Genomic DNA, 57,671 nt, shown 5'->3' with positions numbered 1-57,671 from the left:
CCGGAACTGTTCCGCCGCGTCCGGCTCCGTGATCCGCTCAAGATGAAGGCGCTGCAGAAAGGGCTTCAGCAGCTCTCCGAAGAGGGCGCGACACAGGTCTTCCTGCCGCTCGACAACAACGATCTGATCGTCGGTGCGGTAGGTACGCTGCAGTTCGATGTGGTCGCGCACCGCCTCAAGGAGGAGTACAAGGTCGACTGCCTTTATGAGCCGGTCAACGTCAACACGGCCCGCTGGATCTACAGCAAGGATGCCAAGAAGCTCGACGAGTTCAAGCGGAAGGCCAGTACCAACCTGGCCCTGGATGGCGGGGATTACCTGACCTATCTGGCGCCGACCCGCGTCAACCTGCAGATGACCCAGGAGCGCTGGCCGGAAATCGAGTTCAGGGCCACCCGCGAGCACTGAGTGCCGGCATTGCCTGACAGGAGCGGCCTTATGAATCTTGCCGCTCCGTAATGCTTGCGCCATGCTGACGAAGGCCATTCGCGCATTGGGCAGGCGCCGATGGTTCGTACACGAGCACGAGCAATGGTTCGTTGTTGGGCAATCCGGTCGACCAGAAAAAGGAGAATGGCGATGGCTTCCAAATTCTTGAAAGAGTTTCGAGAGTTTGCCGTCAAGGGTAACGTCGTCGATATGGCGGTAGGCATTATCATCGGTGGCGCTTTCACGTTGATCGTGCAGAGCCTGGTGAAAAATGTCTTCAACCCGGTGCTCGGATTGCTCATCGGTGGTGTCGACTTCGCGAATTTCTTCGTCGTGCTCAAGGAAGGCGGCACCCCGGGGCCGTATGCAACATTGTCGGCCGCGCAGGAGGCTGGCGCCGTCACGCTGGATTATGGGCTGTTCCTGAATGCGGTTCTCAGTTTCGTCATCGTCGCCTTCGTCGTCTTTCTGCTGGTACGCACCATCAATCGCCTGAAGCGCGAGGAGGCTGTCGCTCCCCAGGCACGGACGGACAAGGCGTGCCCGTACTGCTTCATGACGATCCCCATCAAGGCGACCAAATGCGGTCACTGCACCGCTGAACTGCCTTTGCAGGAAGAGAACGTCGGGAGCTGATCATGCTTTTCGACTCCCATTGCCATCTGGATTTCGACCGTTTCGACACCGATCGCGAAGCCGTTTTCGAACGCGCTCACGCGGCCGGCGTCTCGCGCTTCCTGGTGCCGGGCACGACCCGTCAGCGTTGGCCTGCCGTGCTCGATCTAGGCGAGCGTGATGACGTCGTCGTTTCGCTTGGGTTGCACCCCTATTTCGTCGAGGCGCATGCGGACAGCGATCTGGAAGCGCTGGCGGAGGAAATCGGGCGTCACGAGCATCTGGTCGGTATCGGTGAATGCGGCATCGATGCCAGATTCGAGGATACGCTGGAGCAGCAGTGGTCGCTGTTCGAGGCGCAGCTTCAACTGGCCAAACGGCATCGGCTGCCCATCATCATTCACTGCGTCCATGCCGACGACCAGGTGGCCAAGCGGCTCAGGCAGCTCGATCTGCCGGCGCGGGGATTGATTCATGCTTTCGGGGGCAGCCCGCAGCAGGCCAGGAGATTTCTGGATCTCGGTTATAGTCTCGGGTTGGGAGGCGCGGTGACTTACGATCGGGCTAAACGACTGCATCGGGCGGTGCAGTCGATCCCCGACGACGGCTTCGTGCTGGAAAGCGACAGCCCGGACATGCCGCTATCCGGGCGCCAGGGGCAACGTAACGAACCTGCCCACCTGATGGAGACAGCCGAGTCGGTTGCCCGACTGCGAGGCCAGACACGGGAATCCGTGATCGCCAACGCGTGGGTCAACACGCACCGGCTGTTCGGTCTCGATGCTGACGGGTGAGCTTCGGTCCGTGTGTCAGTCGCCCACGATCCGCTCAGGGTCGAGACGCTCCAGCGGATAAGGCAGTTCACGCAGGGTCAGCTTGCGATCCCCCACGAACAGCGCCGATTCGCCATCCACACTGGTATTGATGACAGCGAGGATGTCGCAGCGTTCGGTGTCGTCACCGGCCGTGGCCTGGAAGATCTCTCCCACGCGCTTGTCTTCCGCGCTACGGATCTCGTCGCCGATGGCCGGTATCGAAGCGCCTTCCAGGGTAGCGATCTGCAAGCGCCGTTTGACCTGCCCGCGAAAATGCGCCCGCGCCACGACCTCCTGCCCGGTGTAACAGCCCTTGCGGAAACTGATTCCGCCCAACGCTTCCCAGTTGATCATCTGCGGCAGGAACGCATCGCTGTGTTCGGCGGTTAGCCAGGCGACGCCGGCACCGATGTCCGCGCGCCGCCACAGGGCCGTATCGGCGGGATCGGCATGGCGACGCAACGTATCCCAACGGGCAGCAGCCTGAGACGTGGGCAGGATCAATACGAAGCGTGATCGGCTGGCAGGGTGACGCAAGGCAAGAACGTCGTCCTGCTGTGCCATATGCCAGTCGAGGCGGGGCAGATCGGGAAGATCGGCCTCGGCCCATGACTCGGGCTCGCCGACCATGCCGATGATTGCCAGGTCCTCGCGATGGCGCAGCGTCATCTTGTAGAAAGGGGCGTATTTTCCCAGCTGCGTGGCCAGCGGTCCCGCCAGAGAGGCATCCAGCAGCAGCCAGTAGCGTTCGGCAGAGACCTTGAGTATCTCGGCATTGGCGATCATTCTGCCCTTGGGCGTGCAGAAGGCCGTCAACGGGGCAAAAGCGCCATCGGCGTGATCGGTGTTGGCACTGGTCTGACCTTGCAGAAAGCGAGCGGCATCGGGTCCTTCGCATTCCAGAATGCGGAAATGCGTCAGCGGTATCAGGCCATTGCCCTCGGCAAGCCGATGACCGCTTTCCGGGAAATGCCAGTCGTGATCGTTCAACTGGCGCCCGCCTGCGGCCGTGAGATGTGCCAGCCAATCGTCCATCCAAACTCTCCCGTAACAATGTTGGTGGCGTACCGGGATACCAGGTGCTTGGATATCGGTACAAGTCTGGCGTCAAGATGGCGTCGATTCCGCTGCATTGCAACGTCGGCCCCGAAAACGACGTGCTACGCTATGCTGCTGGCCTGAACGTTGTCTGAACCTTATCTGAATCTCGTTACCTGAATTGTAGAAAGGCCATCGTAAATAGAACGTAGTGGAGAAACCTGCATGTCCCGGATCAATCTGACCCTGAAAGGGGTGTCCACCCCCGAAGACCTCAACCGCGTTACCACGGCTCTGATGATGGTGGACGGTGTCGAGAGCGTCGATATCGGAAGAGAATGGGCGGAAGTCGAGGGACGCGTTTCCCGTGACGCGCTGATCAAGGCGGTGGCCTCGTTGAAGTCGGGCTATACGGCTCAGTGATTGAGTCGACGGCGCAGTGAGGCGTGGCTCGTGGATCGGTGAGGCTTGAATGACGATGCCCTTGAATGAAGATACTTTGGACCCTAATTAGTGACCATGAACAAACCTTTCAAGATCCAATCCAAGTATCGTCCGGCCGGGGACCAGCCGGCCGCCATCGAAGGGCTGGTTCGCGGCCTCGGCGCTGGCTTGTCGCACCAGACACTGCTCGGCGTCACCGGCTCCGGCAAGACCTTCACCATGGCCAACGTCGTCGAGACGCTGCAGCGCCCGACGATCGTGCTCGCGCCCAACAAGACGCTGGCGGCCCAGCTCTACGGCGAGTTCAAGAGCTTCTTCCCGGACAACGCGGTCGAGTATTTCGTCTCCTACTACGACTACTACCAGCCGGAAGCGTACGTGCCGTCTTCCGACACCTTCATCGAGAAGGATGCCTCGATCAACGACCACATCGAGCAGATGCGGCTGTCGGCGACCAAGGCGCTGCTGGAGCGTCGAGACGCGCTGATCGTGGTGTCGGTCTCCGCGATCTATGGTCTGGGCGATCCCGAGCAGTACATGAAGATGCGTCTGCACTTCAATCGCGGCGAGCAGATCGACCAGCGCAGCTTTCTGCGCCGGCTGGCCGAGCTGCAATACACGCGTAACGACGCCGATTTCCGGCGCGGGACGTATCGTGTGCGCGGCGATGTCATCGACGTCTTCCCGGCGGATGCCGAGGACGAGGGCGTGCGCATCGAGCTGTTCGACGACGAGATCGACTCGATCCGGCTGTTCGATCCGCTGACGGGAGAAGTGCGCGGGCAGGTGCCGCGCATGACGATCTACCCCAAGAGCCACTATGTGACGCCCCGCGACACGATTCTTGGCGCGATCGAGTCGATCAAGCAGGAGCTGGCGGACCGGCTCGAATATCTTCGAAAGCACGAACGTCTGGTCGAGGCGCAGCGTCTCGAGCAGCGTACGCTCTACGACATCGAGATGATGCTGGAGCTGGGTTACTGCAACGGCATCGAGAACTACTCGCGTTACCTATCGGGGCGAGCGCCGGGGCAGGCGCCGCCGACGTTCTTCGACTATCTGCCGGACGACGCGCTGCTGTTCATCGACGAGTCCCACGTCAGCGTGCCGCAGGTCGGCGGCATGTATCGGGGTGACCGTTCGCGCAAGGAAACCCTGGTCGAATATGGCTTCCGCCTGCCCTCGGCGCTGGACAACCGCCCCATGACCTTCGAGGAGTGGGAGGGCATCGTTCCGCAGACCGTGTTCGTCTCGGCGACGCCCGGGCCATACGAGGCGGAGCACGCCGGCCAGGTGGTCGAGCAGGTGGTACGCCCGACGGGGTTGGTCGACCCCGAAATCGAGGTGCGCCCGGCGAGCACGCAAGTCGACGATCTGCTCTCGGAGATCCGGCTGCGCGTCGATGTCGGAGAGCGCGTGCTGGTGACGACCTTGACCAAGCGCATGGCGGAAGACCTGACCGAGTATTTCGACGAGCACGACATTCGCGTCCGCTACCTCCATTCGGATATCGATACCGTCGAGCGGGTCGAGATCATCCGTGACCTTCGGCTGGGCAAGTTCGACGTGCTGGTCGGCATCAACCTGCTGCGCGAGGGGCTCGATATTCCGGAAGTCTCGTTGGTCGCGATTCTGGATGCCGACAAGGAAGGCTTCCTGCGCGCCGAACGTTCGTTGATCCAGACGATCGGCCGCGCCGCCCGTAACGCCCACGGCAAGGCGATTCTCTATGGTGATCGCATTACCGACTCGATGCGTCGAGCCATGGATGAAACCGAACGCCGCCGCAACAAGCAGATCGAGCATAACGAGCGGCATGGCATCACGCCGATGACCGTTACCAAATCCGTCGCCGATATCATGGAAGGGGCGCAGGCGCCGGGGCGCAAGGGCGGGCGCAAGCGAACCGAGCAGCTGGTGGCGGAAGCCCCGGGCGACTATACCCGCGAAGCTCTGAGCGCGATGAACGCGCCGCAGTTGACCAAGGAAATCGGCAAGCTCGAGGATCGTATGCACGAGGCTGCGCAGAACCTGGAGTTCGAGCAGGCCGCGAAGCTGCGTGATCAATTGCATACCTTGAAGGCGCGTCTGCTGGAGCTGGGATGAGTCGAAGCCCCGAACTTGAATCGATGGCGGGGCGCTTGCGTCAGACTCGGGTGACTGCGGTCGATTGCTGGGGCAAGGCGCTGCTGGTGACTTTTGCCGATGGCCACGTGCTCTATTCCCATAACCAGCTCTATGGCGTCTGGCGTCTCCATCGGAGCGACCGACCGCCCAGGACGAATCGCATCCTGCGTGCCCGCTTGTCGACCTCCCGACATACGGCGAGCCTCTACAGCGCTTCCGATATCTCGTTGTGGACCACGCAAACCCTGGAGCGGCAGCCGTTCCTGGCGCGACTAGGCCCGGATCTGCTGACGCATGACGTCTCGACAGGGGATATCGTCGCGAGACTGGGCGAGCGCCGTTTCGCGGGCCGTGGTCTGGGCAGCTTGTTGCTCGATCAAGGGTTCTACGCAGGCATCGGCAATTACCTGCGTTCGGAGATCCTGTTCTATGCCGGGCTCGGGCCCATGAAGCGACCCAGGGATCTGTCTGATACCCAGCGGGAAAAGCTCGCGAACAGCATCCTGACGACGATTCACCAAGCGTATCGCGAAGCGGGCGTGACCAATCGGTCAGGCTGGCGAAAGCGAATGCAGCGAGCCGGTAAACGTCGTGCCCAGTGGCGATTCGCCGTTTTCGATCGTGATGAAGAGCCTTGCCACGCCTGCGGTGCCACTATCCAGCGTGCGTCTGTCGCGTCTCGCCGATTCTATTATTGTCCTGTCTGCCAGCAGGGCTGAAGAAATCGCATCGGACCGTATTAGGGAATCGGAAGTGAAGGTTTATACCGTTATCTTTTATGCTAACACCTTGTAGCAAACTGCCAATTTCCCGTTACTCAGGTATAATTCGCGCGCTTGAAATCACCGACTCACGGGCGATGAACCCGTCGGGCAGTTACCGTGACCAGCCAGGAGTACCTTGATGACCACGATCCGTCAGGAGGATCTCATCCAAAGCGTGGCCGATGCGCTGCAGTACATCTCCTATTACCATCCCAAGGATTTCATCGATGCCATGCACGCGGCGTACCAGCGGGAAGAGAATCCCGCCGCGCGCGATGCCATCGCACAAATCCTGATCAACTCGAGGATGTGTGCCACCGGCCATCGTCCGATCTGCCAGGACACGGGCATCGTCACGGTATTCGTTCACGTCGGCATGAATGTTCGCTGGGAAGCGGACATGAGCCTCGACGACATGGTCAACGAAGGCGTTCGCCGCGCCTATACACTGCCGGATAACGTCCTTCGTGCATCAGTCCTGGCCGACCCCGATGGCAAGCGCCAGAACACCGGCGACAACACGCCGGCGATCATCCATCACAAGCTGGTGCCGGGCGATACGGTGGAAATTCATGTCGCTGCCAAGGGCGGCGGTAGTGAAGCGAAATCCAAGTTCGCCATGCTCAATCCGTCGGATAGCGTCGTCGACTGGGTCATGGAACAGCTGCCCAAGATGGGGGCGGGCTGGTGTCCGCCAGGCATGCTGGGTATCGGCATTGGCGGAACGGCGGAAAAGGCGATGGAGCTGGCGAAGGAAGCGCTGCTCGATCCCATCGACATTCAAGCGTTGCAGGCCCGTGGCGCCAGCAACCGGGCCGAGGAGCTGCGTCTCGAGCTGTTCGAGAAGGTCAACCAGAGCGGCATCGGTGCTCAGGGGCTGGGCGGTCTGACGACAGTCCTCGACATCAAGGTCAAGGACTATCCGACCCACGCCGCCAACAAGCCGGTCGCCATCATCCCCAACTGCGCGGCGACGCGTCACGTCCATTTCACTCTCGATGGCAGCGGTGCGGCCGAGCTGCCGGCGCCGAAGCTCGACGACTGGCCGGAAATCACCTGGGAGGTCGGCGAGGGCGTACGCCGCGTCAATCTCGACGAAGTCACCCCTGAAGCCGTGCGCGAATGGCAGCCTGGCGATACCGTACTGCTGTCGGGCAAGCTGCTGACCGGGCGCGACGCTGCCCACAAGCGGATGGTCGATATGCTGGCCAAGGGCGAGAGTCTGCCGGTCGATCTGAAGAACCGGTTCATCTATTACGTCGGGCCGGTCGACCCGGTGGGCGATGAAGTGGTTGGGCCGGCCGGGCCGACCACCGCCACCCGCATGGACAAGTTCACGCGGACGATGCTAGAAGAGACCGGCTTGCTCGGCATGGTCGGCAAGGCGGAGCGCGGACCGCTGGCGATCGAGGCCATTCGCGACAATCAGGCGGTATACCTGATGGCTGTCGGTGGCGCTGCGTATCTGGTGGCGCAGGCCATCAAGAAAGCGGAAGTCATCGCTTTCGATGACCTGGGTATGGAAGCGATCTACGAGTTCGAGGTCGAGGACATGCCGGTCACGGTAGCCGTGGATCATCTGGGTACGTCGGTTCACCAGACCGGGCCTGCCAAGTGGAAAGAGATCATCGCCGAGCGAGTTTGACGGTCAAGCACGGCATCATCCTGGTTGCGCGGAACCTGTCCGAAGCGTCTGTCGGAGAGAAAAGCGCTGAAAGAAGAGGGCCCTGTGGGGCTCTCTTCTTTTTTCGGTATGATAATGCTTGGCGATTTTGGCGAGAGCGACGACATGATGCGATGTGGTGAACGATGGCGGACATGACCTGGCTGATCGGTATGCTGCTGTTCGTTACCCATGTTGCGGGCATTGTCACGGCAATCGTGGCACTGATGTCGAGCCGTACCTCTCAAGGCGCTGTCGCCTGGATCGTCACGTTGCTCAGCTTCCCCTACATTGCCGTGCCCATTTTCTGGACTTTCGGTCGACCTCGGTTCTACGGCTATGTCTCCGCACGAGGCGAGCGCGATACCGTGCTTCGTCAGGTCCTGCAGCGCTATCGCCCGCAGACCGAGCCTTATATCTCACGCCCGGAGACCGCAAGCGGCCGCATTCGTGCGGTCGAGGGGCTGGCGCGGATGCCGATGACCCAGGGCAATCGGGCCGAGCTGCTGGTCGACGGCGACGAGACTTTCGAAAGCCTGTTCGATGGCATCGATCATGCCGAAACGTACATTCTGGTCCAGTTCTTCATCGTCCGAGCCGACGAGATCGGCATGGCCTTCAAGCGGAAGCTGATCCATCAGGCCGAGCGTGGCATCAACGTCTACTTTCTCTACGACGAGATCGGCAGCCGAGGGCTCTCCGGCGGCTATCTGCGGGATCTCGAGGAGGCGGGAGTCCGTGTCTCGGCCTTCAATTCGTCTCGCGGTTGGCGGCATCGTTTCCAGATCAATTTCCGCAATCATCGCAAGATCGTGGTGGTCGACGGGCGCGAAGGGTGGACCGGCGGACTCAACGTGGCCGACGAATATCTGGGGCGCGTCGAGCGATACGGCAAATGGCGCGACACGCACCTCAAGCTCCAGGGGCCGAGCGTGCTGGCACTTCAGGAAGCCTTCTGGGAAGACTGGTACTGGGCAACGGGCGATATTTTGGCACTGGGCTGGAAACCCCAGCCCGTATCGGGAACGTCCCAGCACGTTGCCGTCGTGCCTTCCGGGCCGGCCGATGGAAGAGAAACGGCAAGCCTGCTGGTGCAGCATGCCATTCACGGGGCCCGACACCGTCTTTGGGTGACCAGCCCCTATTTCGTTCCCGACCATGGCGTTCAGGATGCGCTGACGTTGGCCGCGCTGCGAGGAGTCGACGTGCGTGTGCTGATCCCCGAACGACCGGACCATCTGCTGGTGTTTCTCTCGGCCTTTGCCTTCCTGCCGGAAATGATTCGTAACGGTGTTAAAATATACCGTTATCAACCTGGCTTCCTACACCAAAAAGTCCTGCTCGTGGATGACCACACCTCAATGGTAGGGACGGTCAATCTCGACAATCGGTCCTTTAGGCTGAACTTCGAAATCACCGCCTATATACCCGACAAGTCCTTCGCCGCTACCGCATTCGACATGCTCGAGAAGGATTTCGCCAATAGCCGCCAAGTCAGCCAGCGTGAGCTTGCCGAGCGCCCGCTCTGGCGCAAGCTGCTCTCGCGGGCCACTTACTTACTGTCACCCGTACAATAATGACGCAGCCTTTACTGCCGGCCTGACGGCCGGTTAGCAGAATGGATGCCGGAGGCTTCATTGAATCTTGAAACCAAATGGCTCGAAGACTTCGTTGCCCTAGCCAATACGCGCAGTTTCTCGGGATCCGCACGTCAACGACATGTCACGCAACCGGCTTTCAGCCGTCGGATTCGCTCGCTGGAGCAGGCGATCGGGGCCACTCTGGTGGATCGCTCGACGACACCGGTCAGCCTGACACCGGAAGGCCAGCTCTTTCTGGTCACTGCGCGCAATATCGTCGAGCAGCTCAACGATAGCCTGGCCCATGTTCGCGGCCTGGCAATGGACAACGAGGCGCTGGATATCGTCGCCGCGCATTCGCTGGCCCTGGCATTCTATCCGCCCTGGATTTCGCGCTTGCAGAAGGGGGTCGGTGAACTGCCGACGCGCCTGGTGGCGATGAATGTGGGCGATGCCATCCACGTGCTGCGAGAGGGCAATTGCGATCTGATGCTGGCGTATCACGATCCCTATGCCACCATGCAGCTGGACGCGGAGATATTTCCCTCGTTCTCCATCGGCCAGGTCAAGATGCTTCCCGTGAGCGTGCCGGACGCCACCGGCGGGCCGAAATTCTCCTTCGATGGAGAAGGCGCGATACCGTTTCTCTCCTACACTCAGGGCGCTTTTCTTGGCCGCAGCGTACGCATGCTGCTCAAGAACGAGCCTGGGCGCATGCGATTGAAAACGGTCTATGAAACCGCGATGGCAGAAGGACTCAAGGGAATGGCGCTTCAGGGTGTCGGTCTCGCCTGGATACCCGATTTCTGCATTCGTGACGAACTGGCCAACGGCAAGCTGGTCCGTGCGGCGGGGGACAACTGGGATATCCCGCTGGAAATTCGCCTCTATCGTTGCTCGCTGGTACACAAGCCCGGCGTGGAAAAGCTGTGGCGACGCATGATGAAGCTGCCGAGCGACTTCTTGCGGGCCTGAGTCGAGCCAGGCCGAGAAAGCGACGGGCGTCGGAGCGGCATCACGGGCAGGGTAGGTCGCAATCTCGTCTAGACTATTGATATCGGCGAAACAGCCCTTTGGCAGAGATTCCCAGAGTTCGTCTGCACCTCGCGGGGTGACAGCCAACAACAAGGAACCAACGTGACAGCCCTCCATTCCAACACCATCTCCTTCTTCAAGTACTGGAGCGCAGTGGTTCGCGATTCCGTCAAGCTGTGGCTCGACCGCAACGCTTTCAGCTATGCCGGTTCGCTGGCGTTCTATACGCTCTTTTCCTTGGCACCGACGGTGATCATTGCAGTCAGTGTGGTCGGGTTGTGGTTGGGCGAAGATGCCGCCCGCGGGGAAATCGTGGCTCGGTTGCAGAATACCCTGGGGCCTTCGGCGGCCAACGCGATCGAAGATGCCGTGGCGCAATCCAGTATCGAGGCTTCGGGCATTCTGCCCACCATCATCGGTTTCGTGACGCTATTGATTGGCGCGACCACGGTTTTCGGTCAGATGCAGTTCTCGCTCAATACCATCTGGAGCGTCGCGCCCAACCCGGACCGGAACAGCGTTCTGCTGTTTGCCAAGAAGCGTCTGCTATCCATGGCAGTGGTACTGGCCATCGGCTTCGTGCTGATGGTGTCGCTGGTGCTTGGCGTGATCCTGCGAGTGACTTTCGATTACGCGGGTGACTGGGTGCCAGGCAGCGTTTTTCTGCTGGACATGGCCCAGTTTGCGCTATCCATCGTGGTCGTGACGCTGTTCTTCGCCACGATATTCAAGGTGTTGCCGGACGTCGTGCTTTCCTACCGCGACGTACTGCTGGGCGCTCTGGTGACGGCGGTGCTGTTCATCATCGGGCGCAATGCCATCGCCGCCTATCTGGCACATACCGCAACGGCATCGACCTATGGGGCGGCCGGCTCGGTCGTGCTGGTTCTTTTGTGGGTGTATTACTCGTCGCTGATTCTACTGTTTGGCGCCGCGTTTACCCGGACGCATGTCCTGGCCAAAGGCGGCCATGTCATACCTCGCAACACGGCAGTCGTGATACGCCATGAAGTGATTACCAAGGAGAATTCATCTCATGACCCATCGGACGATCAAAGCTCGGGTGAGCGGGCGAGTGCAAGGCGTTAGCTATCGTGAGCATGTACGTCGCCACGCGGAGCGCTGGGGCATCACCGGACATGCGATCAACCTCGAGGATGGCCGGGTCGAAGTGGTTGCCTGCGGTGAGGCTGTCGCCATTGCCGAGCTGATCGATCAATTGTGGGAAGGTTCACCAGCGGCCGACGTGACCGACGTCGCCGTGGAAGAAGCCACACTCGCGGCGCCGGCGAGCTTCACCACGGGCTGACGCCGAATGACAACGAACTCGCCCGACCGCTGCGAATAGCGATCGGGCGAGCGCGCCTCAGGGAGAGGGGTAGGTCGTGAGCGTTTCGACGATCCAGTCGATCACGCCCGGGCCGTTGGCGTTCAGGCAGACCTCAGCCGCCGTCCCCTGCGACCAGCGCGTATCCACGAACTCCCGCTGCTCCGGCGCCATCACCGTCTGGCCTTCGGCCAGCCCATCGGTAACCACGCTCAAATAGCCTCGCTCGACGCTGAAGAGATCGGGGCGGAGCAGCCAGACCAGCGCGCAACTGTCATGGGGGCAGCAGCCATCGATGCCCAGCGCCTGCTGGTAGAACCGACGATAGAAGGCGTAACTTTCATCCAGCACCTTCCCCAGCGCCCCTTGGGCTCCGACGATCCGCGCCATGCTCTGCGGGTCCAGCACGCAGCGATGCGTCGCGTCCAGCCCGACCAGCGTGAGCGGCCAGTCCGCCTGCAAAACCCTGGCGGCGGCGTGAGGATCATTGAAAATGTTGGCTTCCGCGACCGGCGTCACGTTGCCGCCTTCTCGAATCGAACCTCCCATCACCACCACTCGCTTGACCTTGTCGACCAGACTGGGGTCGAGCTGCAGCGCGGCGGCGAGATTCCCCAACGGCCCGACGGCTACCAGAACGACTTCGCCAGGGCGGGCATTGACCTGGTCGACGATGAACTGGGCGGCGCTCTGTTTCAGTGCCTGGGTCGTGATGTCGGGTAGCGCGATATTGCCCAGGCCATTGTCTCCATGGATGTGGCCCGGCGGCGGATTCTTGCGCTTGACCATCGGCCCCGCCGCGCCCTGGGCGACCGGGATCGATTGGCCGGCTAGCTCGGCGAGCAGCAGCGCATTGTGGGTCGCGACCTCGATCGTGACGTTGCCGAAAGTCGTCGTCAGCCCCAGCAGCTCGATCTCGGGGTGAGCCAGCGCGATGGCGATGGCTTGTGCGTCATCGACACCGGGATCGGTATCGAAAATGATGGGTATGGGCATGCTAGTTCCTGGGTTCGATCTCGTTGCAAGCCAGCCAAGGCGCTGGCCATGAAAGGTTGATGATCATCGACGACGGCCGTGGATCATCCGCTTCGTCGCTCGAGCGTGAGGGCAGGCAGCGTCGTCATGGCCTCTTCGACGGCGGCGACAACCGGAATGCTCGGCTCGGCGCCGGCCTGCTGGACGCATAGTGCCGATGCGGTCGTCGCCAGACGAAGGGCCTGCTCAATGCCGTCGCCCCGTTGTCTGGCCGCCATGAAATAGCCGATGAAGGTGTCGCCGGCAGCGGTCGTGTCGACGGCCTCCACGCGATGAGCGGTCAGCGTCACCCGCTCGTTGCGGTACTGATGGCAAACGCCCTCGCTACCCAGCGTCAGCACGATCTCGACGTCCGGCAGCCGTTTCGCCAATGCTGCCAGCAGGGTGTCGGCATCGGTGTTTTCGTCCTGCGCCACCAGCGCCGCCGCCTCGCCACGGTTGAGAAACAGGATCTGGCAGAGTTCCAGTGGCAGGTCGGTGACATCGGAGGAGAGCGGTGCGGGATTGAAGGCGATGGAAAGCCCCCGCTCCGCGGCGAGACGCAGCATCCGCTCGGCAGCGTTGCACTCGTTCTGCATCAGGATCCAGCCGCCGGATTCGGCGGCGTCGACAAGCGCGCCCAGACGACTCTCCTCGAAGCCGTGATTGGCGCCGGGGTAGAGGATGATCGCATTTTCGGCGTGGTCGTCGACCTGAATCAGCGCATGACCGCTGGCTCCGGCAACCAGTTCGACATCGCTCACCTCGACGCCTGCCTCGATGAGCGGGGCCAGCGCCCAGCGGTCGGCCTCGCCGAGGCGGCCCCAGTGGACGACGCGACCGCCGGCACGTGCCAGTGCCAACGACTGATTGGCGCCCTTGCCCCCCAGGACCTGATGCAGACTGGTGCTGGAAAGCGTCTCGCCGGGCCGAACCAGATGGGGAACCCGGTAGACGTGATCGATATTGATGGAGCCGAAGTTGTAGACCGCCGGTGTTTCGTGTGCCATTTCGTTGCTCCTCAAGCCAGCCAGTCGCGAAGATTGTCTGCCGTCAACTCGACGACGCGCTGACGCGCTTCCGGCGTGATCCAGGCATTGTGAGGGGTCACGATGAGATTGAGCGGCTCGGCGAGCGCGTCGAGCAGCGCATGCCCCTCGCGCGGCGGCTCGCTGGGCAGGCTGTCGACGGCCAGGCCGCCAAGACGTCGATCCCGCAGGGCGGCCAGGGCGGCAGCTTCATCGATGATACCGCCGCGAGCGCAGTTGATCAGCAGCGCATCGGGCTTCATGGCGGCCAGCGCGTCGCTGCCGATGAGGCCGCGCGTCTCGTCGGTCAGCGGGCAGTGCAGGCTGAGAACATCGGCGGTGTCGAGCAGCGAGGCAAGCGCCGGGCGGGAATCGTTGGCCTCGTTGCCGGGGCGGGCGCTGAACGTGACCCCCATGCCGAACGCTTCGCCCAGCCTGGCCACGGCGGTGCCGAGCACGCCGCTGCCGACGATGACGAGATGCTTGCCGGCGAGCTGCAGCGTACGCTGATCCAGCAGGCAGAAAATGTCGCTACGCTGCCAGGCGCCGGCCTTGACCTCGTTCTGATAAAGCGGGAGCCGTGCAGCCAGCGCCAGCATCAACATCAGAGTATGCTGCGCAACGCTCGCCGTGCCGTAGGCAGAGACATTGCGCACGACGATTCCCCGTCGCTCGGCGGCTGCCATGTCGATATTGTTGGTGCCGGTCGCAAGTACGCAGATCAGCTTCAGCTCCGGCAGCGCATCGATCAGTTCGGCATCGATGACGACCTTGTTGGTCAGGGCGATCGTGGCACCGGTCAGGCGCTCCCGCGTCTGCTCGGGCGAGGTGAGCTGATGAACGTCGAGATTCTCGACGAGGGCGCGAATCGGGGTGAGATCGACATCGTCACCCAGTGAGGCGGCATCCAGGAGAACGGCTTTCATGCTTCCTTTTCCTTGTCTCTTTCCTGTCTCGAATCGTATGGCATGGCCATCGCTGGCGTGCGAACGACGACATTGGCGTTATCAGCCGGTAATATTGCCCGCGACCGGCTGCTGCGCGCTATACTATGCGGCTTTCGAACGCGGCTTGGAAAGCGCGACGCCAGGTGCCGCCTCGGTCGCCTTCGAGATCGACCGAAAAACGTGCTTGAAAAGGCGGAAGCAGCCCTGATCTTCAAGAGCGATTTGAAACGCAGTGCCTCCACCGGTCGTGGTGGAGGGCAACGCGCAGAGGCCCCGGTGACGGGGCGCGTCGATAGCAGGACGGTGCCGAAGCATGAAGCGGCGCTATCCCGTATAGAGTGATGAAACCATGCCCATCTACGAATATGAGTGCAAGGCCTGCGGCCATCGCCTGGAAAAACTCCAGAAGCTCAGCGCGGCGCCGCTGACCGACTGTCCGGCCTGCGAGCGGTCGGAACTGTCCCGCCTGGTGTCGGCAGCCGGATTCCGGCTGGCTGGGGGCGGCTGGTACGAAACCGATTTCAAATCGGGCAGCAAGAAGAATCTCGTGGGCGATAGCGCCAGCCCCGCACCGGCAGGCGATAGCGGCAGCAAGTCGAGCGGCGACAGCAAAGCCTCAGCCTGAGTTACAGTCTTTACCAATCTAGGATCCAGCATGCGCAGTCATTATTGCGGCCAATTGAACGAATCATTGATCGATCACGAAGTCACGCTATGCGGGTGGGTGCATCGCCGCCGCGACCATGGCGGTGTCATTTTCCTCGATATGCGCGATCGAGACGGTGTCGCTCAGGTGGTGGTGGATCCCGATACCGCAGAAGCGTTCGCCAATGCCGACCGCGCGCGTAGCGAATACGTGCTGCGTATCGTCGGCCGTATCCGGCTGCGCCCGGAAGGCACCCAGAACCCCAACATGCCCACCGGCATGATCGAAGTGCTGGCCAAGCAGGTCGATGTCCTGAACACCGCCGCCACGCCGCCTTTCCAGCTCGACGAGCATGGCAAGGTGGGCGAGGAAGTCCGGCTCAAGTATCGCTACATCGATCTGCGCCGTCCGGAGATGATCGAGAAGCTGCGCCTGCGTTCGCGGATCACCCACAGCGTGCGGGCCTATCTCGAGGAGCAGGGCTTTCTCGATATCGAGACGCCGATCCTCACCCGCGCCACGCCGGAAGGCGCGCGCGACTACCTGGTGCCGAGCCGGACTCACAACGGTCACTTCTTCGCACTACCGCAGTCTCCGCAGCTGTTCAAGCAGCTGCTGATGGTGTCCGGTTTCGACCGCTACTATCAGATCGCCAAGTGCTTCCGCGACGAAGACCTGCGTGCGGATCGTCAGCCCGAGTTCACCCAGATCGATATCGAAGCATCGTTCATCGACGAGCAGGAGATCATGGGCACCACCGAGCAGATGGTGCGCCAGCTGTTCCAGGAAGTGCTGGACGTCGCGTTGCCGACGTTCCCGCGCATGCCCTACAGCGAAGCGATGCAGCGCTATGGCTCCGACAAGCCGGATCTGCGCATTCCGCTGGAACTGGTGGATGTCGACGACCTGATGCAGTCGGTGGACTTCAAGGTCTTCTCCGGCCCGGCGAAAGCGGAAGATGGCCGCGTGGCCGCGCTCAAGGTCAGCGGCGGCGCCAAGCTGTCGCGCAAGGAGATCGACGACTACACCAAGTTCGTCGGTATCTACGGGGCCAAGGGGCTGGCCTGGATCAAGGTCAACGAGCGCGCCAAGGGGCTCGAGGGTCTGCAGTCGCCGATCGTCAAGTTCATGGAAGGCATCGTCGAACAGCTGCTGGATCGTGTCGGGGCGGAAGATGGCGACATCATCTTCTTCGGCGCGGACAAGGCGCGCATCGTCAACGAGGCAATCGGCGCGCTGCGCGTCAAGCTGGGCGAAGATCTCGATCTCTACACCTCCAAGTGGGCGCCGCTGTGGGTCGTCGATTTTCCGATGTTCGAAGCGGACGATAACGGCCGTCTTTCGGCGCTGCATCATCCGTTCACTGCGCCATCGTGCTCGCCGGAAGAACTGCAGGCCTCGCCGGCCACGGCGCTATCGCGCGCCTACGATATGGTGCTGAACGGCACCGAGCTGGGGGGCGGGTCGATTCGTATCCACGACCAGGCCATGCAGCGTGCGGTCTTCGAAGTGCTCGGCATCGGCAAGGAAGAAGCCGAGGAGAAGTTCGGCTTCTTGCTCGACGCGCTGCAGTTTGGTGCGCCGCCTCACGGTGGCCTGGCCTTCGGTCTCGACCGTCTGGTGATGCTGATGACCGGCTCGCGCACCATCCGCGATGTCATCGCCTTCCCCAAGACGCAGAGCGCCGCCGACCTGATGACCGACGCCCCCAGTGAAGTCAGCAGCCAGCAGCTCCGCGAACTGCATATTCGCCTGCGCCAGAAGGCGAAGCCGGACAGCACCGGCGAATAACCAGTCTGGTGGATACAGATGTCGGCGCCCCCAGGGGCGCCGGCGTCGTTTCGAGGGGCATTGCCGGGTGCGCGTTCTATCCTGACATGCCCGACAATGTATTCATCAGTGCCGATCGGAGCGGTTCATCGGTAACGGCAGAAGACGTTCACCGATATCGATTGGAGAGAAGCATGGCGATGACGATTTCCGGCCGAAGGGTCGAGGAGTTCAGTACTTGATTCTGCTGGGTATCGACCCCGGTTCACGGGTAACCGGCTATGGCGTCATCAATGTTGCCGCCAGGCCACGCTATGTCGCCAGCGGCTGCATTCGCATCGAGGGCGAGGATCTCGCCCAGAAGCTGGCGCGGGTCTATGCCGGCGTCAGCGAGTTGATCGGCCTCTACCGGCCGGCGGAGTTCGCTATCGAGCGTGTGTTCATGGCCAAGAACGCGGACTCCGCACTCAAGCTGGGCCAGGCCCGCGGCAGTGCCATCGTCTGCGCCGCCAATCATGGCCTCCCGGTGCATGAATATGCCGCGCGTCAGGTCAAGCAGGCCGTCACGGGCAATGGCGGCGCCGAGAAAGCCCAGGTCCAGCATATGGTGATGGCGCTGTTGTCTCTCGACGCGCTCCCGCCGGCCGATGCAGCCGACGCGCTGGCCATCGCGTTGACCCACGGCTATGCCCGCCAGGGATTGCTGGCAGTGTCTCCCCAGCGTCGAGGAAAGACGTCGCGAGGCGGGCGGTGGCGGGACTTCAGGCCCGGTGATTAGGGGGCATGGAGGTAGCTGGAGAGTTGAATCGGGGTAGCTAGTCAGTTGAATCGGTGATGCGTATAGTGGACGCCGTCATAGTAAGGATACGGATGGCATGATTGGACGTTTGCACGGCACGCTGCTGGAGAAACATCCCCCCTGGATCGTCATCGATGTACACGGTGTCGGTTATGAGCTTGAAACCTCGATGACCACACTGGTCTCGATGCCCGGCGTGGGGGAAGAGGTGCGACTCTACACGCATCTCAGCGTGCGGGAAGACGCCCACCTGCTCTATGGTTTCGCCCGCGACGAAGAGCGACAGCTGTTCCGGGCGCTGATCAAGGTCAATGGAGTCGGTCCCAAGCTGGCACTGGCCATCCTGTCGGGGATGGATACCGACGCCTTCATCCACTGCGTGATGGAAGGCGACAGCAAGGCATTGACCAAGTTGCCCGGCGTCGGCAAGAAGACGGCTGACCGGCTGATCGTCGAAATGCGCGATCGTTTCCCGCACTGGCAGGAAGGTCAGGCGTCGCTGCTCGATGGCAGTACAGCGGCAAAGCCTTCGTCCGATCCGTTAGCGGATGCCGAAGCTGCACTGGTCACGCTGGGCTACAAACCCACGGAAGCGTCCCGCATGCTTTCCGGCCTGGACAAGACCCTCCCGACCGAAGCGCTGATCAAAACGGCGCTGTCACGCCAGCTGGCTGGATAACGCACCCATGATTGAACCCGACCGTCTGATCGCGGCACCACCGCAGCAGGGCGAGCAGCAGGTTGACCATGCGATTCGGCCGCGCCGACTCGACGACTACATCGGTCAACCGCGAGTGCGTGAGCAGCTCGATATCTTCATCTCCGCCGCGCGCCAGCGGGGCGACAGTCTCGATCACACCCTGGTTTTCGGACCGCCCGGGCTGGGCAAGACCACGCTCGCCAATATCATCGCCGCCGAAATGGATGTCGACATCAAGTCGACCTCCGGCCCGGTACTGGAGCGTGCCGGCGATCTGGCCGCCATGCTGACCAACCTGCAGCCGGGCGATGTACTTTTCATCGACGAGATCCACCGCCTCTCCGCGGCGGTGGAGGAAGTGCTCTATCCGGCGATGGAGGATTTCCAGCTCGACATCATGATCGGCGACGGCCCGGCCGCGAGATCGATCAAGCTCGATCTGCCGCGCTTCACGCTGGTCGGGGCGACAACTCGCGCCGGGCTGCTGACCTCGCCGCTGCGCGATCGATTCGGCATCGTCCAGCGGCTCGAATTCTACGCTATCGACGAGTTGACCGAGATCGTCACGCGTTCGTCACGACTGCTGGGCGTGCCAGCGGATGTCGCCGGGGCCCGGGAGATTGCACGCCGCGCGCGCGGCACGCCGCGGATCGCCAACCGTCTGCTGCGGCGGGTGCGCGATTTCGCGGAGGTCAAGGGTGACGGCAAGGTCAGTGCTTCCGTCGCAGACCAGGCGCTGAACATGCTCAACGTCGATAGTCACGGGCTCGATCACATGGATCGCCGGCTGCTGCTGGCGATGATCGAGAAATTCGATGGCGGGCCGGTCGGTGTCGACAGTCTTGCGGCGGCCATCAGTGAAGAGCGCGACACGATCGAAGACGTCATCGAACCCTATCTGATCCAGCAAGGGTTCATGATGCGTACCGCCCGCGGCAGGATCGTGACTCGTTCCGCCTATACCCACTTTGGCATCGTCCCGCACGAGCATGCGCTGGGCGAGCCGGTATCACGAGTCGGGATATCGAGCGATGAGGGCGCCGGCAATGCGTGAATTCACTCTGCCGGTGAAAGTCTACATCGAGGATACCGACGCCGGCGGTATCGTGTACTACGTCAACTACTTGAAATTCATGGAACGTGCACGTAGTGAATGGCTCAATGCGCTAGGCTTCGGTCAGCGAGGACTGATCGAGCAGGGCGTGCAACTGGTCGTCCATTCGCTGAACTGTCGCTATGCACGTCCGGCCAGACTCGACGATCGACTGGAGGTAACAGCCAGCGTCGGTCGTGTTGCGGCCTGTTCGCTGCAATTCGAACAGGCCGTTCGGTACGACGGGGATACATTATGCGAAGCGACGGTCGATATTGCCTGTGTCGACGCGCAACGCCTGAAACCGATACGTTGGCCCAGCGAACTACGCTCGGTCCTGACGTCCGACATTCCAAGCCAGTGATTCGAGGATTTTCGTGAACGACTCCATGTCCATCCCCCATCTGATCATGAATGCCAGTCTGGTGGTCCAGCTGGTCATGCTCCTGCTGTTGGCGGCTTCCATCGCTTCCTGGGTCGTGATCTTCCAGCGCAGTTTCGCGCTGCGAAGAGCCAGAAAGGCGCAGAAGGCGTTCGACGAGCGATTCTGGTCAGGTGTCGATCTCAACGAACTCTACCGTGATGTCCCGGAGAACTACGAAGCGCAGGGCTCGGAGCATGTGTTCCGTGCCGGTTTTCGCGAGTTCAATCGCCTGATGCCCAAGACGCGCAGCAGCGAAGCCGTGCTCGACGGCGTCCAGCGCTCGCAGCGTGTGGCACTGTCACGCGAGGAAGATAGCCTCAACGCCAATCTGACACTGCTGGCGACCGTGGCATCGGCCAGCCCATACATCGGTCTGTTCGGCACGGTCTGGGGCATCATGGGTTCCTTCCAAAGCCTCTCCATGGCACAGCAGGCGACGCTCTCCACCGTCGCGCCCTGGATTGCCGAAGCGCTGGTCGCGACGGCCATGGGCCTCTTTGCAGCGATTCCGGCGGTGATCTTCTATAACCGTCTGTCGTCGATCGCCAGCCGCCTGCTTGGTGAATACGAAGATTTCGCCGAGGAGTTCCATTCGATCCTGCACCGTAACCTGCAAGGTCGCGGCGGCAATCAGGCGGCCTGAGGCGGAGGTTCGACATGGGTGGACCCTATAGCCGCCATCATCGGCGCAAGCCGATGGGCGAGATCAACGTCGTCCCGTTCATCGACGTCATGCTGGTACTGCTGGTGATCTTCATGATCACCGCGCCAATGCTGACCCAGGGGGTGCAGGTCGATCTGCCCCAGGTCACGTCGGAGCCGATCGACACCGAGGAGCAGGAACCGATCATCGTCTCCGTGGATAGCCAGGGCGAGTACTACATTTCGCTGGGCGAGCAGGACAAGCCGGTCACGTTGCAGACCGTCGGCGATCAGGTGGTGGCGATTCTCGAACGCAAGCCCAATACACCGGTCATGGTCAGAGGCGACAAGAATGCCTCGTATGGCCAGGTCGTGACGCTGATGAGTACGCTGCAGATGGCAGGTGTGGCGAATGTCGGATTGATTTCCGAGCCGCCGCAAGGCGAGTCGTCTTCGACTGGCAAAGGGTAAGGAGTCAGCATGGCGAAGCGAAACCGCCGTGTCGGTTACGGCTTGCCCGTCGTCCTGGCGATCGCCGTTCACGTGGTGGCGCTACTGATGACGATGCTGCGTCTGCCGGACAGCGAACCCACGCCAAGCTCTTCGTCTGTGGTGCAGGCGACACTGGTCAGTGACGTGACGGCGACGGATCAGGCCCAGTACGCTCAGGAAGCGCGCGCGCGTACTGCACAGCGTCAGGCCGAAGAGGCCGCCCAGGCGGCGGCAGAACAGGAGGCGCAGGAAGCGGCCCGGCAGGCAGCCGAGCAGCAGGCGCAGGAAGAAGCTCAGGCCGAGGAAGCCGAACGACAGGCGGCAGCGGCACAGGCCGAAGCCGCGGCCCAGCGTCGTCAGCAGGCAGCAGAGCAGGCAGCGGCCGAACGCGCTGAGGCGGAAAAGCAGCAACAGGCGGCCGAGGCGAAACGTCAGGCGGAAGCCAAGGCGAGAGCGGAGGCGGAGAAGCAGCGCCAGGCCGAGGAAAAGGCGAAGGCTGAAGCCAAGGCAAAAGCCGAGGCAGAGAAGAAACGCCAGGCCGAGGAAAAGGCGAAGGCCGAAGCCGAGGCAAAAGCCGAGGCGGAGAAGAAACGCCAGGCCGAGGAAAAGGCGAAGGCCGAAGCCAAGGCGAAAGCCGAGGCGGAGAAGAAGCGTCAGGCCGAGGAAAAGGCGAAAGCCGACGCCAAGGCCAAAGCCGAGGCGGAGAAGAAACGCCAGGCCGAGGAAAAGGCGAAGGCCGAAGCCAAGGTAAAAGCCGAGGCGGAAAGGAAAAAGGCTGCGGAAGCCGCCGCGAAGAAGGCTGCCGCCGAAGCGCTGAACAACTCGATTGCCAACGAGCAGGAGCGAATCGCCAATGCCCAGCAAGCTGCCCAGGCTTCGAACAGCTTCATCAACCTGGTCAAGCGCGCCGTCGAGGACCGATGGCACTTGCCGGCCAATGCGGACAGTGGCTTGGTAGCTCAGGTACGCGTGAGACTGGGGCCTTCGGGTGAGTTGCTGGCAGCCAGTATCACTCGCAGCAGCGGCAATCCCAGCTTCGATCGCTCGGCGACGCAAGCCGTGGAAGCCGCGGCGCCATTCCGTGAGCTACAGCAGCTCGATGCGGGGTTGCAACGGCGGTTCCGTGACTTCAATCTCAAATTCACCCCCGGGGATATACAGTGATGAAACGATGGATGTCTCAAGGATGGAAAGCCCTGGCCAGCGGTTGGCTGCTAGCGTTGACGGCATTGATTTGTCTGACGACTACGGCCCAGGCACAGAATCTGACCATCGAAATCACTCGCGGTAGCGATCAGGCAACGCCAATCGCTGTCGTGCCGTTCGAATTCAGTGGTCAAGGCGGGCTGCCGCAGGACGTGGCGCAAATCGTCAGCGACGATCTGGAGCATAGCGGCCAATTCTCGCCGTTGAGCCGCAGTTCTCTCGTTTCACTGCCCAGTAGCAGTCAAGACGTGTTCTACGACGACTGGAAGCGTGTCGACGCTCGCTATCTCGTGGTTGGCAAGATCGAGCCGCAGGGCGATCAATATCGCATCCAGTACGAGCTCATGGACGTTCTCGGCGGCAAGCGAATGCTGGGCGAAACGCTGACCTCGTCCGGCGGCAATCTGCGTGCCAGCGCGCATTACATCAGCGATCAGATCTTCGAAGCGATTACCGGTATTCGCGGCGCCTTCTCGACCCGGATTACCTACGTTTCGGCCAGCGGTGCAGGCGAAAACGCTCGCTATGCCCTGTATGTGGCCGATGCCGATGGCTACAACGCGCAGCAGATCCTCTCTTCCGATGATCCGATACTCTCGCCGGCCTGGTCACCGGACGGCCAGAAGATCGCTTACGTCTCTTTCGAATCCGGCAACTCGGCTATCTATGTCCAGAACGCTTCCACCGGCGAGCGCGTGCGGCTGACCTCGTTCCCCGGCATCAATGGCGCGCCGGCCTGGTCGCCGGACGGTCGCAAGCTGGCGATGTCGCTCTCCAAGGACGGCCAGCCCGAGATTTACGTGATGAACCTGGCAACGCGTCAGTTGACCCGGCTGACCAACAACTCCGCCATCGAGACGGAGCCGGACTGGACGCCGGACGGCCGATCCCTGATCTTTACTTCCGATCGTAGCGGTGCACCGCAGCTATATCGCATGTCGGCCAATGGCGGACAGGCGGAGCGGGTGACGTTCACCGGCAACTACAATTCCGACGGGCGCTTTTCACCCGACGGTAAAACTCTCTTCATGGTCACTCGTGACGACAGCGGTTATCACGTGGCGAAGCAGGACATGGACACCAATCGTGTCACGGTCTTGACTGATTCACAGTGGGACGAATCGCCCAGTGTCGCACCGAATGGCACCATGATAATCTTCGCTACCCAGCAAGGGGCGCAAGGTGTGTTGGGGGCAGTTTCTTCGGATGGACGCGCGTCCTTCCGGCTGCCTTCGACGCAGGGTGACGTACGCGAACCCGCGTGGTCGCCGTTTTTGAACTAAACGACTACAGTCATTGTGTCATTCGACATCCGAGCAAGGAGATGACAATGCAAATCAAGACCTACGCCAAGACGTTGGCAGTCGCGCTTTCACTCGCCGTAGTGGCTGGCTGTTCCAGCAGTGGCGGTACCCAGGAAGGGGACATGGATGGCACCTCTGGCAGCATGTCTGGCCAGGGTATGACCACCGGCCAAGGCACCTCGGGTTCCCAGATGGGCGCCGGTGAGCAGATGCCTAGCGTCGACACCATCTATTTCGCATTCGATAGCGAAGAAATTCGCCCTGAATTCGAATCCGTACTGCGCGGTCACGCTCAGTACATGATGGCCAACCCGAACACCAACGTGACTCTGCAGGGCTATGCCGACGAGCGTGGTACTCGCGAATACAACCTGGGTCTCGGCGAGCGCCGTGCACAGGCTGTCGAGCGTTACCTGACCGTTCAGGGCGTATCTCCGTCCCAGATCCAGATCGTCAGCTACGGTGAAGAGCGTCCGGCAGTTCAGGGCCACACCGAAGAAGCTTACGCCAAGAACCGTCGCGTCGTGTTCTCGTACTAAGTACCGGCGGAGAGAAGCATGAAACACGGTCTGAAAAGACTGTGCGGCGCGGGAGCCCTGGTGCTCCCGCTGTCCGTATGGGCTCAGCAACCAGTCGTCGATGATCTTACCGGTCAATCGAATGGCTTCTACAGTCAGACGGAAGCTCGCCAGAGCAGCGGGGGGACGCTGACGATTCTCAATCAGTTGCAGGACAATCAGCAGCAGATCCAGCAGCTTCGCGGTCAGGTCGAAGAACTGCGTTATCAGTTGGAACAGCTCAAGCGCCAGACCCAGCAACAGTACCTGGACCTCGATGATCGTATTTCCGGCGGGGGAATGGGGGCAGGCGTTAACGATACCGGCAGTGGTTCGAACGGCGCCGGTCTCGACGGCGGCAACGTCGACAGCGCTAGCGCAAACGATGTCGCGGGCAGTCCGGCGTCGGCAGATGATGGCGCGGCTGGTGCCGCAGCGGAGGATCGTTCATCCAGCCAGCCGAGCGCGAGCAGCGGTGGCGGAGACGGGCGCGAAGCCTACCAGTCAGCGTTTCAGCTGGTGCAGTCACGCCAGTTCGATTCGGCCATCGAGGCGTTCCAAGGCTTCATCAGAGATTATCCGCAGTCCAGCCTGCTGCCGAATGCGCATTACTGGCTGGGTGAGCTTTATTCAGCACAATCCCAGCTCGATCAGGCCGCCGATGCGTTCGGCACCGTCATCAGCGACTATCCGCAGAGCAACAAGATGCCGGATGCGCTATACAAGTTAGGCTTGCTGAAAGCGCGGCAGGGCGACACCGATGGCAGCCGTCAACTGCTCGAGCGCGTTCGCGGTGACTATCCTGACAGCAACGCTGCACAGATGGCGGGCGATTTTCTCAACCAGATGGGCGGCTGATCGAACCAGGCCACCTCGTTTCCGGTTCCGTGACTCAGGATATCCTTATGACGTGCCATATCGATTACCAGGCGCCTGACGGACTGCTCGAGGGGAAGATCGTGCTGATCTCCGGTGCCAGTGCCGGCATCGGTCGGGCCGCGGCCATGAGCTACGCGCGTCATGGGGCTACGGTCATTCTGCTGGGCCGCAGCGTCAGTCGTCTCGAAGGAGTTTACGACGCCATCGAGGCGATGGGCGCACCACAACCGGCCATATTTCCGCTCAACCTGGAAAGTGCGACCTCGCAGGATTATCGGGCGGTCGCGGCGAAGCTGGAAAAGGAGTTCGGCCGTCTCGATGGCCTGCTCCACAATGCGAGCATTCTCGGGGAGAGGGTAGCGGTCGAGGCCTACGACCCGGAACTCTGGGCGAAGGTGATGCAGGTCAACTTCACCGCCACGCTGGGCTTGACGCAAGTTCTGCTGCCGCTGCTGGAACGCTCCGCCAGCGCGTCCGTCATTTTCACGTCTTCCAGCGTGGGGCGGCGCGGACGCGCCAACTGGGGCGCCTATTCAACCTCGAAATTCGCCACCGAAGGATTGATGCAGATCCTCGCCGACGAGCATCAGGGCTCGGCCATCCGCTTCAACTCGCTCAATCCCGGCGCGACACGCACGGTCATGCGCCAATCGGCCTATCCGGATGAGGACCCTCGGGTGCTGCGCACGCCGGAAGAGATCATGCCGACCTACCTTTGGCTGATGGGGCCGGACAGCGAGTCAGTCAACGGTCAGGCTTTCGACGCCCAACCGCCGAAGACGTGAGGCGGGCAACGGGGTTCGCCGCTTTGCCTGGCTTCGCTCAGTCTTCCGCGAGTGACGCCAGGAGAGTCTCAGCAAGCGACCCCGAGGTGTCGAACCAACGCACCGCCGGCCAGTCATCGATATCTTCGTCGTCCGGAATATAGCCATAACGGACCGCCACCGCGGTCATGCCTGCGCGGTCGGCCGCTTCCATATCGCGCCGGTGATCTCCGACATACCAGCACTTTCCGGCATCGACGCCGAGCTGCCTGGCAGCGAACAGCAGGGGTTCGGGATCGGGTTTTCTGACCGGCAGGTCGTCGGCACACACGAGCACGCCCGGCTGCAGTCCGAGTGCCTCCACCAGCGGCTCGGCGTACAGCCTGGGCTTGTTGGTCACGATGCCCCAGCCGCGCTTCCCGGCTTCCCAGCGCTCGATGGCGGCTTCCAGCCCCGGGTAGACGCGGCTATTGTCGGCAACGACTTCCGCGTAACGCTCGAGCAGATATTGGCGGGCCACGGCATGCTCCGGGTGATCACTGGCGAGTTCGAGGGCAAGTGTCACCAGCGCGCTACCGCCGTTGGAAACCTGGGCGCGAATCACCTCGTAGGGCAACCGCGCCAGGCCATGATGTTCACGGAGGCGATTGGTGGCTTCGGCCAGGTCGGGTGCCGTATCGATCAAGGTGCCGTCGAGATCGAACAGCAGGGCTTGGGGCAAGACGCTCGATCTCATTTCTCGTTGCCGGTCCGCTCTTCTCCGGTCCACTCCGGGCGCACATGCACCATGTAGTTGACCGAGACATCATTGGCGGTCAGACGGTATCGCCGTGACACGGGATTGTAGGTCAGGCCGGTCTGATTCTTGAGCCGCAAACCATGTTGACGGCACCAGCTCGACAGCTCCGATGGACGGATGAACTTGCGATATTCATGCGTGCCGCGCGGCAGCAGGCCCAGCACGTATTCGGCGCCGAGGATCGCAAAGGCGTATGCCTTCGGGTTGCGGTTGATCGTCGAGAAGAACAGATGGCCACCGGGCTTGACCAGCCTGGCGCAGGCTTCGATGACCGAGCCTGGATCGGGCACGTGTTCGAGCATCTCGAGGCAGGTCACGACATCGAATTCCCCGGCATGCTCAGCCGCCATCGCCTCCACGCTGATATGACGGTAGTCGACTTCCACGCCGCTCTCCATCTGATGCAGTTTGGCGACCGACAGCGGCGCTTCCCCCAGGTCGATCCCGGTGACCCGAGCGCCACGCATGGCCATGGCTTCGCTGAGAATGCCGCCACCGCAGCCCACGTCGAGAACACGCTTTTCGGCCAGCGAAACGTGCGATTCGATGAAGCCAAGACGCAGCGGGTTGATATCGTGCAGAGGTTTGAATTCGCCCTCACGGTCCCACCAGCGACTGGCCAGCGCATCGAACTTGGCGATCTCGGCATGGTCCACGTTGCCATGGAGTGCGACGTTGTCGTGAAGCGCGGCGTTATCAGATGATGGTGTCATGAATAGGTTTTCCTTCCCTGGGATGTCGGCGCACCGTCGGATGGGTCGATCGACTGCTTCCGCGACTCGAAGCCGGTGTAGCGGTGCTTGGCTTTGCGATATTCTACTATGGACGGTAGCTTGGCTGGATGCCAAGTTAGCAAAAACAGCTGGTAAAAAAGCGGCACGATTTTGTCACCATTCTGCGACTGTGCTTTCGGCTTCTTGCCCGCTAAGCTAGCAGAAGGATCCGATATCGGGACGCCAACAAACCGCTGCTTCATACCCAGGAAGGGAAGGACCTCAAAAATGATTCGCAAGGCCGTACTGCCCGTCGCCGGATTCGGCACACGTTGTCTGCCCGCCTCCAAGGCGATTCCCAAGGAGATGATCACGATCGTCGACAAACCGGTGATCCAGTATGTCGTCTCCGAGGCGGTAAAGGCAGGCATCAAGGAAATCGTGCTGGTGACGCACTCTTCGAAGAGTGCCATCGAAAACCATTTCGACAAGCATTTCGAGCTCGAGACACAGCTGGAAGCCAAGGGCAAGGACGAACTCCTCGAAGAACTTCGCAACATCATTCCGGACGACGTCAATATCATCAGCGTGCGCCAACCCGAGGCGCTCGGTCTGGGTCATGCCATCCTCTGTGCACGCCCGGTCATTGGCAACGACCCGTTCGCGGTGCTGTTGCCGGATGTCGTCATCGACGATGACGGCATGGACAGCAACGATCTCACCGGCATGATCAAAGCCTACGATGAGACCGGCAAGGCCCAGATCATGGTCGAGACCGTACCGAAAGAATTGACCTACAAGTACGGTATCGTGGCGCTGGAAGGCGATGAGCCGGCTGCCGGCGAGAGCGCACCGTTGACGGGCATGGTCGAGAAGCCCAAGGTTGAAGAGGCACCGTCGACGCTGGCCGTGATCGGTCGTTATCTGCTGCCGGGCGAGATCTTCCCGATTCTGGCCGAAACGCCGCCCGGTGCGGGGAATGAAATCCAGTTGACCGATGCCATCGAGACGCTGCGCAAGAACAGCGGAGCGGCCGCCTATCGCATGCAAGGTCAGACCTACGATTGCGGCAGTCAGCTCGGTTATCTCGAGGCGACACTGGCGCTGGGGCGCAAGCACCCGACGCTGGGTGAAGGCTTCCGTCAATTGATCAAACAATACGCGGCCGAGGACTGAAGCGATGCGGGTGGTCGTACATGGTAGCGAACTGGCCGCGGCAACTGCCGCAGCCGCATTATGCTCGGTCGGGCATCAGGTTACCTGGATGCCGCATGCCGATTTCCCCTGGGAAAGTCTGGCCAATGCCGACTGGGTGATCAGCGAGCCGGGACTCAAGGATCAGATTCTGGCAGGCCAGAATTCCGGTCAATTGGTGATCGTCGAAGAAGTGCCCGCCGATACCGACGCGGACGTTCACTGGCTGGCCCTGTCGCCGGATCAGCGCGAAGCCGCCGAGAGTTACGTCAGGCAGGTGCCGGGGCGTCAGAGCACGCCCTTGGTCGTCGTCAACAATTCCACCTTCCCCGTAGGGCAGACAGAGAAGCTCGAGGCATTGCTGGGGCATTCCGGTCAAGTGGCCGTCGCGCTACCGGACCGTATCGAGGAAGGGCGCGCATGGGAGACGTTCACGCGCCCGGCGCACTGGTTGCTGGGCAGCGAGGAAGAGTGGGGCACCCAGCAGATTCGCGAACTGCTGCGCGCATTCAATCGGCGTCACGAAGTGTTCCAGTTGATGCCTCGTCGTGCCGCGGAACTGACCAAGCTCGCCATCAACGGCATGCTGGCCACGCGTATCAGCTTCATGAACGAGCTGGCCGGTCTGGCCGATTCGCTCGGGGTGGATGTCGAATATGTGCGCCAGGGGATGGGGGCCGATACGCGAATCGGTTTCGAATATCTCTACCCCGGTTGCGGTTTTGGTGGACCCAACTTCTCCCGCGACCTGATGCGTCTGGCCGATGTCCAGCACTCGACGGGGCGTGAGTCTCACTTGCTCGAGCATGTCCTCGACATCAACGAAAGCAAGAAAGAGACGCTGTTCCGCAAGCTCTGGAACCATTTCAAAGGCGAACTCGAAGGTCGTACCGTCACAATCTGGGGGGCGGCGTTCAAGCCGGGGACCGCTCGGATCGATCATGCGCCCGTGCTGACGCTGCTGGAAGCGTTGTGGGCGCAAGGTGTCACGGTCAAGGTACACGACCCGGCAGCGTTGCATGCGCTGGGCCAGCTTTATCCCGATCACCCGCAGCTGACGTTGTGCGAGGGCGACTTCTACAGCGCCTGCGAAGGCGCCGATGCCCTGATGCTGGTGACCGAGTGGAAGTGTTACTGGAACCCGGACTGGCGACGCCTGCTGCAGGCGCTCAACACGCCGCTGATCCTGGATGGCCGCAATATCTACGATCCGGCCTATGTCGCCTCGCGAGGCTTCGTCTACCGCGGTATCGGACGGCGGGCCTAGGGTCTTTTGACGTTTCATGCCCGGCCCTTCGGGTTGCGCGGCATTCAAACCCGCGCTGGCCAGCCCGGCCAGCGCTCATTCGGCCACTTCGCTATTGAGCTGCGCGTATTCCCAGTTTAAATGCGGCCATAGCGCATCGAAATACTCTCCTCTCCGACCTCGGTGGTCGATTCGATAGGCGTCTTCGGCCAGCGTGATCGCCAGTAACGGGATCGTTCCGATGGGGAATCGCCCCGGCGCCGATGTCGTCAGTTGCAACAGGTTCTCAGCATCGATCACCAGCCAGGACCACCCGGCCTCGCTGGCATCGATCTGGGCTCGCCACCGATATTGCAGCGCCCCCATGCCGCCAAAGGCGGCATCGATCCGCCGGGCCAGTGCGCCAGGCATTTCCACGCTACGCGCGCTCAGTCCATGCCAGAAGAACACCAGGTTCCAGGCTTCCTGGGCATGATGGCGCACGGTTCCGTCACCCGTGTTCGCCAGTGCGGCCAGGGAGAGATCGTCATCGGGCGACTGTCGCGCATTGAGGGCGTCGATGTGACGGCGATGATGATGGCTATAGAGCAGATCGACCTGGGCTCTGGACACTTCTGGCTCCAGCGAATGGCGCTCGAACGGAAGTGCGGGTAATTCGAATCGGGACACGAGGTAAGACATCGTACTCATCGACATGGTTGGAAGACGGTTGGCGGTAGACACAAGCCGGATCGGGCGAGGGCAGGTCGCGGGCATGCTACCGCGAACCCGGCCGAGATCCCAATTCGATGCCTATATCTTCACCGCGGCTGTTATCATGCGACCCTTGCGTTGCCAAGCCTAGGCTTCGTCACGGCTTTCACGTAACGTAATCCTTCGGCCGTTCGAGGCCGGCTTCCGACGCTGATTCCTCCGGCGTGATGACGCCGAAAGCAGGTGGCCGAGTAGGTGGCCGGCGAGACGATTTCCGGTATCCGCACCCGCGGAGGCCGAGATATCGCCCGTTTCATCAGTGACAGCATCACTATTGGCAAGGTATACGACGTCAATGCCATCACAATCCGACGAGTATCGCGCCCCCCCGACCATCGTGCCCGATCGCAGCGACATGACGACACCCCGAACGGGTGCGCGCCATTACCAGGGATCTCCCGGGCGACGCCCGCCCAAAGTGTGGCCATTATGGTGTTTCATTCTGCTATTGATCGCCGGGGCGGGGGCAGGAGGCTGGCAACTCTGGCAGAGGCTGCAGGCGCAGGATGCCCAGATCGCCAAGCTCAATCAGCGCCTGGATGCGACTGGTTCGACATTGGACGCTTCCGGGGAAAGTCTGCGTGCCGAGTTCGATCGCTTGCGCGATCAGTTCGAGGCGACCCGAGCGGCAGTAGGCAGTCTGGAAACCCGGGTAGCGAAGTCTCGAGAGGATGACCAGACCGCACAGCAACTCGAATCGCTCCAGCATACTGATCAGGAGCTGCGTGATTTGATCGCGACGCTGCAATCCTCGTTCACGGCGCTCGAAAGTACCGGCGAGGACGAACGCGGCGCGCTGTCGGCCAGGCTGACCACGCTCGAAGGCGGCCAACAGCAGCAGGATGAGCGTATCACGGCCGTGAACGACGCTCTGGATCGGCTGGAACAGACCGGCCAAGAGCGATCGGACCAGTTCGTCGCCTCGCTCGATACGCTGCGTCAGGATCAGCAGGCGCTCTCGAAGCAACTCGAAGAGATCGAGGGCTCGGATACTCAAGCCACGCTGACGGACCTGCAATCTACGCTGACGACGCTCGAGAAACGCGTCGATGCGCTCTCGCAGCAGGAGACACCGTCCACGGAAGAGTTGGAACAGATTCGCAGCTCGCTGACGGAACTTCGGCAGGGGCAAACCGCTCTCAATGCCAGTCTCGAATCCTTGCAGTCACGCGTCGATGATCTGCCCGCCGGGGTCAGCGCTTCTCAGATTCGCGAACTCAAAGAAAGACTGGGATCACTCGAGGCCAGTCGCGCCCAGCTGACGCGACGTGTCGCCTCGCTGATTACCAATGTCTCTGATCTACAGCGCGGCGGAGGTTGAGTCGATGTTTCAAGCCAAGGTCCTAGGGATGGGACTGATCTGCCTAGGGCTGCCTGTCGCGGGGCACGTCTGGGCGCTGGACGTCACCGTGCACGGATTGAGCGGGGCGCCTGCGGACAATGTCGTCAACATTCTTTCCGAGCTCGAGGCCGATAGCCAATCCACTCGCGAACGCCTGGATGGCGTGGTGAGAAACCGGGCCGAGCAGGCCCTCCAGGCATTTGGCTACTACAATGCCGAACTCGCCACTCGCTATCCCGATGAAGACAACGAGCGCGTCGTCATCGATATCGAGCCGGGCGAGCGTACCGAAATCACGCAGGTCGACGTGTCGCTCGAGGGCGATGCCAAAGACGATGCGGCGTTCGAAAGCGCGATGCAGTCGAACCCGCTCAAGGTCGGCGATCCGTTGTTGCACACCCGCTATGACGGCTTCAAGGGCAGGCTGTCGACGCTGGCACTGGAACGAGGCTATTTCAATTCGCGCTTTCGTCAGCAGCGTATCGAAGTCCGCCCCTGGGAGAACAGCGCCCGCATCTTTCTCGACTTCGACAGCGGCCAACGCTACCGATTCGGGCATGTCCATTTTCGCGGCAGTCAGATCCAGCAGCACCGCTTGAAGAACATGGTCCCGTTCGAGCCGGGAGAACCCTATCTCGCCGGCGATCTGGCCACGCTCAATCAGAATCTGGGGCAGACCAACTGGTTCAGTGGTGTGGCGGTACGGCCACGCGTCAATGAAGAGGCATCGCCGGCCGCGCCCAGCCAGTGGTGGCGCGAGGCGACCGGCCGCGACACGACTGCCGACCCCGATTCAGTGCTGGGTGGGCCGGGCTTGAACGTCGCCAGGGAAATAACCGATAGCCGACCCACGGTCGTGCCTGTCGATGTGGAGCTGACCCCGGCGGATCGCCATCAGTTCGAGGTCGGTGTGGGTTACGCCACCGATGTGGGGCCGCGCACCCAGTTCTCCTGGACCATACCCTGGCTGAATCGCTACGGTCACAGCCTGACCAACTCGCTGTATCTTTCCGCGCCCGAACAGCGCTTCTCGGGAGAATACACGATTCCGCTCGAGAACCCGCTGAGAGACAGTTATCGCGTTCGCTACGGCCTCAAGAACATCGATAACGAGGACACCAAGAGCTTCGAGAGTTCGGTCCAGATGGCGCGTCACTGGGAATTCTCCAATGGTTGGGCGCAGGATCTCTACTGGCAGACCACCTACGAGAACTTTACCCAGGCCGACCAGGACGATGCCGTACTGCTGCTCTATCCCGGCATCAGTTGGTCGCGCACTCGCAAGCGCAACCAGACCTTCCCGAGCTGGGGCGACAGGCAGCAGTTGACACTGGAATGGTCGGACCCGGCCTGGGGATCGGATGCTCGCTTCGTGCGGACCACCTTCGATTCCCAGTGGGTGAGAATGCTCGGCAGCGAGAACCGTTTCGTCGGCCGTATCGGTGGCGGCGCCATGGCCACCAATACCTTCGACAAGGTCCCGCCATCGCTGCGCTTCTTCGCCGGGGGCGACCAGAGCATTCGCGGATACTCCTACGAGAGTCTTTCGCCCGAGAACGAGGACGGCGAGCTTCTCGGTGGTCAACACATGCTGACCAGCAGCATCGAGTATCAACGCCACCTGACCGGCAACTTCTGGAGCGCCACATTCGTCGATACGGGCAACGCGTTCGATGAATGGTGGCCGGACGAACTCAAGACCGGCGCTGGCGTCGGCGTACGCTGGATCTCACCCGTCGGGCCGATCCGTTTCGATATCGCCCATCCGTTTGACGACGAGGAGGACTCTTGGCGTCTCCATTTCTCCATCGGACCGGAATTCTGATTCGGCTGCTGCTGTTCCTGGTCCTGTGGCTGCTGGGCCTGATTCTGACACTCGCCGGGCTGGGTCTGTCGCCCTGGGGCAGCCAGTGGCTTTTCGAGCAGGCCCAGTCGCGCGGCTGGGTCGAGGCGCAGCGTTTCGAGGGTGCACCGCTCGATGAACTGACCATCGAGGGGCTACGCCTGTCCGCCGGGACGCTGGATCTCGCCGTGGACAGTTTCCACCTTGCCTGGGCCGACGACTGCCTGCTCAGGGGCCGCGTGTGTCTCGACGATCTGAGCATCACCGGCGCCCGCATTCGACTGGGCGAGGGCGATTCCCAGCCTCCGCCGACGCCCGCAGCGGAAGAGGGCGGCGGCATGCCGTCGATTGCCGTTCCTCTGCCTATCGAGATTCGCCAGGTTCGTCTTGACGACGTCGGCATTCGGCTGGCCGATGGCACCGATATCCATTGGCAACACTTCCAGACGGGCGCCGAAATGTCCGGCAACCATCTGAAACTGTTGCCCACGACGCTCGACCAGACCCGCATTCGACTACCCGAGAGTCCGGGCCAGACGCTCGCCATGCCCGATCTCGGCAGCGACGTTCTCAGTCCGGATGCCATCGATGCCTCGGTCGCCGTCAATGCTGTCGGCGACAACGCGACGCTGCCACCGGCCTCGATTACCGACACGCCTCCCGACACGCTTCCCGACAACCCCGTGACGATGGCATTGACGCCGCTGACGCTGGCAGCCGCTGCCAACGTGGCCGACGGCGATGCCGGGCAGAGCGACGCACGGGTCCAGAGCATCGAGCAGAGCCTGCGGGAGATCCGCGACCGGCTGCCCGATATCCAGTTGCCGCTGGAGGTCGAGATACCGGATCTGACGATCAGCGACCTGCGACTCGAGGGGCCGAACCCGCAACGTCTCGACCGGTTGGCGCTGTCGGCTTCCGCGGTCGATCGCCGGGTCGAGATTCACCGGCTAGTGGTGGAGGCGCCCGATGGTCATGCCGAACTCACCGCCAGCGCCGAGCTGCAGGGCGACGTTCCGCTCTCGCTGTCGCTGCGGGGGCGTGTCACACGAGCGCCGGTCTACGGCCAGACGATGACACTCGATGCCAAGGGCACGCTCGACGATCTGGATATCCAGATGCGCACGGCCGGTAATGCCGAGGCATCGCTCGATGCCCGGATTCAAGCCTTCGAACCGGGGCTGCCGTTCACTGTAAACCTCAATGCGGATCAACTGCGTTGGCCGCTGGCGTCGCGTCCGTTCGCGCCTTTCACCGACCTGGACGATGGCCTCGACGAGGCCGCTATCCTCGCGGCACGAAAACTGCAGGACGTGCAAGCCATCGAGCAGACAGCGCCGCAATATCAGCTCGACCACCTGGCGCTGAACGTCGACGGCACGCTGGCGAACTATCGCGCCGATCTCGACCTGGCCGGACAGGGCGCCGGGTTGCCGCCCGCCACGCTGACACTCGCTGGCAAGGGCGATCTCGACCATTTCGCCTGGCAGCCGATGCAGGTGGCAAGCCAGGGAGGCAAGCTCGAAAGCCAGGGCACGGTGCGCTGGGCGCCGGCATTGTCCGCCAGCGTGCATCTGGATTTTCAGCAACTGCCGCTGGGCGCTTTTTCACAGGCCATCACCGGGCAACTGAATGGCCAGACCCAGGCGGCTTTCGCGATGCGCGACGACGGCGGCTGGCAGCTCGCGGTACCTCGGCTGGCGATCGACGGTCGGCTTCAGCAGCGGGCACTCAGTTTGCACGCGCAAGTCGATGGCAACAGCGAGATGCAGTGGAATATTCGCGAGCTCGATTTCCGCCAGGGCGACAACCGGATCACCGCCAGCGGGCGAGTCGACCGGAATCTCGACATCGAGGGTCGTATCGATGCGCCCGCCCTGGGCACGATCCTGCCGGATCTCTCCGGGGCGCTGAGCGGCCGATTTCAGGGCCGCGGGACGCTGGAGCGGCCGCAGATCGCGCTCGATCTTCAGGGCCGCGGTGTCGGCTATGCCGAGAACCGGCTCGAGCAGCTGGCGCTGAAAGCCGACTCCACGGGAACGCAGGATCCGCAGTTCGACGTGGATCTGACAGCGAGCGGCATTCAGACGGCGGGACAGCAGATTCGATCCGTCGAGCTCGATCTCGCCGGGCGTCTGTCTCAGCACCAGCTGTCGCTCGACGTGAGCGGCGGCGAGGGCCTTCCGGTCTCGCAGGCGTCAATCCGGCTTCAAGGCGGTCTCGATAGCGCTTTCCAGCATTATCAGGGCGTATTCTCCCGGCTGACGGCCTCGACCGACTACGGCGATATCGGGCTGCGCGATTCGCTGAACTTCAATGCCAATCTGGCCAATGCCAGCGCAACGATTTCCCCGTTCTGCCTTGATCGCCAGCAGGGTGGGGCGCTCTGCCTGACCGAACGCATGAATGCCTCGGCAGCCCAGGGGCGAGCCGCGCTGTCGATCGACGAGCTTCCCATGGCACTGCTCAACGACTTCATGCCCGACGCGTGGCAAATCGATGGTCAGACCAACGGCGATATCGTCGCCAACTGGTCGCGAGGCGGTCAGGCCTGGGCTGCCAACGCCGATATCGAGAGCGACGTGACGGTCAGCGGCGTCGATGCGCGAGGCGCGCCGTGGCAGGTGCCGGCGGCGACGATATCGCTGTCGCTGGATGCCGATCAGCAGCGGGCCCGGACCCAGCTCGACCTGCAACTGGAAGACGCGGGCCGGGTTCGGCTGCAGACTCGGATCGACGATCCCGCGGGCGACGGCACGCTGGAAGGGCGTCTGCAGATGAGCGATCTCCGCTTCAGCCCCTATCGACCCCTGGTGGCGGGAATCGACCAGTTGGAAGGCGCCATCAATGGCGATGTGGCGCTCGGCGGCACGCTTGCCATGCCGGCGCTGAATGGCGATATCACCATCGATGGCGTGCAGGTCAAGGGGGGCGTGTCGCCGGTCGCGATCACCGACGCCCAGCTGTCACTGGCTCTGCAAGGCCAGTCGTCGACACTGCAGGGATTCGTGCAGAGCGACGAGGGCCGGCTCGATCTCTCGGGGGATGCCAACTGGCAGGATCCGGCCAACTGGCGAGCCAATGTCAATATCGACGGCACCGAATCGCCGCTGATGGTGGCGATGCCGGCCTACGGTCGCCTGAGAGTTGCCCCGGATCTGCAGATCCATGCCATGCCGCAGCGACTCCAGGTTCGCGGCGATGTCAGCATTCCATGGGCGCGGCTGGAGATTGGCCAGATTCCCTCGTCGGCGCAAGCGCCCAGCAGCGACACCGTCATCATCACCGAGGAAGAGGATCGCCAGCAGCAGGCCGCAGCCGCGGCCCGGCAGAACGAAGAGGGTGCCGGTACGGCTCAGGCTCTGGCCGATGCGGGGATGCAGCTCGATGTCCGCGTCAACCTGCATCTCGGGCCGGACATGCAACTGGAAGCCTACGGTCTCGAAGCCGGGCTCACCGGCGAGCTGCAGGTGCGTCAGGGCACCGGCCCGGTCCAGCTCTATGGCGACGTCAATCTGGTCGACGGCACCTATACCTCGTTCGGGCAGGACCTGATCATTCGCCAGGGGCAGGTACTGTTCAGCGGGCCAGCGTCCCAGCCGAGTCTGCAGTTCGAGGCCATCCGCAATCCGGATACCACCGAAGACGACGTGATTGCCGGCTTGCGGGTGACCGGTTCGGCCTCCTCGCCGCGTCTGACGATCTTCTCCGAACCCGCCATGACGGAAAGCCGCGCCCTGTCCTATATTCTTCGGGGCCGAGCGCCGGAGGATACCGGCAGCGGAGACGACGCCTTGACCTCGGCGTTGATCGGGCTCTCGCTGTCGCAGACCGGCAGTGCCGTAGGGCAGGTCGGCCAGGCGTTCGGCGTGCAGGATCTGAGTCTCGATGCGTCGGGATCGGGCGATGACAGCCAGGTGGTGGTCAGCGGTTATGTCTTCGACGACTTGAAGGTGAGCTACGGCGTCGGCATATTCTCTCCCATCGCCGAGCTGACCCTGCGTTATCGCCTGATTCAGAATCTCTATCTGCAGGCCGTTTCCGGCGCCGCGCAGGCCGTCGATCTGATCTACACCTTCAGCCTGGGCCGTGCCAGCGATACCTGAGACGCTCATCCGAGGGGCTCGCCCGACATTATCGGCGTCCGGCAATGCCGGGCGCCTCTTCGATCATCCGGAGGTAACCCATGTTTAAACGACGTTCCGAATCGCTACCGACTGCGGAGACAGCACTCCCGGGGCGCGATATGCCCATTCAGATCAGCGGTGAACACCTGATCAATGGCGCTGCGATGCAACCGCCTTTCCCGGCCGGCACCGAGCAGATCGTATTGGGGCTGGGGTGCTTCTGGGGGGCGGAGCGGCTGTTCTGGGAGCAGGATGGCGTCGTCGTCACTGCCGTGGGCTATGCCGGCGGTATCACGCCGAATCCGACCTATGAAGAGACCTGTACCGGCAGGACGGGCCACGCCGAAGTCGTGCTGGTCGTCTACGATCCGGCCCGTGTCACGCTCGAGTCGCTGCTGGGTACCTTCTGGGAAGCTCATGATCCGACCCAGGGAATGCGGCAAGGCAACGACCTGGGCACGCAATACCGTTCGACGATCTATACCACCAGCGAGAAGCAGCAAGCGGTGGCCGAGCGGAGCCGGGACGAGTATCAGGCGGCGCTGCAAGCCCAAGGTATGGGAGAGATCACCACCGAGATTCGTCCGCTGGATACGTTCTACTACGCCGAAGAGTATCACCAGCAGTATCTCGCCAAGAATCCCAATGGCTACTGTGGTCTGAAGGGGACAGGCGTCACCTGTCCACTACCGGCCTGATCGCCGATCAGGCATCGCTTGAGTCTGCGGCTCTCTTCGCTGCCTGGCTTGACGATCGGTTCAGTGATCGAGCAGAGGGGAGGGAGCCGTCTGGCTTAGCTTGCGCGGCGCCCACTGCTGCAGCTGCGCTTCGATGCGTCGGGTCAGCCAGGAACCCAGCCGCCCGCCGCGTCTTTCCACGTACCCGACGTGGCCGCCGTGGCGGGCAATTTCCACCCGCACCGACGGCGAGGGCACCGGCAGGCGGGCGAACAGATCCGGCGGCATGAACGGGTCGTCGTTCGCATGCAGGATCAGCGTCGGCAATTCGATTTCTCCCAGCAACGGCCCCGCCGAGGCGCGTCGATAGTAATCGCTGGCAGAGCGAAAGCCGTGCAGCGGGGCGGTGACGTCGTTGTCATAGGCCCAGAAGCTGTTCAACTGTCGAATCTGCTGCGCGCTGATCGTCAACGGCAACGGGGTCGTCCGCAGTCGGGTCAGAACCTTGCGTTTGAGCTGGCGCAGCAGATAGCGCTGATAAAGCCGTGAGAACCCGTGATTGAGCGTATCGGCACTCGCGGCGAGATCCAGCGGCGCGTTGATCGCGATGGCACCCTCCAGCGGCAGACCGTCGCCACCCTGTTCGGCCACCAGTTTCAGCAGCATGTTCGCGCCCAGCGACACTCCCGCAGCCACCATGAGTGCCTCGGGATAACGCTGTGCCAGTTGACCGATGACCCAGTAGGCATCGGCGGTATCTCCCGAGTGATAGGCTCGCGGCAACCGGTTCGGCGTTTGTCCGCAGCCACGAAAATGCATCAGCACGGCACGCCATCCCATTCGCGCCGCGGCATGGAGCAGCTCGCGGGCGTAGGGCGAATCGAAGGAACCTTCCAGACCATGGAATAGCAGGAAGATCGGCGCGTCGGCGCGCGGCGGGGCCGGGCGGGCCCAGGCCAGCTCCACGAAATCGCCATCCGGCAGGTTCACGACCTCGGTGTCTTTCGCCAGAAAGCCGCCGGGCAGCAGTCGCGGCAGCAGTGTCTGGACGTGCGCGTTGCGCAGCCCCGACGGCGCGCGAAAATCAGCCGATACGATCGTGCCTGCCATGAATGGATTCAATCCTCGGCGATCGGTCTGCCCTGGGTCAGATTGTCGTGACCCTCTGCCGTGACGATCACGTTATCCTCGATCCGGATGCCTCCGTGATCCTGAAGCCGGTCGACGGCCGCCCAGTCGACGGTTTCACGCTGCGCGCCCTGGCGAAACGGCGCCAGCAACATGGGAATCACGTACAAACCCGGTTCTATGGTAACCACCATGCCGACGTCAAGCGTGCGTGTCAGGCGCAGGGCAGGATCTTCGGCCGGCGGCGGCAACGGCGTACCCTGTCCGTCGCGCTGCCGGCCGCCCACGTCATGAACCTGAATGCCCAGGCTGTGCCCGAGCCCGTGGGGGCAGAAGGCGCGTGTCAGGCCGCTCTCCACGGCCGCTTCGGCGCTGATCGAGATCAGTCGGGTCTCGACCAGCAGCTCGGCCAGATGGCGGTGCATTTCCCGATGCAGTTCGACGAAATCCAGTCCCGGAGCCAGCCGCGAAATGAGACGCTGCTGATAGTCGGTGACGCCCTGGATGAGTCGCTCGAACAGCGGGTCGGCGTGAACGGAAGCCCAGGTGCGCGTGATATCCGCCGCGTAGCCTGCGTGGGAGTGGCCGGCGTCGACCAGCAGCGACTTCGGCGTGCCGGGTGCCTCCACGTCATAGTGTTGATAATGCAGGGTGCCCGCGTGGTGGTCGATGCCGATGATATTCTGGTAGGGAACCTGGGATTCCCGCTGGCGCGTCGCCGCGAGATAGGCGAGCTGGATATCCAGTTCGCTGGCGCCCGCTGCAAAGGCATTGCGGGCCGCATCGTGGCCCTTCAGGGCCCACTGATTGGCAACGAACAGGCAATGGCGCTCGTAGTCATCCTTGTACATGCGCAATTCGTCCAGCGCCGCCAACAGCGCCGGCGGATTGAGCTCGGCCCCGGCCGGCAGCGACGATGCTTCCAGATTACCGATCACGGCCAGGCGGCGGGCAGCCATATCGCTTTCCGGCGGCCAGCCGGTATCGCGCAGCGGCTGTAGCGTCATGACTTCCGCCAATACGCCCGTCGGCGCTGGCGTGGCCAGGTGCCAGAAATCGGCCGGCGCGTGGTAGTACCAGCGGGGCGAACTACCCGGCTGAATCAGCAGCCAGTCGTGCTGATGATGGCTGGCCCCGGTCCAGTGGACGAAATGACCGTAGCTCTTGAAGGAGGCTTCCTGATCATCGGCAAAGTGGACGCCGGCATGGCCGCTGTAGATCAGAACGGCATCGAACCGTTGGGCAGCGAGAATATCGGCGTAAGCCGACTGGAGGCGTTCCAGGTGGGCGCGTTGAAGCGTTGCGACGGTATCGTTGCTAGAAGTCATAGTCATGGGCGTTTCCTGTCGTTGATTTATCACCGGGCGGCAGCGAGTCGTGTCAGCAGGCCCGGTAGCGTGGGATGCCGACTGTCCTGCCGAAAATAGAGGCGTAACGATAGCGGCACGTCCCAGCGTTGATCGCCGGCACGCGTCAGCTCGCCAGTTTCGAGAAGATGACGAACCGTGCGCCAGGGTAGCCAGCCAAGCCCGTAGCCCTGCTGCACCAGTTCACGAATGTTGGATGTCTGGACGTTCTCGTTGAGCGTGGACAGATGCACTTCCTGGCGTGAGCGCCCCCAGTGGGCCTGCAGCGCTGCGGCGATCAATCCGCTGGGATGATAGGCGATATGCGGTACCGGCTCCCGCTTGTGGCCGGGCAGGGCAAAACGTGGTTGACCATCGGCATCGGCCAGGCAGACGGGGATCAGACGCTCCTCGCCGATCTCGAGGTAGCGCACGCCACTGAGATCGACATCGAGTGCCGTGCGACCTTCCGGCCAGTAACACAGCGCCAGATCCACTTCGCCACGCTCCAGCGCCTGAAAATACTCTCCGACCAGCCAGCTCGTGGCACGCAGATAGGGTTCGACCTGCGACTGGATGGCATTCGTTTCCAGCCATGAAGGGACGAAGTGGGTCACCAGGCTCTGGGGCGCCGCCAGCTTGACGCGACGCGAGTCCTCCCGGGCGAGGTTCTGCAATCGTTCCCGCGTGACCCGCACCCGCTCGGTAATCTGCTTGCACAGAATGAGGAACTCCTCGCCGGCCGGGGTCAGACTGAGCGGCAGTGTCTGACGGTTGATCAGCGTGGCGCCCATCGACTCCTCGAGCAGTTTGATGCGCCGCGAAAAGGTCGGTTGGGTGACGTTCTGTTGATCGGCGGCACGAGAAAAATGACGCGTTTCGGCCAGGACGATGAAGTCCTCCAGCCAACGTAGTTCCATGGTGTTCTCTATCGTAAATCACGCGGTTGCGATGCGCCGGACGATGGGTTGGCAAATCGCCTCATCGAGGTCATAGAACCGACTCGAAAGCACCGACTCGAACCAGCCTACCCGATACGCCGTTGAGCGACTATTGAAGGCGATCATGAAATGCGTCCTTCCTCGACGGCGTGGCACGCGACCCGATGACCGTCCCGGGTAACGAGCGCTGCCGGCGTTTCCCGCTGGCAGCGAGCGTTGACGTGAGGGCAGCGTTCCCGGAACACGCACCCGCTCGACGTCTCGATCGGGGGCGGGTCTTCGTCGCTCAGACGCAGTGGCTCGGTATCGCTATCTTCCAGCCGAGGACTCGCGGCCAATAGCGCCCGGGTATACGGGTGCCGGGGTTGCGCGAAGAGCGTGTCGGCATCCGCCAGTTCGCAGATCGTCCCTCGATACATGACCGCGACTTGCGTGGCGAAGTGCTCGACGACCGCCAGATCATGGGTGATGAACAGGTAGGTCAGACGACGTTCCGCCTGAGCATCCATCAACAGATTCATGATCTGGGCCTGAACCGAGACGTCCAGGGCGGAGACGGGCTCGTCGGCCACGATGAACTCGGGTTCCACGCTGAGCGCCCTGGCGATGGCGATACGTTGCCGCTGCCCGCCGGAGAGCTCGTGGGCGAAGCGCTCGCCCCAGCCGATATCGATACCCACGTCGGCCATCAGCGCATCGGCCCGATGGCGAATCTTCGAACGCGGCCAGTCGGGATGATGGAAACGAATGGGCTCCTCGAGGGTCTGGCGCATTGTCAGGCGCGGATTCAGCGACGAATGAGGGTTCTGGAAGATCATCTGCATGCGCCGACGAAAAGGGCGCCACTGCTTCGCGTCGAGACGGTCGACTCGCTGGCCGTCGTAACTTACTTCCCCGTCGCTGGCCGTCAGCAAGCCCATGATCAAGCGTGCCAGGGTCGATTTGCCACATCCCGATTCGCCCACCACGCAGAGTGCATCGCCGCGCTGGATATCCAGGTCGACGCCATTGACCGCATGAATCCTCTGACGGCGCCAGGCGCGCCGACGCTTGTCGAACCGCCACGGCAGCAGGCGTTCCGGATGCAGCGCAAAGCGTTTGTGCAAGCCACGAACCCGGACCAGCGGAGCGGGCGCATCGGCCGCACGTCCCAGCGTCTGCAGCGAATCGGTGGGGTTCATATTGCCTCTTCCTCGATCGGCACGGTCGTTATCAGTTCACGGACCCAGTGGCAGGCAACCCGGCTTCCGCCGGAGGAGACGGCCTCGGGCACCCGTTCCACGCACGCCTGCCGCAGTCGCCCTTGTGGCGTGAAGCGGTAACGACATCGGGGATGGAAGGCGCAGCCGTCCGGCACCCGGGCAAGGCTCGGCATGTTGCCGGGGATCTGCGCCAGGCGCTGCCTGGGCAGCGTCATCTGGGGCAGGGCATTGATCAATCCCTGCGTATAGGGATGCTGGGCATCATTGATGATCTCCCGGGTCGGCCCCTGCTCGACGATGCGGCCGGCATACATCACCAGCAGGCGCTGCGTCAGTTGGCCGATGACGCCAAGTTCATGGGAGATCACGATCAGGCCGACGTTGTGCTTGTCGCATAGTTGCGTGAGCAGAGCGATGATCTCGGCCTGGATGGTGACATCGAGAGCGGTGGTGGGCTCGTCGGCAATGATGATGTCGGGATCCAGCAACAGCGCGATGGCGATGACCACGCGCTGACAGAGCCCACCGGAGAGCTGGTGCGGATACTGCTCGAAACGCTGCTCGGGGGAGGACACCTGCACCTGGCGCAGCTTGTGCAGCGCGATGGCCCGTGCGCGGCGCTCGGAGATCCGGCGGTGGGCCTTGAGACTCTCGATCATCTGCCGGCCGATGGTCAGGGCCGGATTGAGCGTCGTCAGCGGATCCTGGAATATCATCGCCACGCGGTTGCCCCGAATCCTGCGCAGTTGGCGATCCGAAAGTGTCGTCAGTTCGCGTCCTTCGAACCGAACGCGACCGCCGGCGATGTATCCCGGCCGGGAAAGCAGTTTCAGCAGGCTGAAGGCGAGCACCGACTTGCCGGCGCCGGACTCGCCAACGATACCCAGCCGCTCGCCACGTTCGAGTGCGAAACTCACGTCACGCACCGCGCGGATCTCGTCGTGCCGCAGCGGGAAACGGATATCGAGGTGATCGACCTCCAGCAGCGCCATGGCGTTATCCCTTGTGAAGACGAGGATTCATCGTATCGCGCAACCAATCCCCCAGCAGGTTGATGACCAGAACCAGCGTCACCAGAAACAGCCCCGGCAACAGCGTGATCCACCAGGAACCGGACTGCAGGTAGTCGAATCCCGACTTGATCAGCGAGCCCAATGACGGTTCGGTCTCCGGCATCCCCAAACCCAAAAACGACAGCGCCGCTTCGGCCATGATGGCGTTGGCGACCTGAATGGTGGAGAGCACGAAAATCGGCGTCAGCGTGTTGGGAAGTAAGTGTCGCCACATGATGCGATAACTCGAGAAGCCCAGCACGCGAGCGGCGTCGACATAGTCTTTCTGTTTTTCCGCCAGGACGCTTGCCCTGATGGTGCGGGCGTACTGGGGCCATTCGCTCAGACCGATGATCAGTATCAGGATCACGACGCCATAATCGCCATAGAACGCGCCGCCGAATGCTGCCTTGACCACGGCACCGATGATGATCGCCATCATCAAGGTCGAGAACGACAGCTGGATATCGGCCAGCCGCATCAGTAACGCATCGACGAAGCCTCCCCGGTAACCTGCGAGCAGCCCCAGCGCCGTACCCAGCACGGATTGCAGCAGCACCGCGCCGAAGCCGATCGCAATCGACACGCGCGCGCCGTAAAGCATACTCGAGAGCAGATCCCGGCCCTGCACGTCGGTGCCCAGTAGATGGGCAGGTTCACTGCCTGCGATCCAGAAGGGTGGCAGTTCGGAATCCAGCAGGTTGATCTGCGCGAGATCGTAGGGATTGCTGGGCGCGATCCAGGGCGCGAGAAGAACGCTTGCCATGATCAGCACGAAGAGTGTCAAACAGACCTGGGCGCGGCGGTTGCGTTGCAACCGGTATAGGAAATAGGAGCCGCGGAAGCGACGCCAGACGGTTGCCGAGGAACGAGTTTCGGGACTCATGCGGCCCTCCCGCTCAACGTGATCCGCGGGTTCAGCAGCCGATACAACAGATCGACGAGGGTATTGATCACCACGAAAAGCAGTCCGACCACCATCAGGTAGGCCACGATCAGCGGCATGTCTGCACGCTCGATGGCATCGAGAAACATCAGGCCTGCTCCTGGCCACTGGAAGACAGTCTCCGTCAGCAGGGTATAGGCCACCAGCGTACCGATCTGTACCCCGCCCAGCGTCACTACCGGCAGCAGCGTGTTCTTCAGCGCGTGCAGAAAATAGATACGCGATGGCCGCAGCCCTCGGGCTCTGGCGTATTTCACGTAGTCCGACTCCAGTACCTCTAGCATTTCGGCATGAATCAGGCGGACAAACAATGGCAGCATGACCAGCGCCAGCGAGAAGGCCGGGAGTAACAGATAGAGAATGCCCTGCAGCGTGGCGAAATTGGTGTACCAGACGCCCAGGACATGGACGGGATTGCCACGCCCATAGGCAGGCATGCCGCCTTCGATGGAGAAAAGCTGGTTGAGCCAGTGGCCCCAGCCGGTATCCGCGGGAAACAGCGTTACCTGGATGCCGATCGAGAAGACCTGGATCAGCACCATGGCGGTCAGAAAGACCGGCACGGAGATACCGATCACCGATAACCCCATCAGGGTTTGCGACAACCAGCTGCGTGGCCGAATCGCGCAGAAAACGCCCATCGGCACCGATAGCAGAAGTGTCAGTACGGCACTGGCCGCCACCAGCTCGAGGGTCGCCGGCAGATAGCGGGCAATCACGCTGAGCGCAGGCTCGTGAAAGAAGTAGGAGCGGCCGAAATCCAGGTGCAAGGCGTCGTTCGCGAAATCCAGATATTGCGCCCACAGCGGGGCATCCAGACCGAGCGAGTGACGCAGTGCCGTGGCTTCTGCCTCGGTAGCCGCTGGCCCGAGCATCTGCTGGACGGGATCTCCCAGTCCACCCTGGATCGCGAAGCCGATCATGCTGATGATGAACATCACCAGGACCGCCTGGCACAGCCGCCGAATCAGAAACGGGATCATCGAGACCGCACGACCACGTCGCCCAGATAGGGCATGTTCATGACATTCAGCACGGGCGCGATATCGACCCGCTCGGCCGCCGCCCAGGCGAGATTCTGCCAGTACAGCGGGATGAACGGAGCGTCGTCATGGATCGCCTGCTCGGCCTGCCTCAGCAACTGGGCGCGAGCGTCCGGCCGGGTGGTGAGGTTCGCCCGGTCGACCAGCGCGTCGATCTGCGGATTGCAGTACTCGCTGGCGTTGTAACGCCCGGCGCCCGTGTCGGGATCGGGACAGAAGGTCAGATACTCGAAGAAATTGGCGGAATCGCCGGTATCGGAGTACCAGCCCATCATCATCATGTCGGCGGCACGGTTATCGTATTCGGCCCAATACTGATTCTTGGGTAGCGTCTCGAATTCGACAGTGACGTTGATCTTGGCCAGCATGGCGGCAATCGCCAGTGCCACCTGTGCGGTCTGGGCATCGTTCACGTAGCGGTTGTTGGGCGCCATCAGGGTGACCGAGAACCCGTCGCCGTAGCCGGCGTCACGCATCAGCTCTCGGGCCCTGGCGAGATCATAGCGTGGCGTCAGCGTCGATACGTGCCCAGCATAACCCTTGGGCGACATCTGCGCCGCGGGTGTCGCAAAGCCTTTCAGCAGACGCTCGGCAATGGCAGTCTGATTGACCGCGTAGGCAAAGGCGCGTCGCACGCGCGCATCGCGAAATGCCGGTACCCGCTGCTCGTTGAGCTGCAGCATGGTAATACGAGTGCCGGGCATGGTGACCAGCTTGACGCCATCCGCGTGACGTAATCGCTGCACGGCACTGAAGGGCACCGGCGAGATGAAATCGACGTCACCGGCGAGCAGGGCGGCGACGCGAGTCGCACTCTCGGCGATCGGTGTCATGACCAGACGATCGACGTTGCCGGGTGAATCGTCGTCCCAGTATTTGGGGAAACGCTTGAACTCGATCCGGGTGCCCGGCTGACGCGACACGATCTCGAAAGGGCCGGTGCCAGACAGGTGATTCGAGGCAAAGGAGTTGCCATTCTTGACGATCTCGCTCTTGTCCTGCCCCTTGGCCGAAGTGCCGGTATAGAACTGGCTGTCCATCGGAAAGATATAGGTCGCGAGGTTGAGCAGTAGCGGATAGGGCTGACGCGTCCGCAGGTCGACGGTGAAGTCGTCGACCGCTTCGACGCGTTCGACGGGAGCGAAAATGGCGCGGAAATCCGGGCTCCGCTTGAGACGCTGCACCGTCCATACGACATCCTTGGCCGTGAAAGCGTTACCGCTATGAAAGGTGACGCCGTGCCGCAGGTGTAGCCGCATGGTCGTATCGTCGAGTCGTTCCCAATCGGTGGCCAGCCGGGGTTCGAGCTGAAGATCCCGGTTCCAGCGAACCAGCGGGTCGAAGGCCAGATGGGAGAGCTGGAGCATGCCGATGGCAAGCTGTTCGTGAATATCCAGCGACACCGGGTCGGTGTCATAGGCCACTCTGAGCAGGGTGCTCTTATCGTCCGCCATGGCTGCGCAGGTCAATGGCAACAGAGACAGGCTTCCCATCAGCAAGCCAAGCAGAATCGTCGTGAGACGCATTGCGGGTCCGATATTGTTATGAAATCACGCCTTGAGATGACGTGGAGAACGTTGCCAATGCGTGCTGCCATTGGTCATTGGCTCGATCGGTAATGTCTGGCAGATCCATCGTGTCATCCACCTTACTCATGGATGACCGATGGACCCAATCGAAATCTCGAACCATGCCATTCAATCAGCGAATAGCTCAACTCGGCTCATGAGATGTTCGGCTCTGATGATGCAGGTCTGCTGCCTGGCGTTCACTCCTGAGCGGAGAAGGTCGGCTGAATACGGATACTTCCCATCTGATCGGCGCGTGACACGGTGCAGCCCAGATCATTGACGCGACCATCCGTGAGGCCATAGACCCAGCCATGCACGGACAGCGGCTGCTCCCGCTCCCAGGCACGCTGAATGATCTTGGTACGGCACAGGTTGGCAACCTGGAGGCGAACATTGTGTTCGCACATGCGGTCGACCTGCTCATCCAGGGGGAGTGACTCAAGTGTCGGCCGATGCTGCTGATAGAGCTCGCTGATGCTATTGAGCCAGTAGTCGACGATACCGTGCTCCCCGCCAGTGATTGCGGCCCTGACCCCACCACAGCCGTAGTGCCCGACCACCATGATGTGCTTGACCTTGAGCACGTCGACGGCGAACTGAACGACCGACAATGCATTCATGTCGTTGTGGTAGATCAGATTGGCAACGTTACGGTGAACGAAAACTTCACCTGGTGGCAGGTCGACGATCTGGTTGGCAGGTACGCGACTATCCGAGCATCCGATCCAGAGATAGTCGGGATTCTGCTGCTGGGAAAGCTCCGCAAAGAAGTTTGGAGCACGCTGCTGCACACCGTCGGCCCAGCGCCGATTCTGTTCGAGAAGAGTCTGGATATCGCTCATGACAGTAACCTGAGTACGTGGCTTGGCGAACGTCTTGTGTCGCCGTCAAGACAACGATTCTAGGCCATCCGGCGATATTTTCGAAGTCACATCATCTGACGCGCCGAACGCGAGCATCACGCCTTGCAAAGCTTTTTTTATATCGCCTCGATAGTCACGGACTTTTCCGACACCGGATCGAGGCTGGTATCATCGCCGCATCATGTCTCAAGGAGTTTCACTGTGGCGAATTACGATTACGATCTTTTCGTGATAGGAGCCGGTTCCGGTGGTGTACGTGCCGCACGGACGGCTGCAGCAACGGGCGTCAAAGTGGCCGTTGCCGAAGATCGCTATCTGGGCGGTACCTGTGTCAACGTCGGCTGCGTGCCGAAGAAGCTGTACTCCTACGCGGCACATTTTCACGACGCCTTCGAAGACAGCAGCGGTTTCGGCTGGACGATACCGCAGGCGCCGAAATTCGATTGGGCCACGCTTCGTGATAACAAGATCGAAGAGATCAAGCGTCTCAACGGCATCTACAACCGCCTGCTGGAAGGGGCCGGCGTCACGCTGATCAATGGCCGGGCCAAAGTCGTCGATGCCCACGCGGTCGAGATCAATGGCGAGCGCATCACCGCGGAGAAGATTCTGGTCGCGGTCGGCGGCTGGCCGTGGACGCCGCAGTTCGAGGGCAGCGAATATACCGTCAACTCCAACCAGGTATTCGACCTCGACGACTTCCCCAAGCGCTTTCTGGTCCTGGGCGGCGGCTATATCGCCGTCGAGTTCGCCAGCATATTCAATGGCCTGGGCGCCGATACGCACCTGGTCTATCGTGGCGCGCTGTTTCTACGCGGATTCGACCACGAAGTCCGCGAGTTCACACGGGACGAAATGGCCAAGAAGGGCGTCAACCTGCATTTCGAGGCCAATATCGAGCGTATCCGCAAGGTGGATGGCGGGCTCGAAGTGACATTGACCAACGGTGAACAGCTCGAGGTGGATGCCGTGCTTGCCGCCACAGGGCGTCGTCCGCACCTGGAAGGGCTGGGCCTGGATTCGCTGGGCGTGGAGCTCAACACCGACGGCACGCTCAAGGTCAACGAGCGCTACGAATCCTCCGTGCCGTCGATCCTTGCGCTGGGCGACGTGACTGGTGGCCCCGAGCTGACACCGGTCGCGCTGGCAGAAGCCATGCACCTGGTTCAGCATCATTACGGCGACAAGACACCGGGACCGCTCGACTACCAGAACATCGCGACGGCCGTGTTCTGCCATCCCAATATCGGCACCGTGGGTCTTTCCGAAGAAGAAGCGCGCGAGCGCTTCGGCGCAGTGCGCATCTACAGCGCGGATTTCCGTCCGATGAAGCACACGCTGTCCGGCAGTGACGAGCGCTGCCTGATGAAGCTGGTGGTCGATGATGCCAGCGACCGCGTCGTCGGCGCCCATATGGTTGGTGACGAAGCGGGGGAAACCATTCAAGGCATCGCGATCGCCGTGCGCGCCCAACTGACCAAGACGGATTTCGACGCCACGGTGGGTATCCACCCGACGGCAGCGGAAGAGTTCGTTACCATGCGCAGCCTCACTCGCCGCTGATCACGGCTCCGCTGCTACGTTCAATGGCCGCCTCGAGGCGGCCATTGTCGTTATGCCCGATGTCCGGCCTTCGTGACTCTCATCGGCGCGCCCCGAATTCGCCATGAGAGAAAGTTCTTCAGAACGATGCGAGCATCGGGCCTCAAAGACTTCGCCTATTTCCTCCAATACATCTTCCTCCAATACATCGCCAGCCTTCGTCTAGACTGGAATTGTCGGAATTTCCGGATGCTCATCCAGCATATAAATATTCATTATTGAACTGGTTGAGTAAAATAACCTACGGTTTGAAGCTTGCTTCACTCGCTGTTATCCTTGAATTCAAATTCGCCATAGCGACGATGACGATGACCAACCCCAATCCGGCATTTACGCCGTCGGCAGACTTGGCAAGGCCTACCGTGGCCGATGCCGTCGTTGGCAAGCCCGATATGCCACTGTTCATTCGCAAGCCCACCACGGAAGACGGGTGGGGGATCTATGAACTGGTCAAGGCCTGTCCGCCGCTCGATGTCAATTCCGGTTATGCCTATCTGTTGCTGGCAACGCAGTTCCGCGACAGCTGTGCCGTCGCGACGACGGAAGATGGGGAAATCGTCGGATTCGTGTCCGGCTACGTCAAAGCTGCCGCTCCCGATATCTATTTCCTGTGGCAAGTCGCCGTCGGGGAAAAGGCACGGGGCACCGGCCTGGCTAGACGCTTGGTCGAAGCCGTGCTGACTCGGCCGGAGCTGGCAGAGTTGAACCATCTCGAAACCACGATCACGCCCGACAACCAAGCCTCATGGGGCTTGTTCAAGCGTCTGGCGGATCGCTGGCAGGCACCCCTCATCAGTCGCGAATACTTTTCGACCGATCAATTGGGCGGAGAGCACGACCCGGAAAATCTCGTCCGAATCGGCCCGTTCGATCCCCAACGCATTCAGGGCGGATAAGGTCTGCGTTGTCACGCATGTCTTATGCCAGCACGCCTTGTCCACGCTCCCCACGACATCCACACTCCCATTACGGAGGTTGTATGCAGACTCAGATTCTCGAACGCATGGAGTCCGAGGTCCGGACCTATTCCCGCTCCTTTCCGATCGTATTCACCAAGGCTCAGGGCGCGCGCCTGACTGCCGAGGACGGCCGCGAGTACATCGATTTCCTCGCCGGCGCCGGCACGCTCAATTACGGCCATAACCATCCCAAGCTTCAGGAAGCGCTGGTCGAGTACATCACTTCCAACGGTATCGTCCATGGCCTGGACATGTGGACCGCCGCCAAGCGCGACTATCTCGAGACGCTGGAAGAAGTGATATTCAAGCCGCGTGGACTGGACTACAAGGTTCATCTCCCAGGGCCGACGGGCACCAACGCTACCGAAGCGGCGATTCGCTTGGCTCGGGTGGCGAAGGGTCGTCATAACATCGTCACCTTCACCAACGGTTTCCATGGCGTCACCATGGGCGCACTGGCAACTACCGGTAACCGCAAGTTCCGCGAAGCAACCGGCGGCATTCCGACCCAGGGTGCCAGCTTCCTGCCGTTCGACGGCTATCTCGGGGAAGGCACCGATACGCTCGACTATTTCGAGAAGCTGCTTAGCGACAAGTCGGGCGGGCTCGACGTGCCGGCTGGCGTGATCGTCGAAACGGTGCAGGGCGAGGGCGGCATCAATCCGGCGGGGCTGGATTGGCTGAAGCGCCTGGAAGGTATCTGCCGCGCGCATGACATCTTGCTGATCGTCGATGACATTCAGGCGGGTTGTGGTCGTACCGGCAAGTTCTTCAGCTTCGAGCACGCCAACATCGTGCCCGACATCGTCACCAACTCGAAGTCGCTATCCGCCTACGGTCTGCCGTTCGCCCACGTACTGATGCGCCCGGAGCTGGATAAGTGGAAGCCTGGCCAGTACAACGGCACGTTCCGCGGCTTCAACATGGCTTTCGTGACCGCAACCGCCGCGCTGAAGCACTTCTGGAGCGACGATACGTTCGAGCGCGACGTTCAGCGTAAAGGCCGTATCGTCGAGGAGCGCTTCGCCAAGATCGCCGCAACGTTGACCGAAATGGGTTATCCCGCGAGCGAACGTGGTCGCGGCCTGATGCGCGGTATCGACGTGCGCGACGGCGACGTGGCAGACAAGATCACGGCGAAAGCCTTCGAAAATGGGCTCATCATCGAAACCGCGGGGCAGGATGGTCAAGTCGTGAAGTGCCTGTGTCCGCTGGTGATCAGCGATGAAGACCTCCTCGAAGGTCTGGATATTCTGGAGCGCAGTGCCAAGGAAGCCTTCGCCTGAGGCGGAAACTGACACGACGCACAATAGGGCGGCCCTCCTTCAACGAGCATGGGGCCGTCTCTCATGTCATCTTTTGACGAGTCACCCACCAGGAGTTGTATCGATGATCGTACGTAATCTTCAGGAATGCATGAAAACCGACCGCTTCGTCGAAGCCGAGAACGGTAACTGGGACAGCACTCGCTTGATGCTGGCTGAAGACGGCTGTGGGTTTTCATTCAACATCACGCGTATTCATCCGGGTACGGAAACCCACATTCACTACAAGAACCACATCGAAGCGGTGTTCTGCTACGAAGGTGAGGGTGAAGTGGAAACCATCGCCGATGGCAAGATCCATACCATCAAGGCCGGCGACATGTATTTGCTCGACCAGCACGATGAGCATTGGCTGCGTGGCAAGGAAAAGGGCATGACCGTGGCCTGTGTCTTCAGCCCTGCGCTAACTGGCCGTGAAATTCACCGCGAAGACGGCTCCTACGCACCGGCCGAGTAAATCTCAACGCGCCATCGTTCATTCAGGCACAAAAAAAGACCGCTTATGCGGTCTTTTTTTGATCCTGACCTCCTCCCAGAAACCGGATCCACCGGCAATGTGAAATTCCCGCTACGTTTATTCTGATAGCACGAGATCTCGCGATGGAGCCTCGACTTGGTGCCGTGAAAACAGAATACCAACGGACTAATTCGCCAGTAATTTTGAAGGGTACGGCCTTTCGAGAAGTCATCGACGCTGAGCTGCGGTAGGTCGTAGAGAGGCTCAACAACCTGCCCGCAGCGTCTGGGTTATCAGACTCCGGTCCAAGTATTTTGAGTGGATACTCAGGCTCATTGGAAATGCGTTTTTCTAAGGTAATTTCGATTGGCTAGCAATCATAGATAAAGTTGTGTCGTGATCAATCTGAGCTAAGAACTGCTTGGCCTCCTTTTGAAAGGCTGCTAATGCTTGTCCAGATAGCTGCTTGCCTTCCGGCAATTTGACGCGCATGGCGTCGACTTGATTATTGTTAACCATTAATTCGTAATGAAGATGAGGCCCCGTGCTACGACCCGTATTGCCGGATAGTGCAATCTTCTGGCCTCTGGAAACGCGCTCGCCTTCAGATACCAAGCGTTTGGATAGGTGCATATAGCGAGTCTTGTAGCCGTTGTCATGGCGGATCACAACGTAGTTTCCAGCGCCATTTGCTTGATAGGCCGATTTGACAACACGTCCATTTGCTGGAGATTGAATCGAAGTGCCAATGGTTACTGCAAAGTCAGTGCCTCGATGCGGACTAACTCGGCCAGTGATTGGGTGCTTTCGCCGCAAGTTAAAAGGCGAGCTTATCCTGTAGTCGCCTTTAAACGGCTTCCGGTTAAATGCCGGGGAGAGGCTGTAGCCTTCAGAGGTATAAAAATTGTCATCAGCAGGATTCCTAACGATAGCTAGGTCTCTTTTATTGCCTTTGTAGTGAGCAGCAAGGATGCGCGAATCAGCAGCCTGACCCTCAATCATATCGGTTTCTACCAAAACTCGGAATTGATCTCCTCGCCGGGCAGCACGGCGAAAATTTATCTTTTTCGAAAGTAGATCGCTCAGATCAGACACTTCTGAGTAAGATAAGCCAGTGGCGCTGGCTGACTGAGCAAAACTGCCATTGACGGTTCCTGAAAACAATCGCTCCGTTTTCCGAGCCGTTTTTTCAAGACGAGTAACCTCAAAGCTCTTGCTGTCGTGGTCGCGTTCAATCAGGAGGCCGGAATGTGCATCCTCCATGATTCGCAGTGCCAATAATTCACCAGATTCGTTAATTTTAAAGTCAAAGTTATCACCGACACGCCAGCGAGTGAATGTCCTTTCGTCCGGGATTTCTTCGAGAAGCTGCATAACTTCATCATAGCCTAGTCCCAGAATGCGTTCGGCCATGTCCGCGAAAGTATCGCCGGATTGAATGGTATAAGTTTCCCAAGATGGGACGAATCTTTCGTTGGCTACCAGTTCTTCTTCCATGTCTACTTTTTCATCGTTATGTATTAGGTCGACAGATAAACCAACATCGGAAGTCCCGCCAACTTTGCGATCGTTGGCTTCTGTTGACGAGTCGGTAAGTCGAATCGCCATGTGCAGCGCCTGGCTATCCAGTTCGCTAGCGTCTTTAGTACTTTCCGGCTTGGTTGTAGGAACGCTGGGGTTTAATGGTGTAGCCGCACGAACAACGCTGTCTTGGACAGTTGTTTCAGAAACGCGAGTAGTTTCAACTTCGTCTGTTACCAATAGGAGGCTTTGCGGCGAGCCTGCCGTGGGCTTGGTAAGTCCGGTGGAAGCCTGAGCGGGGCCCGTATATTTGTAGTTGGTGCTGACTTTAACAGCTGTCATGGTGTCAGCTTGAGCTTGGAAGCGAGTAGATAACTCAATGCTTGGCGAACTAGCCTCGTTAAGGGGCGCATCATCTCCATTAGAAGCTTTTAACACAGAGAAGATTTCCTGCGCTCCTAGTAACGTGACTAGCGTAGCTATAGGTAAAATCAGTAATTTTCGGCTGCGAGGCAGGAAGCGAAGGATTCTTAGCATGAGAGCTTATGATAGACCAAGTGAAGTGAAATGGCGGCACTTTACCCCAAACAACACGATGTGCCTACCCTACAGGGCAAGCCTCTGCGCATAATGACATTTTGTAGTGGCTTGCCTAACTGTCGATAACGGTGTCTTTTAGCTATTTCGCCTGCGTACCCCGGATATAACCAGCGCTGCTGACAATAGCCAGGTTGGCCAGCTTCCGGTGCGTGTGAATGGCGTTTCTCCCCGCATGGCCCGGATTTCTCCGTTGAGGGTGGTCATCCTGAATTGAGTCGCGCGATCGATAATGCGACCTTGCGGGTCGATGATGGCCGTCACCCCATTGTTCGTTGCCCGCATAACATAGCGACCATTTTCAAGGGCGCGTAGCCGGGCCATTTGCAGATGCTGAAGCGGCCCGATGGAGTCACCGAACCAGGTGTCGTTGGACACCGTGAGCAACACCTCAGCGTTATCGGCGCGTTGTGCCACTAAGTCCGGGAAAATAATTTCGTAACAGATCGCCGTGCCGATGCGCAGTCCAGCGGCTCGGATCGGGCCTTGTTCGGAATTGCCTGCCGTGAAGTCTGACATCGGCAGATCAAAGAAAGCGATAATGCCACGTAGCTGTTTTTCCATCGGGATGTATTCACCGAACGGTACCAGATGCGACTTGCGGTACACATCCGTAACCTCGCCGGCACCGACTACGGCATTGTAATAGCGGCCCGAGTCGTCGCGCTGCACGATACCGGTGAGTAGTTCGGCTCCTGATGGCAAAGTAGCCTTAACCCGCTCCAACAGCGGCTCGGCTTGACGCTGATACATAGGAATCGCCGTTTCCGGCCAGATAACCAGATCTATGTCTTCAGCAATGTTGCGGGTCAATCGGGCATAGGTGCTGACTGCGTTACGCTGCCCCTCGTTTGTCCATTTGCTTAGCTGGGGTAGATTGCCCTGTAACAGGCTCACTTGTACGGGCTCCTTGCTGGGTATGGTCCACTGAGTAGGAAGCATCAAGGGGAACAGCCATAGAGCGGCGATCGTGCCCCCTGCCCACCAGCGTCGACGCAGGAACTCCACCCCCAGCGTGCCCGTCAGGGCGGTAACCAATGTCAACAGCAGCACCCCGCCAACCGGGGCCAATGGTGCTAAAGGAGAATCGACGTGCGCGCTCCCCAGCAATAGCCAAGGGAAACCGGTGAAAAGGTATGTCCGTAGCACTTCAATCAACACCCACGCGCCGGCGAAGGAGAGAAAGGCTAGACGCGAGCCAGTAAAGCGCCGATAGAACCAGAAGGGAATGGCATAGAAAAGCGCCAAGGTGGCGGCAAACAGGGCTGTAAGGAAAACCGATAGCGGCACCCCCGTGTAACCGTACTCATGGATCGACACGTAGACCCATGAGGTTCCCGTGGCGAACAGCGCGATGCCATAACACCAGCCTCGCAGGGCTGCCTGACCCGGTGTCAGGTCATCCAGGCCTGAGTAAATGAGGCCGACGGCGACCGGCCCCAGCCACCAAAGCTCGAAGGGAGAGAAGGTTAGCGTCGTTAGAGCCCCTGCGAAGACCGCTAACACGCATCCCATCCAGGGGCGACAGGAAAATCGCATGGGTTGCTCCTTAACGTGACGGGCCACTTTTATCAAAAACGCCTCGGAAAAACATTATGGCCATTCTCAAAAGTCATGCTTCTATTGGCCGTCGCAGTCGTTCGCAAGTCGTTTTCTACCCGCCTCGCATGCTTCACTACCAGTAAGACGATGCGGCTTGACTCTATAGCCACTAGAAGGTTTAGAGTTTAAACACAGAAATTGAACGAGGTAACTTTTCATGCCAGCTACAAATCCCGAAGTATCCGATAACCCATACCAGTGGACCGTTCAAGGCATGGACTGTCCAAGCTGCGCCGGCAAGATCCGTGGTGCGGTGGAACGCCTGAAAGGCGTTTCCGACGTTCAGGTTTCGGTGATGAAGGAGACGCTGAGGCTTGGGCTGGACACGCGACAAACCTCGATGGAGCAAGTCGAGAAGACCGTCAAGCGGCTTGGCTATGGCGTCCAGTTCAAGCCCGCTGCCGCTGGACAGGATAGTGATCCGGACGAGAGCCATTCACACGGCGGCTGTGACGGTAGCCAGGCTCACGACCACGACCACTGTCACGGACATGACTATGACCATGACCATGACCATGACCATGACCATGACCGCGACGTGACGATGGCGACAGCCGAAGAGGCCGATACCGAGGGCACGCTCAGTTGGAAGGTCGGCGGCATGGACTGTGCCAGTTGCGCGGCGAAAATTCGTGGCGGTGTAGAGAACCTGCCGGGAGTCTCCGACGTCAAAGTGTCGGTCATGAACGAGACGCTCACGCTGAAGCTCGACGAACAGCA

At 61.1% G+C, this 57,671-nt stretch carries 53 protein-coding genes (1 of these 53 running past the window's edge); 35 read left to right on the top strand and 18 right to left on the bottom strand.

What is annotated here, in order from left to right; genetic code table 11:
* The 3 genes from BC443_RS01465 to BC443_RS01455 form a co-directional block, all read left to right on the top strand.
* On the top strand, positions 1 to 408 hold the end of the coding sequence (locus tag BC443_RS01465) for a peptide chain release factor 3 (RefSeq protein ID WP_071230067.1). The gene continues 1,182 nt to the left of window position 1, outside the view; only the last 408 of its 1,590 coding nucleotides appear in the window; its start codon lies beyond the left edge, outside the window; the stop codon is at positions 406 to 408.
* A gap of 165 nt (positions 409 to 573) precedes the next feature.
* Positions 574 to 1,065, top strand: coding sequence for a large-conductance mechanosensitive channel protein MscL (gene mscL, locus BC443_RS01460; RefSeq protein WP_348769663.1), 492 nt, complete (start codon positions 574 to 576; stop codon positions 1,063 to 1,065).
* A gap of 2 nt (positions 1,066 to 1,067) precedes the next feature.
* On the top strand, positions 1,068 to 1,838 hold the full coding sequence (locus BC443_RS01455; protein WP_071230065.1) for a TatD family hydrolase: 771 nt from the start codon (positions 1,068 to 1,070) through the stop codon (positions 1,836 to 1,838).
* 15 nt (positions 1,839 to 1,853) lie between these two features.
* On the opposite strand, the gene BC443_RS01450 is transcribed toward BC443_RS01455, so the two are convergent.
* Positions 1,854 to 2,894: a folate-binding protein YgfZ gene (locus tag BC443_RS01450; protein WP_083387146.1), complete on the bottom strand. Its 1,041-nt coding sequence runs from the start codon at positions 2,892 to 2,894 to the stop codon at positions 1,854 to 1,856.
* Positions 2,895 to 3,122: 228 nt separating this feature from the next.
* Between BC443_RS01450 and BC443_RS01445 the strand changes: the two genes are divergently transcribed.
* From BC443_RS01445 to BC443_RS01410, 8 genes are all read left to right on the top strand, one after another.
* Positions 3,123 to 3,320, top strand: coding sequence for a hypothetical protein (locus tag BC443_RS01445; RefSeq protein ID WP_071230064.1), 198 nt, complete (start codon positions 3,123 to 3,125; stop codon positions 3,318 to 3,320).
* Between the two features lie 96 nt (positions 3,321 to 3,416).
* Positions 3,417 to 5,447, top strand: coding sequence for an excinuclease ABC subunit UvrB (gene uvrB / locus BC443_RS01440; protein WP_071230063.1), 2,031 nt, complete (start codon positions 3,417 to 3,419; stop codon positions 5,445 to 5,447).
* Positions 5,444 to 6,187, top strand: coding sequence for an endonuclease VIII (nei, locus tag BC443_RS01435; protein WP_083387145.1), 744 nt, complete (start codon positions 5,444 to 5,446; stop codon positions 6,185 to 6,187). The genes uvrB and nei overlap by 4 nt, the downstream gene beginning before the upstream one ends.
* Positions 6,188 to 6,371: 184 nt before the next feature.
* The gene (locus BC443_RS01430; RefSeq protein WP_071230061.1) at positions 6,372 to 7,877 is read left to right on the top strand and encodes a fumarate hydratase; all 1,506 of its coding nucleotides are present in this window, start codon (positions 6,372 to 6,374) and stop codon (positions 7,875 to 7,877) included.
* 173 nt (positions 7,878 to 8,050) lie between these two features.
* Positions 8,051 to 9,472 carry a cardiolipin synthase gene (gene cls / locus BC443_RS01425; RefSeq protein WP_071230060.1) on the top strand — a complete coding sequence of 474 codons (1,422 nt, stop codon included), beginning with the start codon at positions 8,051 to 8,053 and terminating at the stop codon, positions 9,470 to 9,472.
* A 60-nt stretch (positions 9,473 to 9,532) separates the two neighbouring features.
* Positions 9,533 to 10,450 (top strand): LysR family transcriptional regulator, encoded by a 918-nt coding sequence (locus tag BC443_RS01420; RefSeq protein ID WP_071230059.1) that lies wholly within the window; start codon positions 9,533 to 9,535, stop codon positions 10,448 to 10,450.
* A gap of 162 nt (positions 10,451 to 10,612) precedes the next feature.
* Entirely contained in the window at positions 10,613 to 11,599 is a 987-nt protein-coding gene (locus BC443_RS01415) for a YihY/virulence factor BrkB family protein (protein ID WP_244179844.1), read from the top strand.
* Positions 11,586 to 11,819, top strand: a complete 234-nt coding sequence (locus BC443_RS01410) for an acylphosphatase (RefSeq protein WP_244179843.1) — start codon at positions 11,586 to 11,588, stop codon at positions 11,817 to 11,819. Before BC443_RS01415 ends, BC443_RS01410 begins: the two co-directional genes overlap by 14 nt.
* A gap of 57 nt (positions 11,820 to 11,876) precedes the next feature.
* Here BC443_RS01410 and BC443_RS01405 read toward each other — a convergent pair whose 3' ends face one another.
* The 3 genes from BC443_RS01405 to BC443_RS01395 form a co-directional block, all read right to left on the bottom strand.
* The gene (locus BC443_RS01405) at positions 11,877 to 12,833 is read right to left on the bottom strand and encodes a nucleoside hydrolase (protein WP_071230057.1); all 957 of its coding nucleotides are present in this window, start codon (positions 12,831 to 12,833) and stop codon (positions 11,877 to 11,879) included.
* 83 nt (positions 12,834 to 12,916) lie between these two features.
* A complete protein-coding gene (locus BC443_RS01400; RefSeq protein ID WP_071230056.1) occupies positions 12,917 to 13,861 on the bottom strand; it encodes a ribokinase in 945 nt (314 codons plus the stop codon).
* Positions 13,862 to 13,872: 11 nt separating this feature from the next.
* Positions 13,873 to 14,805 carry a D-2-hydroxyacid dehydrogenase gene (locus BC443_RS01395; RefSeq protein ID WP_071230055.1) on the bottom strand — a complete coding sequence of 311 codons (933 nt, stop codon included), beginning with the start codon at positions 14,803 to 14,805 and terminating at the stop codon, positions 13,873 to 13,875.
* 370 nt (positions 14,806 to 15,175) lie between these two features.
* Between BC443_RS01395 and BC443_RS01390 the strand changes: the two genes are divergently transcribed.
* From BC443_RS01390 to BC443_RS01330, 13 genes are all read left to right on the top strand, one after another.
* Positions 15,176 to 15,451, top strand: coding sequence for a zinc ribbon domain-containing protein (locus BC443_RS01390; RefSeq protein WP_071230054.1), 276 nt, complete (start codon positions 15,176 to 15,178; stop codon positions 15,449 to 15,451).
* Between the two features lie 30 nt (positions 15,452 to 15,481).
* Positions 15,482 to 17,263 carry an aspartate--tRNA ligase gene (gene aspS, locus BC443_RS01385; RefSeq protein WP_071230053.1) on the top strand — a complete coding sequence of 594 codons (1,782 nt, stop codon included), beginning with the start codon at positions 15,482 to 15,484 and terminating at the stop codon, positions 17,261 to 17,263.
* A gap of 217 nt (positions 17,264 to 17,480) precedes the next feature.
* Positions 17,481 to 18,020: a crossover junction endodeoxyribonuclease RuvC gene (gene ruvC, locus BC443_RS01380; protein WP_071230052.1), complete on the top strand. Its 540-nt coding sequence runs from the start codon at positions 17,481 to 17,483 to the stop codon at positions 18,018 to 18,020.
* A gap of 97 nt (positions 18,021 to 18,117) precedes the next feature.
* Positions 18,118 to 18,720 carry a Holliday junction branch migration protein RuvA gene (ruvA, locus tag BC443_RS01375; RefSeq protein WP_071230051.1) on the top strand — a complete coding sequence of 201 codons (603 nt, stop codon included), beginning with the start codon at positions 18,118 to 18,120 and terminating at the stop codon, positions 18,718 to 18,720.
* A gap of 7 nt (positions 18,721 to 18,727) precedes the next feature.
* Positions 18,728 to 19,795, top strand: coding sequence for a Holliday junction branch migration DNA helicase RuvB (gene ruvB / locus BC443_RS01370; RefSeq protein WP_071230050.1), 1,068 nt, complete (start codon positions 18,728 to 18,730; stop codon positions 19,793 to 19,795).
* Positions 19,788 to 20,198 carry a tol-pal system-associated acyl-CoA thioesterase gene (gene ybgC, locus BC443_RS01365; RefSeq protein WP_282097186.1) on the top strand — a complete coding sequence of 137 codons (411 nt, stop codon included), beginning with the start codon at positions 19,788 to 19,790 and terminating at the stop codon, positions 20,196 to 20,198. Before ruvB ends, ybgC begins: the two co-directional genes overlap by 8 nt.
* Before the next feature lie 13 nt (positions 20,199 to 20,211).
* Positions 20,212 to 20,901: a protein TolQ gene (gene tolQ / locus BC443_RS01360; RefSeq protein ID WP_071230048.1), complete on the top strand. Its 690-nt coding sequence runs from the start codon at positions 20,212 to 20,214 to the stop codon at positions 20,899 to 20,901.
* A gap of 14 nt (positions 20,902 to 20,915) precedes the next feature.
* On the top strand, positions 20,916 to 21,371 hold the full coding sequence (gene tolR / locus BC443_RS01355; RefSeq protein ID WP_071230047.1) for a protein TolR: 456 nt from the start codon (positions 20,916 to 20,918) through the stop codon (positions 21,369 to 21,371).
* A gap of 9 nt (positions 21,372 to 21,380) precedes the next feature.
* The gene (gene tolA, locus BC443_RS01350; protein WP_071230046.1) at positions 21,381 to 22,556 is read left to right on the top strand and encodes a cell envelope integrity protein TolA; all 1,176 of its coding nucleotides are present in this window, start codon (positions 21,381 to 21,383) and stop codon (positions 22,554 to 22,556) included.
* 11 nt (positions 22,557 to 22,567) lie between these two features.
* Complete coding sequence (tolB, locus tag BC443_RS01345; RefSeq protein ID WP_071230045.1) at positions 22,568 to 23,881, top strand: Tol-Pal system beta propeller repeat protein TolB; 1,314 nt, start codon at positions 22,568 to 22,570, stop codon at positions 23,879 to 23,881.
* Between the two features lie 47 nt (positions 23,882 to 23,928).
* Positions 23,929 to 24,441, top strand: coding sequence for a peptidoglycan-associated lipoprotein Pal (gene pal / locus BC443_RS01340; protein WP_071230044.1), 513 nt, complete (start codon positions 23,929 to 23,931; stop codon positions 24,439 to 24,441).
* 18 nt (positions 24,442 to 24,459) lie between these two features.
* A complete protein-coding gene (gene ybgF / locus BC443_RS01335) occupies positions 24,460 to 25,317 on the top strand; it encodes a tol-pal system protein YbgF (RefSeq protein WP_071230043.1) in 858 nt (285 codons plus the stop codon).
* A gap of 47 nt (positions 25,318 to 25,364) precedes the next feature.
* Positions 25,365 to 26,123 carry a YciK family oxidoreductase gene (locus BC443_RS01330; RefSeq protein ID WP_071230042.1) on the top strand — a complete coding sequence of 253 codons (759 nt, stop codon included), beginning with the start codon at positions 25,365 to 25,367 and terminating at the stop codon, positions 26,121 to 26,123.
* 37 nt (positions 26,124 to 26,160) lie between these two features.
* On the opposite strand, the gene BC443_RS01325 is transcribed toward BC443_RS01330, so the two are convergent.
* A complete protein-coding gene (locus tag BC443_RS01325; protein WP_071230041.1) occupies positions 26,161 to 26,838 on the bottom strand; it encodes an HAD-IA family hydrolase in 678 nt (225 codons plus the stop codon).
* Entirely contained in the window at positions 26,835 to 27,614 is a 780-nt protein-coding gene (ubiG, locus tag BC443_RS01320; protein WP_071230040.1) for a bifunctional 2-polyprenyl-6-hydroxyphenol methylase/3-demethylubiquinol 3-O-methyltransferase UbiG, read from the bottom strand. Before ubiG ends, BC443_RS01325 begins: the two co-directional genes overlap by 4 nt.
* Positions 27,615 to 27,902: 288 nt before the next feature.
* On the opposite strand from ubiG, the gene galU reads away from it, so the two are divergent.
* Together galU and BC443_RS01310 are read left to right on the top strand one after the other, a co-directional pair.
* Entirely contained in the window at positions 27,903 to 28,790 is an 888-nt protein-coding gene (gene galU / locus BC443_RS01315; protein WP_071230039.1) for a UTP--glucose-1-phosphate uridylyltransferase GalU, read from the top strand.
* 4 nt (positions 28,791 to 28,794) lie between these two features.
* Positions 28,795 to 30,075, top strand: coding sequence for a nucleotide sugar dehydrogenase (locus BC443_RS01310; RefSeq protein ID WP_071230038.1), 1,281 nt, complete (start codon positions 28,795 to 28,797; stop codon positions 30,073 to 30,075).
* A 75-nt stretch (positions 30,076 to 30,150) separates the two neighbouring features.
* Here BC443_RS01310 and BC443_RS01305 read toward each other — a convergent pair whose 3' ends face one another.
* Positions 30,151 to 30,735: a Fe-Mn family superoxide dismutase gene (locus tag BC443_RS01305; RefSeq protein ID WP_071230037.1), complete on the bottom strand. Its 585-nt coding sequence runs from the start codon at positions 30,733 to 30,735 to the stop codon at positions 30,151 to 30,153.
* A gap of 367 nt (positions 30,736 to 31,102) precedes the next feature.
* Here BC443_RS01305 and BC443_RS01300 point away from each other — a divergent pair, with 367 nt between their 5' ends.
* From BC443_RS01300 to msrA, 4 genes are all read left to right on the top strand, one after another.
* Complete coding sequence (locus BC443_RS01300) at positions 31,103 to 32,128, top strand: hypothetical protein (protein ID WP_139284222.1); 1,026 nt, start codon at positions 31,103 to 31,105, stop codon at positions 32,126 to 32,128.
* A 4-nt stretch (positions 32,129 to 32,132) separates the two neighbouring features.
* Positions 32,133 to 33,974, top strand: coding sequence for an autotransporter assembly complex family protein (locus BC443_RS01295; protein WP_071230035.1), 1,842 nt, complete (start codon positions 32,133 to 32,135; stop codon positions 33,972 to 33,974).
* Positions 33,938 to 38,098 (top strand): translocation/assembly module TamB domain-containing protein, encoded by a 4,161-nt coding sequence (locus BC443_RS01290; protein WP_247643188.1) that lies wholly within the window; start codon positions 33,938 to 33,940, stop codon positions 38,096 to 38,098. Before BC443_RS01295 ends, BC443_RS01290 begins: the two co-directional genes overlap by 37 nt.
* Positions 38,099 to 38,178: 80 nt before the next feature.
* Positions 38,179 to 38,817 (top strand): peptide-methionine (S)-S-oxide reductase MsrA, encoded by a 639-nt coding sequence (gene msrA, locus BC443_RS01285; RefSeq protein WP_071230034.1) that lies wholly within the window; start codon positions 38,179 to 38,181, stop codon positions 38,815 to 38,817.
* Positions 38,818 to 38,877: 60 nt separating this feature from the next.
* On the opposite strand, the gene BC443_RS01280 is transcribed toward msrA, so the two are convergent.
* The 9 genes from BC443_RS01280 to BC443_RS01240 all read right to left on the bottom strand — a co-directional run bounded on the left by BC443_RS01280 (position 38,878) and on the right by BC443_RS01240 (position 48,867).
* The gene (locus tag BC443_RS01280) at positions 38,878 to 39,906 is read right to left on the bottom strand and encodes a hydrolase (RefSeq protein WP_071230033.1); all 1,029 of its coding nucleotides are present in this window, start codon (positions 39,904 to 39,906) and stop codon (positions 38,878 to 38,880) included.
* An 8-nt stretch (positions 39,907 to 39,914) separates the two neighbouring features.
* Positions 39,915 to 41,258, bottom strand: coding sequence for a Xaa-Pro dipeptidase (pepQ, locus tag BC443_RS01275; protein WP_071230032.1), 1,344 nt, complete (start codon positions 41,256 to 41,258; stop codon positions 39,915 to 39,917).
* 23 nt (positions 41,259 to 41,281) lie between these two features.
* Entirely contained in the window at positions 41,282 to 42,190 is a 909-nt protein-coding gene (locus BC443_RS01270; protein WP_071230031.1) for a LysR family transcriptional regulator, read from the bottom strand.
* A gap of 143 nt (positions 42,191 to 42,333) precedes the next feature.
* Entirely contained in the window at positions 42,334 to 43,392 is a 1,059-nt protein-coding gene (locus tag BC443_RS01265; RefSeq protein WP_071230030.1) for an oligopeptide/dipeptide ABC transporter ATP-binding protein, read from the bottom strand.
* Positions 43,389 to 44,405: an ABC transporter ATP-binding protein gene (locus tag BC443_RS01260; RefSeq protein WP_071230029.1), complete on the bottom strand. Its 1,017-nt coding sequence runs from the start codon at positions 44,403 to 44,405 to the stop codon at positions 43,389 to 43,391. Before BC443_RS01260 ends, BC443_RS01265 begins: the two co-directional genes overlap by 4 nt.
* 4 nt (positions 44,406 to 44,409) lie before the next feature.
* Positions 44,410 to 45,351 (bottom strand): ABC transporter permease, encoded by a 942-nt coding sequence (locus tag BC443_RS01255; protein ID WP_071230028.1) that lies wholly within the window; start codon positions 45,349 to 45,351, stop codon positions 44,410 to 44,412.
* Positions 45,348 to 46,394, bottom strand: coding sequence for an ABC transporter permease (locus BC443_RS01250; RefSeq protein WP_071230027.1), 1,047 nt, complete (start codon positions 46,392 to 46,394; stop codon positions 45,348 to 45,350). The genes BC443_RS01255 and BC443_RS01250 overlap by 4 nt, the downstream gene beginning before the upstream one ends.
* A complete protein-coding gene (locus tag BC443_RS01245; RefSeq protein WP_071230026.1) occupies positions 46,391 to 47,980 on the bottom strand; it encodes an ABC transporter substrate-binding protein in 1,590 nt (529 codons plus the stop codon). Before BC443_RS01245 ends, BC443_RS01250 begins: the two co-directional genes overlap by 4 nt.
* A 242-nt stretch (positions 47,981 to 48,222) precedes the next feature.
* Entirely contained in the window at positions 48,223 to 48,867 is a 645-nt protein-coding gene (locus BC443_RS01240) for a carbonic anhydrase (RefSeq protein ID WP_071230025.1), read from the bottom strand.
* Positions 48,868 to 49,089: 222 nt separating this feature from the next.
* Between BC443_RS01240 and gorA the strand changes: the two genes are divergently transcribed.
* From gorA to BC443_RS01220, 4 genes are all read left to right on the top strand, one after another.
* Positions 49,090 to 50,451, top strand: coding sequence for a glutathione-disulfide reductase (gene gorA / locus BC443_RS01235; protein WP_071230024.1), 1,362 nt, complete (start codon positions 49,090 to 49,092; stop codon positions 50,449 to 50,451).
* Between the two features lie 347 nt (positions 50,452 to 50,798).
* Complete coding sequence (ectA, locus tag BC443_RS01230) at positions 50,799 to 51,386, top strand: diaminobutyrate acetyltransferase (protein WP_071230023.1); 588 nt, start codon at positions 50,799 to 50,801, stop codon at positions 51,384 to 51,386.
* An 83-nt stretch (positions 51,387 to 51,469) separates the two neighbouring features.
* On the top strand, positions 51,470 to 52,735 hold the full coding sequence (gene ectB, locus BC443_RS01225) for a diaminobutyrate--2-oxoglutarate transaminase (RefSeq protein ID WP_071230022.1): 1,266 nt from the start codon (positions 51,470 to 51,472) through the stop codon (positions 52,733 to 52,735).
* A gap of 103 nt (positions 52,736 to 52,838) precedes the next feature.
* Positions 52,839 to 53,231: an ectoine synthase gene (locus BC443_RS01220; RefSeq protein WP_071230021.1), complete on the top strand. Its 393-nt coding sequence runs from the start codon at positions 52,839 to 52,841 to the stop codon at positions 53,229 to 53,231.
* 351 nt (positions 53,232 to 53,582) lie between these two features.
* On the opposite strand, the gene BC443_RS01215 is transcribed toward BC443_RS01220, so the two are convergent.
* Positions 53,583 to 55,190 carry a peptidoglycan DD-metalloendopeptidase family protein gene (locus BC443_RS01215; protein ID WP_244179840.1) on the bottom strand — a complete coding sequence of 536 codons (1,608 nt, stop codon included), beginning with the start codon at positions 55,188 to 55,190 and terminating at the stop codon, positions 53,583 to 53,585.
* A gap of 237 nt (positions 55,191 to 55,427) precedes the next feature.
* Entirely contained in the window at positions 55,428 to 56,888 is a 1,461-nt protein-coding gene (gene lnt / locus BC443_RS01210; RefSeq protein WP_071230019.1) for an apolipoprotein N-acyltransferase, read from the bottom strand.
* Between the two features lie 277 nt (positions 56,889 to 57,165).
* Between lnt and BC443_RS18980 the strand changes: the two genes are divergently transcribed.
* Positions 57,166 to 57,671, top strand: a 506-nt coding sequence (locus BC443_RS18980) for a cation transporter (RefSeq protein ID WP_170835834.1), incomplete at its 3' end; no start/stop codon positions are given.

Origin of the sequence: Salinicola sp. MIT1003 (assembly GCF_001858555.1) — a bacterium.
Classification (GTDB): Bacteria; Pseudomonadota; Gammaproteobacteria; order Pseudomonadales; family Halomonadaceae; genus Salinicola; species Salinicola salarius.
Note: the sequence above shows the minus strand (reverse complement) of the source record. Positions and strands in the feature narration are given on the sequence as shown.

Coding starts and splice junctions, on each gene's coding strand:
- ruvA (WP_071230051.1), top strand. CDS start 18,118: ATGATTGGACGTTTGCACGGCACGCTGCTGGAGAAACATCCCCCCTGG.
- BC443_RS01245 (WP_071230026.1), bottom strand. CDS start 47,980: ATGCGTCTCACGACGATTCTGCTTGGCTTGCTGATGGGAAGCCTGTCT.
- mscL (WP_348769663.1), top strand. CDS start 574: ATGGCGATGGCTTCCAAATTCTTGAAAGAGTTTCGAGAGTTTGCCGTC.
- ectB (WP_071230022.1), top strand. CDS start 51,470: ATGCAGACTCAGATTCTCGAACGCATGGAGTCCGAGGTCCGGACCTAT.
- BC443_RS01405 (WP_071230057.1), bottom strand. CDS start 12,833: ATGCCCATACCCATCATTTTCGATACCGATCCCGGTGTCGATGACGCA.
- BC443_RS01455 (WP_071230065.1), top strand. CDS start 1,068: ATGCTTTTCGACTCCCATTGCCATCTGGATTTCGACCGTTTCGACACC.
- ybgF (WP_071230043.1), top strand. CDS start 24,460: ATGAAACACGGTCTGAAAAGACTGTGCGGCGCGGGAGCCCTGGTGCTC.
- galU (WP_071230039.1), top strand. CDS start 27,903: ATGATTCGCAAGGCCGTACTGCCCGTCGCCGGATTCGGCACACGTTGT.
- BC443_RS01445 (WP_071230064.1), top strand. CDS start 3,123: ATGTCCCGGATCAATCTGACCCTGAAAGGGGTGTCCACCCCCGAAGAC.
- BC443_RS01300 (WP_139284222.1), top strand. CDS start 31,103: ATGCCATCACAATCCGACGAGTATCGCGCCCCCCCGACCATCGTGCCC.
- pal (WP_071230044.1), top strand. CDS start 23,929: ATGCAAATCAAGACCTACGCCAAGACGTTGGCAGTCGCGCTTTCACTC.
- BC443_RS01240 (WP_071230025.1), bottom strand. CDS start 48,867: ATGAGCGATATCCAGACTCTTCTCGAACAGAATCGGCGCTGGGCCGAC.
- BC443_RS01400 (WP_071230056.1), bottom strand. CDS start 13,861: ATGGCACACGAAACACCGGCGGTCTACAACTTCGGCTCCATCAATATC.
- BC443_RS01295 (WP_071230035.1), top strand. CDS start 32,133: ATGTTTCAAGCCAAGGTCCTAGGGATGGGACTGATCTGCCTAGGGCTG.
- BC443_RS01310 (WP_071230038.1), top strand. CDS start 28,795: ATGCGGGTGGTCGTACATGGTAGCGAACTGGCCGCGGCAACTGCCGCA.
- lnt (WP_071230019.1), bottom strand. CDS start 56,888: ATGCGATTTTCCTGTCGCCCCTGGATGGGATGCGTGTTAGCGGTCTTC.
- BC443_RS01220 (WP_071230021.1), top strand. CDS start 52,839: ATGATCGTACGTAATCTTCAGGAATGCATGAAAACCGACCGCTTCGTC.
- pepQ (WP_071230032.1), bottom strand. CDS start 41,258: ATGACTATGACTTCTAGCAACGATACCGTCGCAACGCTTCAACGCGCC.
- nei (WP_083387145.1), top strand. CDS start 5,444: ATGAGTCGAAGCCCCGAACTTGAATCGATGGCGGGGCGCTTGCGTCAG.
- tolR (WP_071230047.1), top strand. CDS start 20,916: ATGGGTGGACCCTATAGCCGCCATCATCGGCGCAAGCCGATGGGCGAG.
- tolB (WP_071230045.1), top strand. CDS start 22,568: ATGTCTCAAGGATGGAAAGCCCTGGCCAGCGGTTGGCTGCTAGCGTTG.
- ectA (WP_071230023.1), top strand. CDS start 50,799: ATGACCAACCCCAATCCGGCATTTACGCCGTCGGCAGACTTGGCAAGG.
- ubiG (WP_071230040.1), bottom strand. CDS start 27,614: ATGACACCATCATCTGATAACGCCGCGCTTCACGACAACGTCGCACTC.
- BC443_RS01280 (WP_071230033.1), bottom strand. CDS start 39,906: ATGGCAGGCACGATCGTATCGGCTGATTTTCGCGCGCCGTCGGGGCTG.
- BC443_RS01260 (WP_071230029.1), bottom strand. CDS start 44,405: ATGGCGCTGCTGGAGGTCGATCACCTCGATATCCGTTTCCCGCTGCGG.
- BC443_RS01430 (WP_071230061.1), top strand. CDS start 6,372: ATGACCACGATCCGTCAGGAGGATCTCATCCAAAGCGTGGCCGATGCG.
- BC443_RS01270 (WP_071230031.1), bottom strand. CDS start 42,190: ATGGAACTACGTTGGCTGGAGGACTTCATCGTCCTGGCCGAAACGCGT.
- BC443_RS01390 (WP_071230054.1), top strand. CDS start 15,176: ATGCCCATCTACGAATATGAGTGCAAGGCCTGCGGCCATCGCCTGGAA.
- ybgC (WP_282097186.1), top strand. CDS start 19,788: ATGCGTGAATTCACTCTGCCGGTGAAAGTCTACATCGAGGATACCGAC.
- BC443_RS01265 (WP_071230030.1), bottom strand. CDS start 43,392: ATGAACCCCACCGATTCGCTGCAGACGCTGGGACGTGCGGCCGATGCG.
- BC443_RS01395 (WP_071230055.1), bottom strand. CDS start 14,805: ATGAAAGCCGTTCTCCTGGATGCCGCCTCACTGGGTGACGATGTCGAT.
- BC443_RS01450 (WP_083387146.1), bottom strand. CDS start 2,894: ATGGACGATTGGCTGGCACATCTCACGGCCGCAGGCGGGCGCCAGTTG.
- BC443_RS01330 (WP_071230042.1), top strand. CDS start 25,365: ATGACGTGCCATATCGATTACCAGGCGCCTGACGGACTGCTCGAGGGG.
- aspS (WP_071230053.1), top strand. CDS start 15,482: ATGCGCAGTCATTATTGCGGCCAATTGAACGAATCATTGATCGATCAC.
- BC443_RS01255 (WP_071230028.1), bottom strand. CDS start 45,351: ATGAGTCCCGAAACTCGTTCCTCGGCAACCGTCTGGCGTCGCTTCCGC.
- BC443_RS01325 (WP_071230041.1), bottom strand. CDS start 26,838: ATGAGATCGAGCGTCTTGCCCCAAGCCCTGCTGTTCGATCTCGACGGC.
- msrA (WP_071230034.1), top strand. CDS start 38,179: ATGTTTAAACGACGTTCCGAATCGCTACCGACTGCGGAGACAGCACTC.
- tolA (WP_071230046.1), top strand. CDS start 21,381: ATGGCGAAGCGAAACCGCCGTGTCGGTTACGGCTTGCCCGTCGTCCTG.
- uvrB (WP_071230063.1), top strand. CDS start 3,417: ATGAACAAACCTTTCAAGATCCAATCCAAGTATCGTCCGGCCGGGGAC.
- BC443_RS01305 (WP_071230037.1), bottom strand. CDS start 30,735: ATGTCTTACCTCGTGTCCCGATTCGAATTACCCGCACTTCCGTTCGAG.
- cls (WP_071230060.1), top strand. CDS start 8,051: ATGACCTGGCTGATCGGTATGCTGCTGTTCGTTACCCATGTTGCGGGC.
- BC443_RS01250 (WP_071230027.1), bottom strand. CDS start 46,394: ATGATCCCGTTTCTGATTCGGCGGCTGTGCCAGGCGGTCCTGGTGATG.
- ruvB (WP_071230050.1), top strand. CDS start 18,728: ATGATTGAACCCGACCGTCTGATCGCGGCACCACCGCAGCAGGGCGAG.